Source organism: Nonomuraea sp. 3N208 (assembly GCF_052245935.1).
Classification (GTDB): Bacteria; Actinomycetota; Actinomycetes; order Streptosporangiales; family Streptosporangiaceae; genus Nonomuraea.
Genome location: NZ_JBQQBR010000005.1, coordinates 341,361 through 399,031, shown reverse-complemented (window position 1 = coordinate 399,031; position 57,671 = coordinate 341,361). Strand labels below are relative to the sequence as shown.

The 57,671-nt window shown below is 67.6% G+C and carries 50 protein-coding genes (1 of these 50 only partly in view); 22 read left to right on the top strand and 28 right to left on the bottom strand.

Annotation, left to right across the window (positions count from 1 at the left end; genetic code table 11):
* The first annotated feature begins 26 nt into the window (after nt 1-26).
* Both ACTWPT_RS10005 and ACTWPT_RS10000 read left to right on the top strand, forming a co-directional pair.
* The gene (locus ACTWPT_RS10005) at nt 27-500 is read left to right on the top strand and encodes a low molecular weight protein-tyrosine-phosphatase (protein ID WP_443176989.1); all 474 of its coding nucleotides are present in this window, start codon (nt 27-29) and stop codon (nt 498-500) included.
* Entirely contained in the window at nt 487-1,272 is a 786-nt protein-coding gene (locus ACTWPT_RS10000; RefSeq protein ID WP_443176988.1) for a fructosamine kinase family protein, read from the top strand. Before ACTWPT_RS10005 ends, ACTWPT_RS10000 begins: the two co-directional genes overlap by 14 nt.
* On the opposite strand, the gene ACTWPT_RS09995 is transcribed toward ACTWPT_RS10000, so the two are convergent.
* Together ACTWPT_RS09995 and hisN are read right to left on the bottom strand one after the other, a co-directional pair.
* Nucleotides 1,269-3,260 (bottom strand): zinc ribbon domain-containing protein, encoded by a 1,992-nt coding sequence (locus tag ACTWPT_RS09995; protein WP_443176987.1) that lies wholly within the window; start codon nt 3,258-3,260, stop codon nt 1,269-1,271. The two genes, ACTWPT_RS10000 and ACTWPT_RS09995, sit on opposite strands and share 4 nt — an antisense overlap.
* Before the next feature lie 413 nt (nt 3,261-3,673).
* Nucleotides 3,674-4,465 carry a histidinol-phosphatase gene (gene hisN / locus ACTWPT_RS09990; protein ID WP_443176986.1) on the bottom strand — a complete coding sequence of 264 codons (792 nt, stop codon included), beginning with the start codon at nt 4,463-4,465 and terminating at the stop codon, nt 3,674-3,676.
* A gap of 90 nt (nt 4,466-4,555) precedes the next feature.
* Between hisN and ACTWPT_RS09985 the strand changes: the two genes are divergently transcribed.
* Nucleotides 4,556-5,014, top strand: a complete 459-nt coding sequence (locus tag ACTWPT_RS09985) for a DUF4442 domain-containing protein (RefSeq protein ID WP_443176985.1) — start codon at nt 4,556-4,558, stop codon at nt 5,012-5,014.
* 151 nt (nt 5,015-5,165) lie between these two features.
* On the opposite strand, the gene rsgA is transcribed toward ACTWPT_RS09985, so the two are convergent.
* Together rsgA and aroA are read right to left on the bottom strand one after the other, a co-directional pair.
* Complete coding sequence (rsgA, locus tag ACTWPT_RS09980; protein WP_443176984.1) at nt 5,166-6,278, bottom strand: ribosome small subunit-dependent GTPase A; 1,113 nt, start codon at nt 6,276-6,278, stop codon at nt 5,166-5,168.
* Between the two features lie 263 nt (nt 6,279-6,541).
* Nucleotides 6,542-7,834, bottom strand: a complete 1,293-nt coding sequence (gene aroA, locus ACTWPT_RS09975) for a 3-phosphoshikimate 1-carboxyvinyltransferase (protein WP_443176983.1) — start codon at nt 7,832-7,834, stop codon at nt 6,542-6,544.
* Between the two features lie 107 nt (nt 7,835-7,941).
* Between aroA and ACTWPT_RS09970 the strand changes: the two genes are divergently transcribed.
* Nucleotides 7,942-8,688: an SOS response-associated peptidase gene (locus tag ACTWPT_RS09970; protein ID WP_443176982.1), complete on the top strand. Its 747-nt coding sequence runs from the start codon at nt 7,942-7,944 to the stop codon at nt 8,686-8,688.
* Nucleotides 8,689-8,843: 155 nt separating this feature from the next.
* Nucleotides 8,844-9,176, top strand: coding sequence for a TraR/DksA family transcriptional regulator (locus ACTWPT_RS09965; protein ID WP_443176981.1), 333 nt, complete (start codon nt 8,844-8,846; stop codon nt 9,174-9,176).
* Nucleotides 9,177-9,288: 112 nt separating this feature from the next.
* Here ACTWPT_RS09965 and ACTWPT_RS09960 read toward each other — a convergent pair whose 3' ends face one another.
* On the bottom strand, nt 9,289-10,029 hold the full coding sequence (locus ACTWPT_RS09960; RefSeq protein WP_443176980.1) for a class I SAM-dependent methyltransferase: 741 nt from the start codon (nt 10,027-10,029) through the stop codon (nt 9,289-9,291).
* Nucleotides 10,030-10,262: 233 nt separating this feature from the next.
* Between ACTWPT_RS09960 and ACTWPT_RS09955 the strand changes: the two genes are divergently transcribed.
* The 7 genes from ACTWPT_RS09955 to ACTWPT_RS09925 all read left to right on the top strand — a co-directional run bounded on the left by ACTWPT_RS09955 (nt 10,263) and on the right by ACTWPT_RS09925 (nt 16,690).
* Entirely contained in the window at nt 10,263-10,868 is a 606-nt protein-coding gene (locus tag ACTWPT_RS09955; RefSeq protein ID WP_127936238.1) for a sigma-70 family RNA polymerase sigma factor, read from the top strand.
* On the top strand, nt 10,865-11,131 hold the full coding sequence (rsrA, locus tag ACTWPT_RS09950; protein ID WP_443176979.1) for a mycothiol system anti-sigma-R factor: 267 nt from the start codon (nt 10,865-10,867) through the stop codon (nt 11,129-11,131). The genes ACTWPT_RS09955 and rsrA overlap by 4 nt, the downstream gene beginning before the upstream one ends.
* 10 nt (nt 11,132-11,141) lie before the next feature.
* Nucleotides 11,142-12,083, top strand: coding sequence for an NAD-dependent epimerase/dehydratase family protein (locus ACTWPT_RS09945; RefSeq protein ID WP_443176978.1), 942 nt, complete (start codon nt 11,142-11,144; stop codon nt 12,081-12,083).
* Between the two features lie 224 nt (nt 12,084-12,307).
* Entirely contained in the window at nt 12,308-13,660 is a 1,353-nt protein-coding gene (locus ACTWPT_RS09940) for an HD-GYP domain-containing protein (RefSeq protein ID WP_443176977.1), read from the top strand.
* A complete protein-coding gene (locus tag ACTWPT_RS09935) occupies nt 13,657-14,943 on the top strand; it encodes an HD-GYP domain-containing protein (protein ID WP_443176976.1) in 1,287 nt (428 codons plus the stop codon). Before ACTWPT_RS09940 ends, ACTWPT_RS09935 begins: the two co-directional genes overlap by 4 nt.
* Before the next feature lie 144 nt (nt 14,944-15,087).
* Nucleotides 15,088-16,446, top strand: a complete 1,359-nt coding sequence (locus tag ACTWPT_RS09930; RefSeq protein ID WP_443176975.1) for an acetyl-CoA carboxylase biotin carboxylase subunit — start codon at nt 15,088-15,090, stop codon at nt 16,444-16,446.
* A 31-nt stretch (nt 16,447-16,477) separates the two neighbouring features.
* A complete protein-coding gene (locus ACTWPT_RS09925; RefSeq protein ID WP_443176974.1) occupies nt 16,478-16,690 on the top strand; it encodes a biotin/lipoyl-binding carrier protein in 213 nt (70 codons plus the stop codon).
* On the opposite strand, the gene ACTWPT_RS09920 is transcribed toward ACTWPT_RS09925, so the two are convergent.
* Nucleotides 16,680-17,060, bottom strand: coding sequence for a thioesterase family protein (locus ACTWPT_RS09920; protein ID WP_443176973.1), 381 nt, complete (start codon nt 17,058-17,060; stop codon nt 16,680-16,682). The two genes, ACTWPT_RS09925 and ACTWPT_RS09920, sit on opposite strands and share 11 nt — an antisense overlap.
* Nucleotides 17,061-17,311: 251 nt before the next feature.
* On the opposite strand from ACTWPT_RS09920, the gene ACTWPT_RS09915 reads away from it, so the two are divergent.
* A complete protein-coding gene (locus tag ACTWPT_RS09915) occupies nt 17,312-18,916 on the top strand; it encodes a serine/threonine-protein kinase (RefSeq protein WP_443176972.1) in 1,605 nt (534 codons plus the stop codon).
* 6 nt (nt 18,917-18,922) lie between these two features.
* Here the strand turns inward: ACTWPT_RS09915 and ACTWPT_RS09910 are convergent, their stop codons facing one another.
* The 7 genes from ACTWPT_RS09910 to ACTWPT_RS09880 form a co-directional block, all read right to left on the bottom strand.
* Nucleotides 18,923-20,569 carry an acetolactate synthase gene (locus ACTWPT_RS09910; RefSeq protein ID WP_443176971.1) on the bottom strand — a complete coding sequence of 549 codons (1,647 nt, stop codon included), beginning with the start codon at nt 20,567-20,569 and terminating at the stop codon, nt 18,923-18,925.
* A 41-nt stretch (nt 20,570-20,610) separates the two neighbouring features.
* On the bottom strand, nt 20,611-21,387 hold the full coding sequence (locus ACTWPT_RS09905) for a hypothetical protein (protein WP_443176970.1): 777 nt from the start codon (nt 21,385-21,387) through the stop codon (nt 20,611-20,613).
* Nucleotides 21,384-22,040, bottom strand: coding sequence for a response regulator transcription factor (locus tag ACTWPT_RS09900; RefSeq protein WP_443176969.1), 657 nt, complete (start codon nt 22,038-22,040; stop codon nt 21,384-21,386). Before ACTWPT_RS09900 ends, ACTWPT_RS09905 begins: the two co-directional genes overlap by 4 nt.
* Nucleotides 22,031-23,191 carry a histidine kinase gene (locus ACTWPT_RS09895; protein WP_443176968.1) on the bottom strand — a complete coding sequence of 387 codons (1,161 nt, stop codon included), beginning with the start codon at nt 23,189-23,191 and terminating at the stop codon, nt 22,031-22,033. The genes ACTWPT_RS09900 and ACTWPT_RS09895 overlap by 10 nt, the downstream gene beginning before the upstream one ends.
* A gap of 147 nt (nt 23,192-23,338) precedes the next feature.
* Entirely contained in the window at nt 23,339-24,052 is a 714-nt protein-coding gene (gene bioD, locus ACTWPT_RS09890) for a dethiobiotin synthase (protein WP_443176967.1), read from the bottom strand.
* A 173-nt stretch (nt 24,053-24,225) separates the two neighbouring features.
* Nucleotides 24,226-24,945, bottom strand: a complete 720-nt coding sequence (locus ACTWPT_RS09885) for a GntR family transcriptional regulator (protein WP_443176966.1) — start codon at nt 24,943-24,945, stop codon at nt 24,226-24,228.
* 10 nt (nt 24,946-24,955) lie between these two features.
* Nucleotides 24,956-25,402: a hypothetical protein gene (locus tag ACTWPT_RS09880; RefSeq protein WP_443176965.1), complete on the bottom strand. Its 447-nt coding sequence runs from the start codon at nt 25,400-25,402 to the stop codon at nt 24,956-24,958.
* Nucleotides 25,403-25,474: 72 nt separating this feature from the next.
* Between ACTWPT_RS09880 and ACTWPT_RS09875 the strand changes: the two genes are divergently transcribed.
* Entirely contained in the window at nt 25,475-26,953 is a 1,479-nt protein-coding gene (locus ACTWPT_RS09875) for a histidine kinase N-terminal domain-containing protein (RefSeq protein ID WP_443176964.1), read from the top strand.
* Nucleotides 26,954-26,959: 6 nt separating this feature from the next.
* Here the strand turns inward: ACTWPT_RS09875 and ACTWPT_RS09870 are convergent, their stop codons facing one another.
* Together ACTWPT_RS09870 and ACTWPT_RS09865 are read right to left on the bottom strand one after the other, a co-directional pair.
* Entirely contained in the window at nt 26,960-27,214 is a 255-nt protein-coding gene (locus ACTWPT_RS09870; RefSeq protein ID WP_127936223.1) for a WhiB family transcriptional regulator, read from the bottom strand.
* 278 nt (nt 27,215-27,492) lie between these two features.
* A complete protein-coding gene (locus ACTWPT_RS09865; protein WP_443176963.1) occupies nt 27,493-28,458 on the bottom strand; it encodes a diacylglycerol/lipid kinase family protein in 966 nt (321 codons plus the stop codon).
* 65 nt (nt 28,459-28,523) lie between these two features.
* Between ACTWPT_RS09865 and ACTWPT_RS09860 the strand changes: the two genes are divergently transcribed.
* Nucleotides 28,524-28,907, top strand: a complete 384-nt coding sequence (locus tag ACTWPT_RS09860) for a hypothetical protein (protein WP_443176962.1) — start codon at nt 28,524-28,526, stop codon at nt 28,905-28,907.
* On the opposite strand, the gene ACTWPT_RS09855 is transcribed toward ACTWPT_RS09860, so the two are convergent.
* The 3 genes from ACTWPT_RS09855 to sodN all read right to left on the bottom strand — a co-directional run bounded on the left by ACTWPT_RS09855 (nt 28,904) and on the right by sodN (nt 30,656).
* Nucleotides 28,904-29,683 carry an RNA polymerase sigma factor SigF gene (locus ACTWPT_RS09855; protein WP_188197456.1) on the bottom strand — a complete coding sequence of 260 codons (780 nt, stop codon included), beginning with the start codon at nt 29,681-29,683 and terminating at the stop codon, nt 28,904-28,906. The two genes, ACTWPT_RS09860 and ACTWPT_RS09855, sit on opposite strands and share 4 nt — an antisense overlap.
* Before the next feature lie 17 nt (nt 29,684-29,700).
* On the bottom strand, nt 29,701-30,126 hold the full coding sequence (locus tag ACTWPT_RS09850; RefSeq protein WP_443176961.1) for an anti-sigma factor: 426 nt from the start codon (nt 30,124-30,126) through the stop codon (nt 29,701-29,703).
* Nucleotides 30,127-30,254: 128 nt separating this feature from the next.
* Entirely contained in the window at nt 30,255-30,656 is a 402-nt protein-coding gene (gene sodN, locus ACTWPT_RS09845) for a superoxide dismutase, Ni (protein WP_221519206.1), read from the bottom strand.
* A gap of 17 nt (nt 30,657-30,673) precedes the next feature.
* On the opposite strand from sodN, the gene ACTWPT_RS09840 reads away from it, so the two are divergent.
* Entirely contained in the window at nt 30,674-31,045 is a 372-nt protein-coding gene (locus tag ACTWPT_RS09840) for a S24 family peptidase (RefSeq protein WP_443176960.1), read from the top strand.
* Between the two features lie 25 nt (nt 31,046-31,070).
* On the opposite strand, the gene ACTWPT_RS09835 is transcribed toward ACTWPT_RS09840, so the two are convergent.
* The 4 genes from ACTWPT_RS09835 to ACTWPT_RS09820 all read right to left on the bottom strand — a co-directional run bounded on the left by ACTWPT_RS09835 (nt 31,071) and on the right by ACTWPT_RS09820 (nt 33,990).
* Nucleotides 31,071-31,496 (bottom strand): CGNR zinc finger domain-containing protein, encoded by a 426-nt coding sequence (locus ACTWPT_RS09835; RefSeq protein WP_443176959.1) that lies wholly within the window; start codon nt 31,494-31,496, stop codon nt 31,071-31,073.
* 68 nt (nt 31,497-31,564) lie between these two features.
* A complete protein-coding gene (locus ACTWPT_RS09830; RefSeq protein ID WP_443176958.1) occupies nt 31,565-32,308 on the bottom strand; it encodes an amino acid ABC transporter ATP-binding protein in 744 nt (247 codons plus the stop codon).
* Nucleotides 32,305-33,132 carry an amino acid ABC transporter permease gene (locus tag ACTWPT_RS09825; protein ID WP_443176957.1) on the bottom strand — a complete coding sequence of 276 codons (828 nt, stop codon included), beginning with the start codon at nt 33,130-33,132 and terminating at the stop codon, nt 32,305-32,307. Before ACTWPT_RS09825 ends, ACTWPT_RS09830 begins: the two co-directional genes overlap by 4 nt.
* Nucleotides 33,133-33,135: 3 nt before the next feature.
* Nucleotides 33,136-33,990 (bottom strand): ABC transporter substrate-binding protein, encoded by an 855-nt coding sequence (locus tag ACTWPT_RS09820; RefSeq protein WP_443176956.1) that lies wholly within the window; start codon nt 33,988-33,990, stop codon nt 33,136-33,138.
* A gap of 284 nt (nt 33,991-34,274) precedes the next feature.
* Between ACTWPT_RS09820 and ACTWPT_RS09815 the strand changes: the two genes are divergently transcribed.
* Nucleotides 34,275-35,465 carry an NAD(P)-dependent malic enzyme gene (locus ACTWPT_RS09815; RefSeq protein WP_443176955.1) on the top strand — a complete coding sequence of 397 codons (1,191 nt, stop codon included), beginning with the start codon at nt 34,275-34,277 and terminating at the stop codon, nt 35,463-35,465.
* 250 nt (nt 35,466-35,715) lie between these two features.
* A complete protein-coding gene (locus tag ACTWPT_RS09810) occupies nt 35,716-37,074 on the top strand; it encodes a hypothetical protein (protein ID WP_443176954.1) in 1,359 nt (452 codons plus the stop codon).
* 130 nt (nt 37,075-37,204) lie between these two features.
* Here the strand turns inward: ACTWPT_RS09810 and ACTWPT_RS09805 are convergent, their stop codons facing one another.
* The 3 genes from ACTWPT_RS09805 to ACTWPT_RS09795 form a co-directional block, all read right to left on the bottom strand.
* The gene (locus ACTWPT_RS09805) at nt 37,205-38,698 is read right to left on the bottom strand and encodes a hypothetical protein (RefSeq protein ID WP_443176953.1); all 1,494 of its coding nucleotides are present in this window, start codon (nt 38,696-38,698) and stop codon (nt 37,205-37,207) included.
* 180 nt (nt 38,699-38,878) lie between these two features.
* A complete protein-coding gene (locus ACTWPT_RS09800; RefSeq protein WP_443176952.1) occupies nt 38,879-40,393 on the bottom strand; it encodes a hypothetical protein in 1,515 nt (504 codons plus the stop codon).
* Between the two features lie 435 nt (nt 40,394-40,828).
* A complete protein-coding gene (locus ACTWPT_RS09795; RefSeq protein WP_443176951.1) occupies nt 40,829-42,355 on the bottom strand; it encodes a trypsin-like serine peptidase in 1,527 nt (508 codons plus the stop codon).
* 976 nt (nt 42,356-43,331) lie between these two features.
* Here ACTWPT_RS09795 and ACTWPT_RS09790 point away from each other — a divergent pair.
* Nucleotides 43,332-43,802, top strand: a complete 471-nt coding sequence (locus tag ACTWPT_RS09790) for a S26 family signal peptidase (protein WP_443177005.1) — start codon at nt 43,332-43,334, stop codon at nt 43,800-43,802.
* 1,753 nt (nt 43,803-45,555) lie between these two features.
* Here ACTWPT_RS09790 and ACTWPT_RS09785 read toward each other — a convergent pair.
* Entirely contained in the window at nt 45,556-46,299 is a 744-nt protein-coding gene (locus ACTWPT_RS09785; RefSeq protein ID WP_443176950.1) for a hypothetical protein, read from the bottom strand.
* Nucleotides 46,300-46,890: 591 nt separating this feature from the next.
* Nucleotides 46,891-47,475 (bottom strand): hypothetical protein, encoded by a 585-nt coding sequence (locus tag ACTWPT_RS09780; protein ID WP_443176949.1) that lies wholly within the window; start codon nt 47,473-47,475, stop codon nt 46,891-46,893.
* On the opposite strand from ACTWPT_RS09780, the gene ACTWPT_RS09775 reads away from it, so the two are divergent.
* Both ACTWPT_RS09775 and ACTWPT_RS09770 read left to right on the top strand, forming a co-directional pair.
* The gene (locus tag ACTWPT_RS09775; protein WP_443176948.1) at nt 47,429-54,586 is read left to right on the top strand and encodes an RHS repeat-associated core domain-containing protein; all 7,158 of its coding nucleotides are present in this window, start codon (nt 47,429-47,431) and stop codon (nt 54,584-54,586) included. The two genes, ACTWPT_RS09780 and ACTWPT_RS09775, sit on opposite strands and share 47 nt — an antisense overlap.
* A 105-nt stretch (nt 54,587-54,691) precedes the next feature.
* Complete coding sequence (locus ACTWPT_RS09770) at nt 54,692-55,993, top strand: WD40 repeat domain-containing protein (protein WP_443176947.1); 1,302 nt, start codon at nt 54,692-54,694, stop codon at nt 55,991-55,993.
* Between the two features lie 35 nt (nt 55,994-56,028).
* On the opposite strand, the gene ACTWPT_RS09765 is transcribed toward ACTWPT_RS09770, so the two are convergent.
* Nucleotides 56,029-56,304: a hypothetical protein gene (locus ACTWPT_RS09765; RefSeq protein ID WP_443176946.1), complete on the bottom strand. Its 276-nt coding sequence runs from the start codon at nt 56,302-56,304 to the stop codon at nt 56,029-56,031.
* Nucleotides 56,305-57,502: 1,198 nt separating this feature from the next.
* Here ACTWPT_RS09765 and ACTWPT_RS09760 point away from each other — a divergent pair.
* Nucleotides 57,503-57,671 carry the 5' end (the start) of a hypothetical protein gene (locus ACTWPT_RS09760; RefSeq protein WP_443176945.1) on the top strand. Its footprint extends 653 nt past the window's final position, so 169 of the gene's 822 nt are visible here — the first part of the coding sequence; its start codon is at nt 57,503-57,505; the stop codon falls past the right edge of the window.

Below are 57,671 nucleotides of genomic sequence, written 5' to 3'. Positions count from 1 at the left end.
TAGCCTGTAAGGGTCATCCTGGTGACATGAGCTATCGCGTATGTCTGGTGTGCATGGGGAACATCTGCAGGTCACCTATGGCGGAGGCGGTGCTGCGGAAGGCCCTCGCCGACCGGGGGCTGGCCGATCGCGTCGTCGTCGAGAGCGCCGGGACCGGCGGCTGGCACGAGGGAGACCCCATGGACGAGCGGGCGCTGCGGATCCTGTCCGACCACGGTTACGACGGCTCTACGCACCGGGCCAGGCAGTTCACCAAGGATTGGTTTGACCGGTATGACCTGGTGCTTGCCATGGATCTCGACAATCTTGCCAATCTGCGGCGGATCGCGCCTCCCGGGGTGGAGGTGCGGTTGTTCCGCTCGTTCGATCTCGCGGCACCTGCCAATGCCGAGGTCCCGGACCCCTACTACGGGGGCCGGGAAGGGTTCGAGGAAGTGCTCGCGCTGGTCGAGTCGGCCGCCGAAGGGGTGGCCAAGCACGTCGCCGATGAGATCGACTGAGGACCTGGGCGCCTCGCACGGGTGGCGCCTGCAGCGGGGCGTGCTCGATGACGGGCGGCAGGTGTTCGCGAAGACGGGCGTCGTTTCCGAAGTGTTCACTTCGGAGGCGGCCGGGCTGCGGTGGCTCGGCGAGGCGATCGCGGTTCCCGAGGTGATCGAGGTCGGTCCCGACCGGCTCGTGTTGTCGTGGGTGGAGCAGGAACGCCCGAGTATGGCGGCGGCCGAGCGGTTCGGGCGGGAATTGGCCCGGCTGCATCGCTCGGGAGCGCCGGGCTTCGGGGCGCCGTGGCCCGGGTTCATCGCCGAGTTGCCAATGGACAACGCGCCATGTGACGACTGGCCGGCGTTCTACGCGGAGCGGCGGGTGTTGCCCTTCCTGCGTCAGGCACAGTTGCCTGCCTCGGACGTGGCCGCCGTCGAGCGGGCCGTGGAGCGGTTCGCCGAGATCGCCGGGCCGGCCGAGCCGCCCTCGCGGATCCATGGGGATCTGTGGAGCGGGAACGTGCTGTGGTCCGGCGGATCCGCCGTGTTGGTCGATCCGGCCGCGCATGGCGGGCATCGGGAGACGGATCTGGCCATGATGGCGTTGTTCGGGCTGCCGTACCTGGATCGGGTGCTGGGGGCGTACCGGGAGGAGTGGCCGCCGGCGGAGGGGTGGCGGGAGCGGGTGCCGCTGCACCAACTGCATCCGCTCCTCGTGCACGTGGTCTTGTTCGGCGGGTCCTATCGGGACAGCTTGATGGAGGCGGTACGGCGGGTGCTCGCGCTCTAAGAGCTATCCCTTAAGTCTGGATAGTCCGGGTTGCGGGTACGTCTGTCCGGCGTGGTCCCCTGGGCGGGAGTCTCATCCGGGGTCGGCGCATCGCATTTGCCGGCATTTCGCTGAGCAGAGGCCACATCGGTGGCTGCCGCATGGTCCCGGCCAGCAAGGGCGGGTGAGGGACGTGCTGCGGTTGACTCAGACAGGGCTTCTTGCAGCCCTTGGATGGTGTAGGTGTCGATGAGGTGGCGGGCGTGGGTGTAGTCGACGCGGGCGGTGCTCGGGTCGGCGGGGTCGGTCAGGGTGACACAGGAGGCGAGCGCGGCGGCCACCAAGTCACGCGGCGCGGTCAGCCCGCACTGGGGGCAGTGGTGGACGCGTTGGGCCAGCGATTTGGCCACCTGGGCGCCGCACAGGCAGTGCTGTGACAGGGCGGTCTTGGTCGTGGAGGCGCGCAGCATGCTGCCGCCGCAGGCGGCCGCCTCGCGTTCCAGCGCGGTGATGAGCATGCCGGGGGTGAACCGGGAGATGCCCTTGCCCCACAGCCGGGCCCAGGTGCGGATGTCGCAGTCCTCGAGGACCATGTTGGCGCCGTGTGCGGCGACGATGGCGGCGGCGGTGCGGCGTGCCCGATCCTGCCGGGCCTCGGCGAAGGTCTGCGACGCCTGCGCATGCCGGGCCCGCATCCTGTGGTAACCACCCGACAGGGTGTCGGTCCGGTACGCCTGCCGGGGCACGCCGCGCTTGTTCGCGACGCGCGGCCCCTTGGGAAGGGCGACCGTCCGCTCGGGCAGGCCCCGGTCGGCGCGGCGTTTGGCGCGCGTCTCCTGTCTCTTTGAGAGGTGATAGCGGCCGGTGTTGGCAGCGCGGCGGGAGCGCTCCAGCGCCCGGGCGCGGCCTTTGGCCTTCTTCTGCTCGCGGGCCAGGCGGGCCTTCTCGGCGTCGGTCAGGGTGAGCATCGTGGCCGACAGCGTGGCCGGCATCGGGCCATCGCCTGCGTGTCCCGCAGGCTCGGCGCGCGTGGGGGCGGAGAACACCGACAGGTTGGAGACGTTGCCGTCGATCCCGGCCCGCCGCTCCAGCCCTGCGGCCCGGTGGCGGCGGTGCTGGGTCGCCGGTGAGGCGTGCCCACCGTCCAGGATCATCAGGTGCGCCTCATACGCCCAGCCGCCGGGCGCGGACGGCTTGCGCCGCCGCACCAGATCGATCTTGTGCCAGGCCTCCAGCCGGTCCAGGAAGTGGACGATGCGCTCCCACCGGCCCGCGCCCTGGGGCAGCCGGACCGGCACGACCAGATTGCCGGCACCCGCGCCGGTGAACACGAGCGTCAGCGGGCCGGTGTGGTCCCACCACGAGGCGGGGCGAGTGATGGGCCTGCCCGAGGCGGCGCGTTCGCCGGTCGCGATCGGCCCGGACGGGGCGGCCGGGACGGGCAGGTGGCGGGGCTGGGCCAGCACTGACTCGCCGGCCGGGACAGCGCGCGCGTCGGCAACACTGGCACCTTCCGGCAGGTCGCGGGATCGGAAGGCGTCCAGATGCCCCTGCAGGGTTCCGGCCAGGCGGAAGGTCTCCCACTTGCGCGCCTGGATGTGCGAGCGGGCCCGGCCGGGGATACGGGTGAATTCCCACCAGGAGCCGACCCTGGGCCGCCCGGCCCGATGGCCGCTCGCGTCGCCGAACAAGTGCCGCTCCACCCCCGACCAGACCTCGTCGGCCAGGTGCATCGCCAGCGCCTTGGTCACATGATCCTTGAGATGGCCGGAGGCCTCCAGATGAGCGTAGGCGGCGTGCTCCAGGCCAGTCCGCGACAGCCCGAGCCGCTCCCGCCAGGCCTTCGCGTCGCCCACGCGGCGCTGGGATCCGGCCCAGTACGCCTCGACCCGATCCCGCGCATCGTGCTGCACCGCCCGCTTCAGCGACCACGCGGCCGCAAACAGCTTCTCCACCCGTACCCGCGTCGCCGGGTCGGACACATCCAACGCCAGCCGGATCACCGACACCGGCGCATCCTTCGGCCGCCGCCACGCCGGGCCCTTGTTCTTCCCCCGAAACCGCCGCCCGCCAGCCTGCTCCTCACCCGACCTCGCCCGAGCAGCCGGAGAAACCCGCACATCAGGGACAACCGTAACGACACCAGAAACACCTGCTGTCGCATTGTTCTCCCTGACCTCGGCCACGACGCCACCATGCCTGAGCCCACCGACAATTTCGCCGCTTCTCGCTCTCAGTGGCGCATGACAGCCCGCCTGGCGGGGTGACGCACGAGAGGAAAGTGGCGGTCAAAGATGAACGAGATCTGAACGCGGCCACTGCTGGCATCCGGTCCTGGGCAGGGCTTTTGCGTCCGCGGCCGGGAATGCGTATGTCGACCCGTGCGACGGCCGCCGAGGTTTGAGCTCGGTGGTTCTTGTGGTTATCGCGTGACGCGGTTGAGGCGGTGGATGACCTCGTCGTGCAGGACGCCGTTGCTGCAGACCAGGCTGCCGCCCTCCAGGCCCCTTACTCCGGCCACGTCCGTCCAGACGCCGCCGGCCTCCTCGACGATCACCGTGAGCGCGGCCATGTCCCATGGCGACAGCTCCGGCTCGGCGGACAGGTCCACCGCGCCCTCGGCGACCATCATGTGCGACCAGAAGTCGCCGTACGCCCTGGTCCGCCAGCAGGCGCGGCTGAGGTCCAGGAAGTTGTCGAGCTTGCCGGTCTTCTCCCATCCGCCGAAGCTCGAGTACGAGAACGACGCGTCCTCCAGCTTGGACACCGAGGAGACCCGCATCCTGGACGCCTTCGTCAGGCTCTTGCCGGTCCACGCGCCGCCCTCGGTCGCCGCCCACCATCGCCGGCCGATCGCCGGGGCGGACACCAGACCGACGACGACCTTGCCGTACTCCATGAGCGCGATCAGCGTCGCCCACACGGGCACGCCGCGTACGTAGTTCTTGGTGCCGTCGATGGGGTCGATGATCCACGACCGGGCACCCCACCCGGTCTTGCCGAACTCCTCGCCCACGACCGCATCACGCGGCCTGGCGCGGCGCAGCGTGCCCCGGATCGCCTCCTCCACGGCGCGGTCGGCGTCGCTGACCGGCGTGAGATCCGGCTTGGTGTCGACCTTGAGATCGACCGCCTTGAACCGCCGCATGGTCATGTCGTCGGCGGCGTCCGCCATGACATGCGCGAGGCGTAGATCATCGGTATAACCCTGCACGATCGCCCACGCTACCGTGTCGGGTATACAGAACATCAGTCACAGACGGCTCTTTTCTGGTAACTCCTATTTCTATTACTTGCCAGTAACATGTCCATCATGTCGCAAGATGTCGGTGCGTTGCTGCTCCAGACCGTCCCCTTTGCCCGCACCTTGGGCATCACCTTCGACTCCGTCGGGAACGGCCAGGCCGTTTCCCGCCTGCCCGATCGTCAGGATTTGCACAATCACGTGGCGGGTCCGCATGCGGGGGCCCTGTTCACGCTGGCCGAGTCGGCGTCGGGTGCGGCGATGCTGTCCGCCCTGGGCGATCAGCTGGAGCGGGCGGTTCCGCTGGCCACGTCGGCGAGGATCGAGTATCGGAAACTGGCCAAAGGGGAGGTCCATGCCGAGGCCCGGCTGTTGGTGACGAGGGATGAGGTGGTCGCCAAGCTGGATGCGGGGGAGCGGCCGGTGTTCGACGTGGCGGTCGACATCAAGAACGCCGACGGCACCCTGGTGTCCGCATTCACCGTCACCTGGACTCTCCGCCCCCACACCCGCGACTGACCGCCACAAGGCGGCGATGGCCGCCGCCGCTCCCCACACCTCTTGTCTGCAGGGTGCTGCGCCGAAGTGCGGTGGAAAACAGGCGGATGCTGCCGGCCGTGTTGCCGACCTTCCGGCCCGTCGGGGTCTGGGAGCTGGCCTGGCACTGACGTCAGGGTGCGTCGTCGGCGGCCGCTTCCCGGCGGGACACGCCCGAGTCGTCCAGGGTGCCTTCGCGGCTGGACAGGAGACGGCGGAGGGACTCCAGGCGGACGGGGTCGGCGTTGCCTGCGGCCGCCCAGGCGTCCAGCGCGCAGCCGTCGCCCAGGTGCGTGCAGCCCTTGGGACAGGTGACCGTGCCCTCCACCAGGTCAGGGAACGCGGCCAGGACCGTTTCCACCGACACGTGCGCCAGGCCGAAGCTGCGGACCCCTGGCGTATCGATGATCCAGCCGCCGTCGGGGAGTTCAAGCGCCACGGCGGAGGTGGAGGTGTGGCGGCCGCGGCCGGTCACCGCGTTGACCTGGGAGACGGCCCGGTTGGCGTCCGGGACTAGGACGTTGACCAGGGTGGACTTGCCCACGCCCGAGTGTCCGACCATGACGCTGATCCGGCCGGTCAGGTGCTCGCGGAGCTCCTCCAGCGGGCCGCCCTTGTGGACGACGACGTGCGACACACCCAGCGGCTCGTACAGTGCGATCAGCTCGTCCGGCGGGGCGAGGTCGGACTTGGTGAGGCAGAGCAGGGTGTCGATCTCCGCGTCGAACGCTGCCACCAGGATCCTGTCGATCATGCGTGGCCTGGGTGGCGGGTCGGCCAGGGCGGTCACGATGACGAGCTGGTCTGCGTTGGCCACGATCGGGCGTTCGATGCCATCGGTGTCCTCGGTGTCGTCGGCCGAGCGGCGCAACATCGAGGTGCGCGGCTCCACGCGTACCACCCTGGCCAGGGTGTCAGGACTGCCGGACACGTCGCCGACCAGGGCGACCCTGTCCCCGACGACGATGCCCTTGCGGCCCAGCTCGCGGGCCTTCATGGCGACGACGAGCCGGCTCTGCTGATGTTGTCTGCGTTTCTGGGCCGAACCCCTGGCGCGTTCGGGCTCGACCAGCGTCGTATAGCGGCCGCGGTCGACGGCGACCACGAAACCTTCGACGGCGTCCTCATGGGCGGGACGAATTCGAGTCCGCGGCCGGGAACCCTTGCCCGGCCTGACTCGTACGTCGTCCTCGTCGTACTCCCGCTTTCTCAGCGGTCCGCTCCCATACGCTCGCTTCCCTTCCATGGATTGGTCGATTGATCGCCGGCGCGGTCGTCAGCGGTTGCGGCGGCTGGCTTTGCCCCGGCGTGGCCGGGTGGCGTGGTGGATCCTCACGTCGGCATGCGGGCAGCGTGCTAGCACGTGTAGCCCTTTTCCGACGTGCCCGGAGCATTGGTCGTGAAACCAGCCGGACCTCGGATGCCGGTCATATTGTGACCAGTCCCGGTTTCAGGCGTCGGGTGCCGGTCATCGTGTGACCGGTCCGGGAATCAGGCCTTGGGTCCCGGTCATCGTGCTTCCAGCATCGTCGTCCACATCTGGACGAACTCCGGGAGGGTCTTGGCGGTGGTCGCGATGTTCTCCACCTGCACGCCGGGCACCCGGAGGCCGATGACGGCGCCGGCCGTGGCCATGCGGTGGTCGTCGTAGCTGTGGAAGGTGCCGCCGTGGAGCGGGCGGGGGCGGATGACGAGGCCGTCCTCGGTCTCCTCCGCGTCGCCGCCGAGGCGGTTGATCTCGGTGGCCAGCGCGGCGAGGCGGTCGGTCTCGTGGCCGCGCAGGTGGCTCACGCCCCGGATGCGGCTCGGCGTCGTCGCGAGCGCGGCCAGGGCGGCGATCGTCGGGGTCAGCTCACCCACCTCGTGCAGGTCGGCGTCGATGCCCGAGATCTCGCCCGTCCCCGAGACGACCAGGTCGGTGACGGCCGCGCCGGGTGCCTCGGCCCTGGTGACCGTGCCGCCCATGGCGGTCACCAGGCCGCGCAGGGCGTCGCCCGGCTGCGTGGTCTGCAGCGGCCAGGCAGGGATGGTGATCGTGCCGCCCGTGACGAGAGCCGCGGCCAGGAACGGGGCCGCGTTGGACAGGTCGGGCTCCACCGTCAGATCCGTGGCCGCGATCGGCCCGGGCTCGACCCGCCACACGTCGTGCTCGCTGTCGTCGACCGTGACGCCGGCCGCCCTGAGCATCTGCACGGTCATCTCGATGTGCGGCTGAGAAGGCACCGGCGGGCCCACGTGGCGGATCGTGACGCCCTTCTCGAACCGCGCCGCCGTCAGCAGCAGACCCGAGACGAACTGCGACGACCCCGACGCGTCCAGCGTCACCTCGCCGCCCGCCAGCGGGCCGCTGATCGTGAACGGCAGCGCGTCGTTGTCCACCCGCGCCCCCAGCGCGCGCAGGGCGTCGAGGATGGGGCCCATCGGGCGTTTGCGGGCGTGCGGGTCGCCGTCGAAGGAGACGGGGCCGTCGGCGAGGGCCGCCATCGGGGGGACGAAACGCATGACCGTGCCCGCCAGGCCGGCGTCGATGGCGGCGCCGCCGCGGATCGGGCCGGGCGTCACATGCCAGTCCACGCCCGCGGTGGTCTCGTCACCGGCCACCAGCGTGGCGCCCAGCGCGCGCAGCGCCGCCACCATGAGGTCCGCGTCACGGCCGCGCAGCGCCTTGCGCACCACGCCCGGGCCCTCCGCGAGCGCGGCGAGGACGAGCGCCCGGTTGGTCACCGACTTGGAGCCGGGCAGCGGGACGGTGGCGGTGACGGGGGCGGTCGCGGTAGGCGCGGGCCAGTGCGAAATGGACATGGTCAAAGACTACTGGGGCGCGGAGTAACGAGGTCACAGCCTGTGGATAACGACTACGCGGCGGAGGCAAACATGCGAGCGAAAGCCGTACGTGGCAGTGTGGGGTCATGTGCGGTAGATACGCGTCGGCGCGCAAGAAGCACGAGCTGCTCGAGGAGTTCCAGGTCGAGCAGGACGCCGAGCCCGACAAGGAGCTCAACGCCGACTACAACGTCGCCCCCACCAAGAACGTCTACGCCGTCCTGAGCCGCGTCCCCAAGGAAGCCGAGCGGGCGGTGCGGCAGCTCAGGGTCGTGAAGTGGGGCCTGGTGCCCGTTTGGGCGAAAGATCCGTCGATCGGGTCGCGGCTGATCAACGCCAGGATCGAGACGGTGGCCGAGAAGCCGTCGTTCCGTCAGGCGTTCGCCAAGCGCAGATGCCTGCTCCCGGCCGACGGCTACTTCGAATGGATGCCGGTCGAAGGCGAGAAAAAGAAGAAGCAGCCGTACTTCATCCATCCGCAGGACGGTGGGGTGCTGGCCATGGCAGGCCTGTACGAATTCTGGAAGGACCCGTCGCGCGACGACGACGACCCGCTCAAGTGGCTCGTCACCTGTACCGTCATTACCACCAACGCCGAGGACCACTTGGGCCGCATCCACGACAGGATGCCCATGATGATCGAGCGGGAGCGCTGGCAGGAGTGGCTGGACCCCAAGCTCACCGACACCGAGCAGGCCTCGCGGCTGCTGGTCCCGGCCGAGCAGGGGCGGCTCACGGCGTACCCGGTCTCGACGGACGTCAACAATGTCAGAAACAACGGGCCGGACCTCATCAAACCCATCCCTGAAGGGGGGGAAACGGCGCTTTTCTAAAGGTGTAAGAAGCGCGGTAAGTGGGCATCCGGTGAGGAAAGCGATGCATCCGTCTACTCGGTGTCACCGCCACAAAAGCCCCTAATTGCCACCTGGCGGGACAACCGGGGAGTCCTCGCCGCGGGTTGCCCTCTTTTACCCGGAGGTGCGGATTCGTGAATGTCACGACCGCTCGTGAGCGGCTGGAAGACATGCTGGCCGCGCTGGATCGCTCGATCGGGGTGCTCCAGGGCGATCCTGTCGCGGTACGCGAGCACTCGGCGGCCGACGCAGGCTCGGACCTGACCGACGCCGACCGTGCCCAGGCCATGCTGACCGTGGCCACCGCACAGCGGCGCGCGGTGATCGAGGCGCTCAAGCGCCTGGAGGAAGGCGTGTACGGCAGGTGCGTCGACTGCGGCAAGCCGGTGCCCGAGGGCCGCCTCGAGGCGCGGCCCGAGGCGGCGCGCTGCGTGCAGTGCCAGTCCAAGCAGGAGCGCCGCCACTAAGAAGCCGAGCCCGGGAGCGAGCCGCCGGACACGAAGAACGGCGGGTTCAGCTCTTACAGGCGTCGGCCACCAGGTGGGTTCAGCTCTTACGGGCGCCGGCCGCCAGGTGGGTTCAGCTCTTACGGGCGCTGGCCACCAGATGGATGCCGACCGTGTCGTCGTCGTCCGGGTGGGCCTCGAGCTCCGTGCGCACGAGCCAGGCCAGGGCCCGTGCGTCGGAGCCCAGCACGTGGTCCACCGTGGACGGCGACAGCACCGTGCGCGGCCGCATCCACTCCACCTCCAGGCCGGCGCCGATCAGCAGCTCGCGCAGCTGCGTGCTGCTGAAGCAGCGTGTGATGCTGCCGTCAGGCCAGGGCACGAGCATGACCTCGCCGGTCTGCCGCAGGTGCTGCCACTGCTCCTGCTCGGCCAGGATCGCCATGCCCAGGACCAGCGAGTCGACGCACACCAGCGCCCGCCCGCCCGGCCGCAGCACCCTGGCCACGTCGTTCATCGCCGACTCCGCCATGAGCTCGATCGACATCACCCGCTCCTCGGCGAGCACAGCGTCCACGCTCGCGTCCGGCAGGAACGCCAGATCGTCGGCGCGAATATGGCGGACGCGGTCGGCGTCCCGCAACCGGGACTGCCCGTCGACGGTACGGCGGAAGTCGAGCAACTCGATCACCCGATGCCCCGCCCTGGCCGCCTGGCCGGACCATCGCCCGCGGCCGCCGGAGAGGTCGAGGATCACGGAGGGTTCGGCGGGAAGCCAACGGTTGAGTTGTTCGGCGGCGACGGCGCGGTAGAACGTCCAGTACGGCCCGAGCGTCCCTGAGCCGTTCAGTTCCTCGGCCGGAATGGGCAGCACACGCGACTCCTGGGTTCCGGAAAAAGGGCTACCAGCCGGTACGTTTGACGTTCCCCGCACCGGGTCCTTCGTACCTTCTATCTTGCGGGAACAGACAACGGCGCGGGGATGTTGCGACGAGCATGCTCACATTGCTAGACCCCCTCCCCGATGCCCGGCCGGCACCGGCACAGCGGGTATCCTCCCCTGAGTACGGTGTCCTGCCACAGCCGGTCACCGGTGATCTTAGGGGGGTGGGTCCGGTGCCCGCGACAAACGCGGAGACGCTGGAGCAGCGCAGCGAGCGGTTCGAGCGAGACGTCATGCCATATCTCGAGCAGCTCTACTCCGCCGCGCTCCGGATGACCCGGAATCCCGCGGACGCGGAGGACCTCCTGCAGGAGACCTTCGCCAAGGCGTTCGCCTCGTTCCATCAGTTCCAGCAGGGCACCAACCTCAAGGCGTGGCTCTACCGGATCTTGACGAACACGTTCATCAACAGCTATCGCAAGAAGCAGCGTGAGCCGAAGCAGTCCGGCACGGAGGAGATCGAGGACTGGCAGCTCGCCAGGGCCGAGTCGCACACCTCGAGCGGCCTGAAGTCGGCCGAGGTCGAGGCGCTCGAGCACCTGCCCGACGGGGACATCAAGCAGGCGCTGGCGGCGCTGCCCGAGGAGTTCAGGATCGCGGTCTATCTGGCCGACGTCGAAGGCTTCCCCTACAAGGAGATCGCCGACATCATGGGCACTCCGATCGGCACCGTGATGTCCAGGCTGCACAGGGGACGCAGGCAGCTGCGGGGCCTCCTTGAGGATTATGCTCGCGAGCGTGGCCTGGTCCCGGCGGAGGGATCGAAATGAGCTGTGGCAACCCGCACGACACCGACTGTCGCGACGTGCTGGACAAGGTCTACGCCTATCTCGACGGCGAGCTGACGGAGCACGATGTCGTCGAGATCCGCGTGCACCTCGACGAATGCAGCCCGTGCCTGAAGGAATACGACCTGGACAAGGCGATCAAGCAGCTCGTGCACAAGCACTGCGGGTGCGACCCGGTCCCGGCCGACCTGCGCTCCAAGGTGCTCGCGAGGATCGCTCAAGTGAGGGCGGAGCTGGCCGACTAGGATTCACCCCATGCGTCTGTTGGTCACCGGGGGTGCCGGGTTCATCGGTTCGAATCTCGTCGATCGTCTGCTCGCGGACGGTCATGAGGTCGTCGCGGTGGACGATCTTTCGTCGGGGAGCAGGGCCAATCTGGCCCAGGCCGTCACCAGTGACCGCTTCCGGCTGCACGAGCTCGACGTGCGCGATCCGGCCCTGGCCGATCTGACGGCCGAGCTGCAACCCGAGGTGATCTGCCACCTGGCGGCGCAGATCAGCGTGCGCAAGAGCGTCGCCGACCCGGGGCACGACGCCTCCGTCAACGTCGAGGGCACCGCGCGCGTGCTGGCCGCGGCCCACGTGGGGCGCACGCGCAAGGTGCTGTTCGCCTCGTCCGTGGCCGTCTACGGCCGGCCGAGCACGATTCCGGTGCCCGGCGACGCGGTCACCGACCCGCGCTCGCCGTACGCAGCCTCGAAGCTGAGCGGCGAGATCTACCTCGCCACGTTCCGCGCGCTCTACGGCCTCGAATACACGACGCTGGTGCTCTCCAACGTCTACGGCCCGCGCCAGTCGCCGGAAGGCGAGGCCGGAGTCGTGTCGATCTTCACCGACGCCCTGCTCAACGGCACGCCCACCGTCGTCTACGGCGACGGGAGCCAGACCCGCGACTACATCTATGTCGAGGACGTGGTCGACGGCTTCGTCCGGGCCTGCGGCCAGGCGGGCGACGGGCGCAGGTTCAACCTGGGCACCGGCATCCAGACCACCGATCGGCGGCTGCACTCGCTGATCGCCGACGCCGCGGGCGCGGCCGACAAGCCGGGGTTCGCGCCGCCACGTGTGGGTGACCTGCCGGCCATGGCGGTCGACCCGGTGCCGGCTCACGAGGGGCTCGGCTGGCAGCCGCGCACCGATCTCGGGACCGGGATCAAGAAGACCGTGGAGTGGGCCAGATCACATCGCGGGTCGTAGTGACTTGATTACGCTTTGCTTGCGATTTCCCGCTCCGCCAGTGTGGCCACGGCGTCTTCTGTAGCGTGAACCCCAGAAGTCGACGTGGAGGCATTCGGATGTTGAAGGTAATGGTCGCCCGGCTGCTCACCGCCATCGTGCTGATCACTCCGGTGGTGGTGGCCATCGGCGGAGCGCTGCCTCCTGGAGTGTCCTGGACCTGATCAGACCGTAGGGGGGCCGCAATGCGTGACCTGCCATGGCCGGCGCGGGTCTATTTGGTCGCCGTGATCGGCGCGGCGGCCGCTCTCGTCGTACGCGGCGCGATCACCTCCGGCGCTCCGGTGGCCCCGGAGGATCTCGACGTCCTGCTGGTGCTCGCTCTGCTCTTCCTGGTGTGCGAGTCGATGCCGACGCTGCTCAACGTGGAGCAGTTCGCGGTGTCGGTCAGCTTCTCCGCCTCGCTGGCCGCCGTCGTGCTGATCGGCCCGGAGGGCGCGGCGTTGGTGGGGCTCACCGCCGTGGTGAGCGTGCGGCCAGGGCTGCCGCTGATCAAGCGGCTGTTCAACGGCGCGCAGTTCGCCATCTGCGGCTACGTGGCCGGGCGGGTCTACGTGGCGCTCGAAGGAAAGGTCGGCGTGCCGGAGGTCAACGCGTTCGACGACCTCATCGGACCCTACGTGGCGGCCACCGCCGTGTTCGTGCCGCTCAACATCGCGCTGACGCTCACCATGGTCGCGCTGGCCACCAGGGTGCGGCCCGCCGAGGTGCCATTGCGCGGCATGGTCCAGTTCCTGCTGTCCTATCTGGGGTACGGCACGTTCGGGCTGCTCGTGGCCGGGCTCTGGGCGACGGTGCAGTCGATCTCGGCGGTGCTGGTGCTGGTGCCGCTGTTCGTGGCGCGCTGGGCGTTCGGGCAGTACCACGCGCAGCAGCGCTCGTACGACGCCACCATCGCCGCGCTCTGCCAGGCGGTGGAGACCAAGGACTACTACACGCGCGGCCATTGCACGCGGGTCTCGCTCGCCTCGTCCATGATCGCCCATGAGATCGGCATGGGGCTGGAGCGCGTGCGGGCCATCCGGTACGCCGGCATGCTGCACGACGTGGGCAAGCTCGGCGTGCCTACCAAGGTGCTGCAGAAGGACGGGCCGCTCACCGAGGAGGAGTTCGCCGCGATCCAGCTGCACCCGATGCGCGGGCTGGAGATCGTGCGCGGCATCGGCTTCCTCGACGAGGCGTACGCCGGGATCATGCACCACCACGAGAAGCACGACGGCACCGGTTACCCCATGGGGCTCGCCGGCGACGAGATCCCCGAGTTCGCCAAGGTCATCGCGGTCGCCGACGCGTTCGACTCGATGACCTCGGACCGTTCCTACCGCGGCGCCAGGCCTGTGCCCGAGGCCGTCGAGGAGCTGCGCAAGAGCGCGGGCACCCACTTCGACCCCGTCATGGTCGCGGCCTTCATCCGAGCGCTGGAGCGGGAGCCGTGGCAGCCGCCGCGCCGCGTCGAGCCGCCGCCCGACCCGGCCGAGGCGCCGATCAAGGACCACGACGACCCCACCATGCCGATCCAGGTCGTGACCGGGCCATGATCACTACGGAACGCGCCGGGCGTACCGAACGGACCACTGTCCTGCGCAGGCTCGACTCGGGACAGCTCCTGCTCATCTGCGCCGCCGGCCTGGTGGCGGTCGCGGGCGTCGCGCACACGGCCGCAGTAGGCCTCGACCGTGCGGAGATCGCCGTCGGGTTCGGCGCGCTGATCGCGGTCGGCGAGCTGGCCAGGCTCACCATGCCGGGCAACAGGGAGGTCGCGCCCATCGGAGCCGCGGCGGCGCTCGGCTACACGTTACTGCTCGACCTGAGCCAGAATCAGCTGGAGCACTCGGCCCTGCAGGTCGTGGCCGTGATCGCGGTCGGCATGCTGGCGGGCGCGCTGCCGCACCTGGCGGTCGGCCGTCCGCCGCGCCTGGACGCGATGGCCCGCCGCCTGCTCACCGGCGCGTTGCTGGCCTTCGCCTTCCGCCCGCTGGCCGACCCGCTCTACGACCTGACCAAGCCGCCCACCAGCACCTGGTGGCCGGCGCTCGCCGTCATGGTCATGCTCTTGGTCGCCAGCCTGCTGATCGACGTGCTGATCGCGGCCTGGCTCAGGTCCGAGCAGGTGCGCACCGCGTTCCGGGTGGCCGTGCGCGACGAGATCAACATGGCCCTGCCGCTCGGCGCCGCCGTGGGCTCGTCAGGGGTGTTGCTGGCGCTGGCCACGCACAGCATGGACCTGGTCGCGCTACTGGTGTTCGCGGCGCCGCTGCTCGTCACGCAGGTGGCCTTCAGGAAATATGCCGGGATCCGCGCCACATACCTGCAGACCGTGCGGGCGTTGTCCCGGGTCACCGAGGTCGGCGGTTACGTCGAGCCCGGCCACTCGCGCCGGGTGAGCCGCCTGGCCGTGGCGATCGGCAGGGAGCTGGGCATGGCCGAGCCCGAGCTGCTCGAGCTGGAGTACGCCGCGCTCATGCACGACATCGGCCAGCTGTCGCTGCGCGACCCCATCCCCGGCGGCGCCACCGTGCTCAGCGAGCCGGAGCAGGCCCGCCGCATCGCCGAGCTGGGCGCCGAGGTGATCAAGCAGACGGGCGTGCTGGACCGGGTGGCGGAAGTGGTCAGACGCCAGTGCGACCCGATCGCCGCCGATCCGCCGCTGTCGAGCCGCATCATCAAGGTCGCCAACGCCTACGACGACCTGGTTGGGCCCTCGACCGACCGCGACCGCGCGGGCGCCGCGCTGGAACGCATCAGGTTCGCTCCCGGCGGCGCGTACGATCCGCACGCGCTGGAGGCGCTGACCCGCGTGATCGACCGGGGCCGTCTGTAGCCAGTTTGTGGCTCCTACGCAGTCCAGCGGGTATGTTGCGCGTTTCCTCCGGCTCACTTTTGTGGAGTTCCCACAGAACGTGGTCGCCGGCTCGGTGGTTTCGGGGGGAAGGAGGCAAGCCGCTGGCGGCCATAGGGTGGGCGCGTGCTTACTGATTCGCTCGGACCTGTTCTGGTCGCCAACCGAGGGGAGATCGCGCGGCGGATCATCCGCACGGTCAAGCGGATGGGGCTGCGTGCCGTCGCGGTCTACTCGGAGGCCGACGCCGACCTGCCATTCGTGCGCGAGGCCGACGAGGCCGTGCCGATCGGCCCGGCCAGTCCCGCGCAGAGCTACCTGGACGTCGCGAAGGTGCTGGAAGCGGCCAGCGTGACCGGGGCGAGGTCGGTGCACCCGGGCTACGGGTTCCTCGCGGAGAACGCCGCGTTCGCCAGGGCTGTGATCGACGCCGGGATGGTGTGGATCGGCCCCGCGCCCGAGGCCATCGACCGCATGGGCGACAAGATCAACGCTAGGAACCTCATGGAGGCCGCCGGCGTGCCGGTCGCCGCGGGCACCCGCGAGCCGGTCACGGATCTGTCACTGGCGCTGCGGGCGGCCGAGTCCATCGGCTACCCGGTCATGGTCAAGACCGCGGGCGGCGGCGGTGGCATCGGCATGAGCGTGGCGCACGACGACGAGGGCCTGGTCAAGGCGTACGAGCAGGCGGCGCGGGCGGCCGCCAGGTTCACCGGAGGCGACGCGCTGGAAGGGCCCGCGGTGCTGCTCGAGCGGTACGTCGAGCGGGCCCGCCACGTCGAGGTGCAGATCCTCGGGCTGCCCGACGGCCGGGTCGTGGCCCTAGGAGAGCGCGACTGTTCGGTGCAGCGCCGCCACCAGAAGGTCGTCGAAGAGTCCCCGTCCCCCGGCATCACACCCGAGCTGCGCGAGCGTATGCTCGCCGCCGCCGTGCGCGCCGGCGAGGCGGTCGGCTACCTCGGCGCGGGCACCGTCGAGTGCCTGGTCGACGCCGACAAGCAGGACTTCGTGTTCATCGAGATGAACACACGGCTGCAGGTCGAGCACCCGGTCACCGAGCTGGTCACCGGGCTCGACCTGGTCGAGCTGCAGCTACGCGTCGCCGCGGGCCAGAGCCCCGACGTGCGGCCCGAGACCACGGGGCACGCGATCGAGTTCCGCGTCTACGCCGAGGATCCGATGCGGTTCTTCCCCGGACCTGGCAAGATCATGGAATGGGAGGAGCCCGCCTTCGACGGCGTCCGCGTGGACTCCGGATACGCGGCGGGCAACACGGTCACCCCGTTCTACGATCCCCTGATGGCCAAGCTCTGCGTGCACGGCGAAGACCGGGCCGACGCGCTGGAGAAGGGCCGCAAGGCGGTCGGGGCATTCGTGGTCGCGGGGCCCAAGAACAACCTGCGGTTCTGTGTGGAGCTGCTGGACAACGCCGAGTTCGTCAGCGGCGACTACGACACGGGCCTGGTCGCGCGGATGCGGGCCTAAGGTGAGTACATCGATGGTGAGAGGAGCCCTGGTGGCTGAGATACGCGCTGAGATGGTGGCGAACGTGTGGAAGGTCATCGTCAGCGAGGGCGACACCGTCTCGGACGGCGACACGCTGGTCATACTCGAGTCCATGAAGATGGAGATCCCGGTGCTCGCCGAGGACGATGGCGTGGTGGCGCAGCTGAAGGTGGCCGAGGGCGACGTGATCCAGGAAGGCGACCTGATCGCCGTCATCGAGTAGCGCGAGCCATGAACTTCGCGCGGTCGACCACGACACGCTCGATCGTGCCCCGGCCCACGACGGTGCGCTTGTCGTGGGCCTCGAAGGCGAAGACCAGCCGCCGGCCGTCGACCTCGGTCAGCTCGACGCCGATCTGGACGTGCGTGCCCAGCGGGCTGGCGGCCAGGTGTTCGAGCTCGACCCGGGTGCCGACGGACGTCTCGCCGGGCGCGAGGTGCTGCTCGACCGCGCGGACGGTGGCCGCCTCGGCCAGCGCGAGCAGCCGGGGCGTGGCCAGCACGGGCACGTCGCCGCTGCCGGCCCTCTTCGCGGTGTCCTCCATCTCGACCATGATGAGCAGTTGGGAACGGAGACCCGGAGTGAGCGTCATAGGATCAGCCTACGGTCGGCCGCGCCTACTAATAGGTTCCTTGACTTCCTGGAAACGCGGACAACTACCGCCATAAGGCCGCAGGATAGGGTTTGTACGGCTTAAGGCATATGAGTGGCATGTGAGACTAGTGAGTCGTACACTCTCTGAGTTCCGTGACCGCTGTGTTACCTCACCGCGACAAAGGTTCGCTTTGTTGGAGAACTGCGGGGTGGAAGAGGTTACCGAGGTAGGGGGGTAGCGGGGGGATCATGGTGGCCCAAGGGACGACACTGGCGGGGCGGTATCGGCTGGATACCCGCATCGGCGCCGGTGGCATGGGCGAAGTGTGGCGCGGCGAGGACATCGTGCTCGCCCGCACCGTCGCCGTGAAGGTGCTGCTTCCGGGCCGCATGGAAGATCCGGGGTTCGTCGCTCGCTTTCAGGGGGAAGCGCGGGCGATGGCCACGGTCAACCACGCCGGCGTCGTCGACGTCTACGACTACGGCGTCAGTGGCGACACCGTTTACCTGGTGATGAAGTTCGTGGACGGCGAGCCGCTGGACCGGCTGCTGTCCAGGCTGGGCAGGATCCCGCCGCAGGCGGCCATGGAGCTGATCGCGCAGGCCGCGTCGGCGCTGCAGGCCGTGCACGACCAGGGCATCGTGCACCGCGACGTCAAGCCGGGCAACCTGCTCGTGCAGCGCGACGGCACGCTGGTGCTCACCGACTTCGGCATCGCCCGCTCCGACCTGGCCAACCGGCTCACCGACGCCGGCATGGTGCTGGGCACGGCCGCCTACTGCGCCCCTGAGCAGGCCGAGGGCGCGCCCGTCACGCCTGCGGTCGACATTTACGCGCTCGGCGTGGTCGCGTACGAGTGCCTGGTGGGGCAGCGGCCGTTTGACGGCGACAGCGCGGTCACGATCGCGCTCAAGCACATCCGCGAGGCCCCGCCGCCGCTGCCGCCCGACATCCCGCAGGCGGTGCGCACGCTGGTCGAGATCGCTCTGTCGAAGGACCCGGCCAGGCGTTATCCGACGGCCAAGGCCATGAGCGAGGCGGCCCGCGCGATCGCCAGAGGCCAGGCCCCCGAACCGATGCAGCCGCCGGTCACCGGGGCCACCATGCTGCCGCCGGCGGACTACCCGGCGCACCAGACCGGACAATACGCCGCGGGCCCGCACCAGACCGGTCAGTCAGACGCCGACCCGTACCGGACCGGCGTGCGCATGGCCGGCCCGGAGGAGACGACGGTGGCCGAGCGGCGCGGCCGCCGCGCCGCCAAGGCCCCGCGCAGGACCGGCCTGATCGCCGGCATCGCCGCGGTGGTCGTGCTCGGTGCCGGCGCCACCGCGGTCGCGCTGACCGGCATGACCACCGGCGACCCGACGCCGACGAACACCACGGTTCCCGCCGCGAAGGAGAGCACGCCCAAGACCACGCCCAAGCCGTCCACCACGAAGCCCAAGCCCAAAATCACCCCGACACCGGATCCCAGGCCGACGACCACCCGGCCCAGGCCCACGAAGACCGAGAAAGAGGAGACCCCGACTCCCACGCCGTCGAAGACGCCTACCTCGACACCGTCGAAGACGCCGTCGGGCACGCCCACGCCGACCGTCAAGAAGGTGCTCGTGCCCAAGGTCGTCGGGATGCCGTTCCTGAAGGGCGAGGAGATGGTGAAGGCGGCCGGCTTCGACACGCACGTGATCGACAACACCAGCACCACCGCCGGCATGCGCTGTGGCAAGATCCAGAAGACCAATCCAGTCGGCGGCACAGCCTACGACGTGACCAAACCGATCTCGCTGGTCGTCATCGACGGCGTCTGCTCGACGTCGTCGGCGACTCCCGGCACGTCCGCCACGCCGTAGTGGCGGCTATACGCCGGTGGTGTTGCGGGGGTAGGCGACCTGCGGGTCGGTCGCGATGTTCACCATGTACGGGATGCCGGAGTCGAACGCCCTGCGCAGCGCCGGGCCGATCTCCGACGGCTTGGTGACCAGCTCGCCCCCGCCGCCCAGCGCGGTCACGACCTGGTCGTAGCGGCACTGCGGCTGCAGGTCCGCGGCCACGTCGTAGCCGTACAGCAGCTGCATGGGGTGCTTCTCCAGGCCCCACATGCCGTTGTTGCCGCAGATCATGACGACCGGCAGCCGGTGGCGTACGAGGGTGTCGACGTCCATCAGCGAGAAGCCGGCCGCGCCGTCACCGAGCAGCAGCACCACCTGGGAGGACGGCCTGGCCAGGCGGGCGGCGATGGAGTAGCCGAGGCCGGTGCCCAGGCAGCCGTACGGGCCGGGGTCGAGCCAGTTGCCCGGCTGCCGGGGCTCGACGTATTTGCCCGCGTAGGAGACGAAGTCGCCGCCGTCGCCGATCACCACGGCGTCCTCGGCCAGCACCTTGCCCAGCTCGCCGTACACGCGCATGGGGTGGATCGGGTCGGAGTCCGAGGCCAGGAGCTCGGCGTCGCCTGCGATGGCCGCGGCGGCCGCATCGGACAGCTTCGACACCCACGAGGCGTACGCGTCCGGCTTGACCCCCGCGTCGCCGCAGGCCGTGCCGAGGCTCCAGAACACCACCGACAGGTCGCCGCCGGCGGACGCGGCCGGCTGCATGTGCGTGGCCAGCTGCGACGGAGTGTCCGTGATGTGCACCACGCGGGCCAGCGGCGACCCGTCCTTGCCACCGAACCACCCATAGCCCAGGCGGAAGTCGAGCGGGGTGCCGACCACGATCACCAGGTCGGCCTGGGCGAAGGCCTGCCCGCGGGCCCGGGTGACCAGCAGCTCGTGCCCCGAGGGCAGGACGCCGCGGCCCTGGCCGTTGGGGATGACCGGAAGCCGCCACGTCTCGGCGAAGTCGCGGGCGGCCTCCTCGGCCCGGTCCATCCACACGTCCGAGCCGTACACCAGCACCGGGCGCTCGGCCTCGGCCAGCAGCCGCGCGATCGCGGCCACGTCGTCGGGATCGGGCTCCAGCGGCGACGGCGTCTGCGTCTGCACCGCGTGCACCGGCGAGGGGGAGAACAGGTGATCCATGTAGAAGTCGACGAAGACCGGCCCGCGATGAGGGGCGATGGCCGTACGGAAGGCCGACTCGACCTCCTGGCCGACCGACTCTGCGTCGCTCGCGGTGAACGACAGCTTGGTGATCGGGCCCAGCAGCGGCGGGTGGTCCATCTCCTGCAGCGCGCCGCTGCCCCAGCGCGACTTGGGCGCACGCCCGCCCATGACGACCACCGGCGAGCCGTTGAAGTGAGCGGTCGCGATGCCGCTGACGCCGTTGGTGATGCCGGGGCCGGCGGTCAGCACGGCCAGTCCAGGCCTCCTGGTCAGCCTGGCAGTCGCCTCGGCGGCGAACACTGCGCTCTGCTCGTGGCGTACGTCGAGGATGCGCATGTCCTCGTGCACCGCGCCGTCGTAGAGCGGGAAGACGTGACCCCCGGACAAGGTGAACATGGTCTCAACGCCATAGGCCTTGGACACGGCGACGGCGGCGTCACCGGCGTGCTTCGCAGACTCCATGCCGGGGAACTTACCAACCAGTCACACGGGTAAACAGACCTTCAATGGTCGAACAAGGTCACGGAGCCCTCCGCCGTCGTTGCGACGATCTTCCGCGGTGATTCCCTGTCCCGTTTGATGCCGAGTGTGGAGTTGGTGGCGTCGACCGTCACGTTGTAAGCGACGTCGGGCACGAGCACGGTGATGTTGCCTATGGTCCTGACCACAGCCCTGACAGACGTCGGCGGGCTGTTGAACGACAGGCGCAATTTTCCCGAGCCGGCCTCCACGTCGGCTTCGTCGCCGTCGAGCCGTTCCCCCTCGATGTTCCCGGTGCCGGTCCTGGCCCACACAGGGCCGGCGACGTCGTGGAGGCGGACGTCGCCCGAGACGGAGGTCAGACGCAGGCTCCCGAAGGCCTCGGCCACGGCGAGCTCGCCCCGGGTCGTGCTGGCCACGATGTCGGTCTCCGGCGGCACGGTGATCGTGTACGCGGCCCAGCAGACGGGGCCGTCCGGCTGGTCGGAGCGCGGGCAGACCGCCTCGAGGCGTAGGGCCGAGGCGTCGGCGTCCCAGTCCTCGGTGACGTTCGGCCGGTCCCTGGACCACCGCAACGTTCTTCGGATCAACAGCTCGCCTGCCTGGCCGGGCACGAGGAAGAGATCGACCTGCCCCGCGGCCGCCGCGATCTCGACCTTGTCCTTCGTGAACGGGATGGACCTCTCCGTGACGTCCGTCGGCGTCCTGGCCCTGGCGAACCCGCGCCAGACCAGCACCGTGGAGATGAGCAGCGCGATCACCGTCACCACGGCGCCCGCCGTCAGCCAGACGGCTCTCACGGCAGGCTCCTGATCTTCAGGAACTGCAGCACGGCGAGCACCCGCCGGTGGTCGCCCTCGGCCGGGGACAGGTCGAGCTTGGCGAAGATGTTGCCGATGTGCTTGCCCACCGCGCCCTCGCTGAGCACGAGCGCCTGGCCGATGCCGGCGTTGGACCGCCCTTCCGCCATCAGCCTGAGCACCTCGTGCTCTCGGGGCGTCAGCCGCTCCAGAGGATCGCTGTTACCCCTCAGCAACAGCTGGGCCACGACCTCAGGGTCGAGCGCGGTGCCGCCGGAGGCCACCCTGCGCAGCGCGTCGATGAACTCGGTCACGTCCGCCACCCGGTCCTTCAGCAGGTAGCCGACGCCGCCGTTCGCGGCCGAGGCCAGCAACTGGGCGGCGTAGCGCTCCTCGACGTACTGCGAGAGCACCAGCACCGGCAGGCCCGGCTGCTGGCGGCGCAGCACGAGCGCGGCCCGCAGGCCCTCGTCGGTGTGTGTGGGGGGCATCCGCACGTCGGTGATGACCAACTCCGGCCGGTGCTCCTCGGCCGCCCGCAGCAGGCCCTCGGCCTCGTCCACGGCCGCCACGACCTCCATGCCCGAGGCGCCGAGCAGTCGGATCAGCCCCTCGCGCAGGAGCACGGAATCCTCGGCGAGCACTACTCGCACGGCAGTTCCACCTCGATCGTCGTCGGGCCGCCGAGCGGGCTGGACAGCCGGAGCGTCCCGTCGACGGAGTGTATGCGCTGGGCCAGGCCGCGCAGCCCGGTGCCGCCGTCCAGCCGGGCGCCGCCGCAGCCGTCGTCGTACACGATCACGTGCAGCCGGTGGTGCTCGCGCCGCACGCGCACCTCGGCCTTGGTGGCCGCGGCGTGCTTGGCGATGTTGGTGAGTGCTTCGGACACGGTGAAGAAGGCCACCGCCTCGATGGTCGGAGTGGCACGCCGCTCGATGTCGACGTGCAACCTCACGGGGAAGGGGGCGCGGGCGGCGACGCCGGACAGCGCCGCGTCCAGGCCCTGGTCGTTGAGCACGGCCGGATGCAGGCCGCGGACGAAGTCGCGTAGCTCCTTCAACGCCTGCTTGGCCTCCTCGTGCGCCTGCACGATGGCCTCCTTGGCCGGCTCGGGCAGGTCGGTCAGGGTCGCCCTGGCCAGGCCCAGGTTCATGGCGAGGGAGACCAGCCGTTGCTGGGCGCCGTCGTGCAGGTCCCGCTCGATCCTGCGGCGCTCGGCGTCGGCCGCGTCGATCACGCCGGCCCGGCTCTCGGTCAGCGTCTCGATCCGCTGCCCCAGCTCGGACCTGCTGGGGCCGAGCAGCGTACGCGCCACGGACAGGTCCAGTGCCGCCATGCCGCGGGCCAGGATCGGCGCGAGCAGCAGCAGCGCCAGTCCGACCACCATGAAGACCGCCACCACCCGGTTGTCCCTGAGGTCGATCTCGAACTCCAGCGGCGGGCGCTGCACCTTCGCCGGCAGGGACGACAGCAGCCCCACGACCGCTCCGCCCCACGCCACCGCCACCAGGAACGCGGCACCCGCCCCCACGAACGGGGACAGCAGGTGGTAGCCGATCTGCCGCCACGTGGCCGCGCTGCGCCACTGGCTCGGCGTGGGCACGGGCGGGATGCGCACACCGAGGAACGCCTCGAACCGGGAGCGCTGCACCCGGGTGAACCACGGCAGCCCGCGCCGCAGCAGGGGAGGCGCCACGATCAGGACGAGCGTCAGCCCACCGAGCACTATGGCGACCGGCAGGCCGACCATCACGTGCGCCGTGTCGAGCCAGGCCCGTGCCGACCATGGACGGGGGACTTTCATGCTTCAACGGTATTGACCTGTGGGGAAGACGCGAAATAGGTCTGGTGTGCGGATGGATGGTGGGGCTAGCCCTACCGTGGAGACCTACAGGGAGACCGACTCCAAGAACCTGCCGCTCCGCTCAACCACTGATGGACTGCGAGAGGGCTACAGGACCTGCTGCCGGAACGCCGCGGGATCGAACACCCCGCCCAGCGTGGCACCCAACCCGTGGCGCGCCACCTGCGTGAACGCCTCCTTGCCGAGTCCGCCCGCCCCGTCCGGCAGTGCACCCGCCAGCGGCCGCGCCGCCAGCATCTCCAGATCGGCCACGTTGCTCCGCTCCACGACCCCGGGCTCGTCCGGCCACCGCCCGATGACGAGCCCGGCCAGATCGAGCCCACGGTGCGCGAGGGCCTCCAGAGTGAGCGCCGCCTGATTGACGCTCCCGCGCCCGGTCCTCACCACCACGAGCACCTGCGCGCTCAACGACCGCGCCAGATCGGCGATGGTCGCGCCATCCTCGTCATACCGCTCCAGCAACCCCCCGGTCCCCTCCACGAGCACCAGCCGGTTGCTCTCCCGGAGCTCCCGCACCAACCGCACGACATCGACCATGGAAACCGTCGGCGTCCCAGTAACCCTGGCCGCCGCCGCAGGGGACAGCGGCTCGGCAAACCGACACAACTCGAAGGTCGTGGTGACCCCGGCGAGCCGGATGATCAGGTCGACATCCCCGGCCTCACCCGGAGCGAGGCACGTCTGAGCAGGCTTGACCACAGCCACGGAAGCCCCACGCCCCCTCGCCAGCACAGCGACCGCCGCCGCGACAACGGTCTTGCCGACCCCACTGTCAGTCCCTGCGACGACAACGATGCTCATAGCACCAGCGTAGGCACAGCAGCGTGGCAGCCATGAACCACTTAGCCGGCCCACAAGACGCTCGTAACGGCGAGAACCACGTGAGCGTTCACGACCGGCGCTTGAATGTCGCGCGCCGACGTCGGCGAGGCGGCCAAGCCGGCCACGCCGTAAAGAAAGAAGGGTTGGGGGGTTTATGGACGGCGCAGACGCGTGACGAACTTATACCGGTCGCCGCGGTACAAAGATTGCGCCCACTCAACCGGGTTGCCGTCGGCGTCGAAGGCGTGGCGGGTGAGGAGGAGCATGGGGAGGCCGACGTCCACGCCGAGGGCCTTGGCGTCGTAGGGCGTCGCCAGCACGGTCTCGATGATCTCCTCGGCGTCCGTGAGCCGCACGTTGTAGGCGTTGTGCAGCGTCTCGTACAGCGACGAGTGCACCTCCAGCTCCCGCCGCAGCCGCGGGAAGCGCCGCGCCGACAGATGGGTGGTGTCGATGGACACGGGCTCACCGTTGGCCAGCCGGAGCCGGTGGATGCGCAGCACGCGCCCGCCCGGGTTGATGGCCAGCCGCCGCGCCAGGGCCTCGTCCGCGGTGATGTAACCCATCTCGAGGATCTTGGTGTCCGGCTCCAGGCCGGCGGTGCGCAGGTCCCCGATGTACGAGGTCAGCTGGAGCACCTGCGCCACCTTCGGCTGTGCCACGAACGTGCCCTTGCCCTGGATGCGCAGCAGCCGCCCCTCCACCACGAGTTCGGTGAGCGCCTGGCGGACCGTGGTGCGCGAGGTCTCGAACCGCACGGCCAGCGTGCGCTCGGGCGGCAGCGCCGTGCCCGGCGGCAGGCTCTTGGTGAGCTCTAGCAGGCTGCGTTTGACGTCGTAGTACTTCGGTACGCGGGGGCTGTCTTCGGTCACGCGCTCACCTTCACTTCTGCCACGGCGGTGAGGCGTGTCTGATCACCGCGAGATCATCGGAACCCACATTGGCCAGAACGGTCAACCGCGGGCGACAGCGGCCGACCGGCACCGGGCGCGGACGGTGCCGGGCATGCGCGAATCCGGGCTGCTCAGGCCGATGGTGAAGGATATCCACAGCGGTGCGCACGCTCGCAACCGAGGCCGGTACGGTGGCCGCGTCCAGCGGCCCGCCGCAGGTCTGCGCATGTACGAAGCGGTACCACCTGCCCGTGGAGATCACCTCCGGCTTCCCCCGCACAACCCCGCCCTGGGATCCGAGCGACTTCGGCAGTGTGACTGTTCTCACAATATGAGATTTCACCAAAAGGCCAGTCGCGTGAACGATGCCGTATTCGTGTTCACTGCGCGAGTAGGCGGGCGTGCGGCGGCCTACCGGGGAGTAATGCCCGCTCATCGGCGTCCTGACTCCCCGGGACTCCGCCGGGCCGGTTTGGTTCTGACGGGGCAGAGCACGCATGATGCATTCGTGCCGACTCTCAGCGACCTCGTCGCCCGCCACACCGCACTCGATGAGGCGGACCTCGATTGGCTGCACTCGCTGGTCTCCGACTGGCAGCTGCTGGCCGATCTGTCGTTCGCCGACCTCATCCTGTGGGCGCCCCTGTTGGGGGAGAACGGCTGGATCGCGATCGCCCAGATGCGCCCCACGACCGGGCCCACCGTCTACCACGACGACATCGTCGGCAGCGTGGCGGCAAAGGGCGAGCGCCACCTCATTGACACGGCCTGGAACGAGCGCCGCATCTGCCGTGAGGGCGACCCCGACTGGTCCACGGGCGTTCCTGTCAGGGAGGAGACCATCCCGGTCCGGCGCGCGGTCGAGGGCGGCGAGGGCCGCTTCCTGGCGGTGATCCAGCGCTCCACGAACCTGTCCTCCGCCCGCACGCCTTCCCGCCTGGAGCTGACCTACCTGCAGAGCGCCTCCGACCTGGCGCAGATGGTGGCCGAGGGCCGCTTCCCGTTCTCCGGCGAGGAGCCGATCCTGGTGCGTTCGCCGCGCGTCGGCGACGGCCTGCTCAGGCTCGACCGCGCCGGGCGTGTCACGTACGCCTCTCCGAACGCTCTGTCCGCCTACCGCCGCCTCGGCCTGCACGCCGACCTGGTCGGCGCCGAGCTGGGCCGGGTCACCGCCACCCTGTGCTACTCCGACGAGCCGATCAACGAGGACCTCATGATCGTGGCCAGCGGGCGCGCGGCCAAGGAGACCGAGGTCGAGTCCGGCGGCACGATCGTGCAGCTCAGAGCAATACCGCTGATTGTCGGCGGGGGCCGCATCGGGGCGCTGGTGCTCATCAGGGACGTCACGGAGCTGCGGCGCCGCGAGCGCGAGCTGATGACCAAGGACGCCACCATCCGCGAGATCCACCACCGGGTGAAGAACAACCTGCAGACCGTGGCGGCGCTGCTCCGCCTGCAGGCGCGGCGCCTGCAGGTCCCGGAGGGCCGGGAGGCGCTGGAGGAGGCGGTACGCCGGGTCGGGTCGATCGCCATCGTGCACGAGACCTTGTCGCACGCGCCCGAGGAGTTCGTGAACTTCGACGAGATCGCCGACCGGGTGATCGCGATGGCGGGGGAGGTGTCGTCGCCCGAGGTCGCGGTCACGCCGCGGCGCGTCGGCGGGTTCGGCGTGCTGCCGTCGTTGATCGCCACGCCGCTCGCCATGGCGCTGACCGAGCTGTTGCAGAACGCGTTGCAGCATGGACGGCCCAAGCGGCTGGAGGTGGTGGTGGAGCCGGCGCTCGACCGGCTCAACGTCACCGTGTGGGACGACGGGCGAGGCCTGCCCGAGAGCTTCGACCTCGACAGCTCGACCAGCCTCGGCCTGCAGATCGTCCGTACGCTCGTCGAAGGGGAGCTGTCGGGCAGGATCTGCATCCAGCCGCGCATCGGAGGCGGCACGGAGGCCGTGCTGTCGATCCCGCTCCCGACGGGCGTGAGCCCGTGAAGCGAGTCAGGCGGTGGCGCGGGCGCGGGCGCGAGCGCTGCGGCGCTTGAGCGCGCGACGCTCGTCCTCGCTCAGGCCGCCCCAAACGCCGGCGTCCTGCCCGGACTCCAGCGCCCACTTCAGGCAGGCGTCGACGGCCGAGCACGACCGGCAGACCTGCTTGGCCTCCTCGATCTGCATGAGGGCAGGGCCGGTGTTGCCGATCGGGAAGAACAGCTCGGGGTCCACGTCACGGCAGGCAGCTCGGTGGCGCCAGTCCATGCGTCCACTCCTTAGTAGATGGAGCCTTAGGTCGGCTCCGTGCGGCTACTACTTTGTGAAGAGTTTCACTAACTCGCGCGAACAAGTACCCCAAATCCCGTCAGGGACCGGGGGCTGCCCGCTGACGCCCTGGTAGGACCTCTGGGGTTGTTAAAGGTCCTACGTTCCGACGTCAGTAGTGAGCTTTTCAGCCACGGAGAGTGCACGCAAGGGGGTTGGGGCGAAGTTTTGGCCGTTATGGATGTCGGATGCGTCACACAATGACCGAATGTAACCGGCTAGACCAGAACTTGTAACGCGTTCGGTGTAGACCGGAATGTCACCTTTTCGCGCTCTCCCAGGTAGTCCCCGTCCAGCTGAAAGGCCACGGGGCGGTCCGCTCTGAGTGTGAACTCGGCCTCGTCATGCAGCTGAACGAGATGCCGGCCGGAGGGAAGGTGGTCACTCTCCGTGAGGATGTGCCGGATCACCGGTGTGAGCGTCATCAACCCCATGCGGCGCAGTCCCAGCAGGTCGAGTCCCGTCTCGAAACTCGCCCACGGGGTCGGCCGCACCGGCCTGCCGCCGACATATGTCCACGGTGAGGTGTTGGAAACGATCGCCATGAACACGCCCTCGGCGGTCGGGATCCCCGGGCCGGTCAGCGTCATCGCCGGATGCCGTTTGTCCGTGGCCAGATAGTGCCGTAGAGCCGTGTTCACATACCGTGCCGGTGACGCTTTGCGGCCCGTGCCTCTCAGGCCCTCCACGGCCCGTACAACCTCGGCGTCGTACCCCATTCCCGAGCAGAACGTGAAGTACCTGCTCCGCCCCTCCCAGAGGGCCTGGCCCAGGCCCACGGTCCTGCGCCGGCCCTCCCTGAGTGCCTCCAGCACCGCGCCCGTGGACTCCACCGGGTCGTTGGGCAGGCCGAGCGCACGGGCGAACACGTTCGCGCTGCCGCCGGGGATGACGATCAGCGCGGGCCGGCCGGCGCTGGGATCGTCCAGGGGCGGGGCGTCGTCGCCGTTGACCGGGTTGAGCAGGCCGTTGACGGTCTCGTTGATCGTCCCGTCGCCCCCCAGCACCGCCACCACGTCGTATCCCTTGGCCCGGGCGGTGGCGGCCAGCGCCGCCGCGTGCCCCCGGTAGCGGGTCTCCTCGACGGAGAGCTCCACGGCCGCGCCGAGCGCGCGGATCAGCACGTCCCGCGTGCGGGCGTTCGTAGTCGTGGCCTTGGGGTTCACCAGCAACATCGCGCGCATAGCGCCAGCGTAGCCCGCGATCGCCACCTGCTCGGGACGTGGTCTTCGCGGGATAGGGTACGGGCGTGAATCGTCGTCCACTCACCCTCATGATCGCCGTCGTCGTCGTCGCCCTTGAGGGCCTCGTCGCCCTCGGGCTAGGCGTCTTCGTCGCGGTGGAGGCGCTGACCGGCAAACCTGACGACATGACCACAGCCGTGGCAGAGGCGGCGTTCGCGGCGCTGGTCGGGGCCGGGCTGCTCTGGGTGGCCTGGGGTGGCCTGTTCAAAATGGAGCGGTGGGGGCGTGCGCCCGGCGTGCTGGCCCAGATCTTCGTGGCGCCCGTCGCCGTCACGCTCATCCAGTCGGGCCAGCCGCAGCTCGGGATCCCGCTGACCGTGGTCGCCCTGACCGGGCTGGTGACGCTGCTGGTGCCTCCCACCACCCACGCGCTCTACGGCGACGGTTAGTCGTCGGCTGTCAGTCCCTCGCGCAGCTGCGCCAGCGTGCGGGCCAGCAGGCGCGAGACGTGCATCTGCGAGATGCCCAGCTCGGTGGCGATCTGCGACTGCGTCATGTTGCCGAAGAAGCGCAGCAGCAGGATGCGCTTCTCCCGCGGCGGCAGCCGCTCGAGCAGGGGTTTGAGCGACTCGCGGTATTCGACGCCCTCGAGCGACTCGTCCACGATGCCGAGCGAGTCGGACACCGCGGGGGCGTCGTCGTCGCCGGAGTCCGGCGCGTCGAGCGAGACGGTGGAGTAGGCGTTGGCCGACTCCAGGCCCTCGAGCACCTCCTCCTCGGTCATCTTCAGGTAGGAGGCCAGCTCGGCCACCGTCGGGGCGCGGCCCTCGCGCTGCGACAGATCGCTTATGGCCTTGGTCAGCGAGAGCTTGAGCTCCTGCAGGCGGCGCGGCACCCGGACCGCCCAGCCCTTGTCGCGGAAGTGTCGCTTGATCTCGCCGACGATGGTGGGCGTGGCGTAGGTGGAGAACTCCACGCCGCGGTTGAGGTCGAAGCGGTCGATGGACTTGATCAGACCGATCGTGGCGACCTGGGTGAGGTCGTCGAGCCATTCGCCCCTGTTGCGGAAGCGGCGAGCGAGGTATTCGACCAGGGGAAGGTGAAGCTCGACCAGCTCGTCCCTGATGCGCTGGCGGCGCGGCTCCTCAGGTCCCAGCTCGGCCAGCTCGGCGAAAAGCTGGCGGGCGCGCACCCTGTCGGGCACGGCGTGTTCGCTGGTGGCCATGGCTCCAGTCCCTTCCGTCACGCCGACCTCGCCGCGCCTCGGCGCTTACGCAGGACGATCGCCATGCGATCGGGGGAGTCGGTCACCGCGTCGACATCGTCCGCCAGGGCGGTCAGGACCATCCAGGCGAAGTCGTCCCGCTTGGGCGCGGAGCTGCCGACCGTCGCCACCTCGACTCTGACCTGCATCTCGTGCCCGGTCAGCTCGAACTCGGCCGTCAGGTCGGTGCCTGGCACCGCCTCGCTCAGCAACATGGCGCACGCCTCGTCGACCGCGATCCGCAGATCCTCGATCTCGTCCAGCGTGAAGTCCAGCCGCGCCGCCAGTCCGGCGGTGGCCGTACGCAACACAGATAGGTAGGCACTCGCGGCGGGGAGCCTGATGCTCACCACGTCGCGGATGTCGGCCACGCCTTCCGCGCGCGTCTCGGTTTCCTCGGTCACGTTCCTCCTCGCGAATCCGATGCCAACTGCAACTTACCGCCCCGGAGAGGTGCTTGGACGATTCAGACTCGCCATCGACCGAAAAGGCTCTGCGCGGCTTGTGACCGCACAGAGCCTTATGTGCCGTTTTAGGCGGCCTTGGTCTCCCAGAAGATCTTGGAGATTTCGTCGATCTTGCCCAGCAGGTCCTCGGCCTTGGAGACGTCGACCGTGCCCTTGGCACCGGCGGCGCCCGCGAGCTTCGTGGCGTCCCAGAAGAGCTGGTGAAGCTGGGGGTACTGTTCGAGGTGCGGAGGCTTGAAGTAGTCGGTCCACAGCACCCACAGGTGGTGCTTGACGAGCTCGGCGCGCTCCTCCTTGATGGTCAGCGCGCGGGCCCGGAAGACCGCGTCCTCGTTGGCCGCGTACTTTTCCATGATCGCCTTGACCGACTCGGCCTCGATACGGGCCTGAGCGGGGTCGTAGACCCCACAGGGCAGGTCGCAGTGTGCGGAAGCGACATGCTTGGGTCGTAGCAGTCGTGCGAGCATCAGAAAGTCCTTCCTGGATGCTGAATCAGCTTGGTCCACAACCGACCTTACTCGGGTCCGAACGCCTGCGGAGTGGGGGGTCAGAGCGTATGCGAGTGCGTGTCGAGGGGGACTCCATGCGCCCAGGGCTGGTTCCCGGTGACTGGCTCCTGGTGCGCAGGAACGCCACCGTCCATCCGGGCGATCTCGTGGTGGCCAGGCTCCCCGGTGATCCCGATCAGCTGATCGTGAAACGGGCCCAGTGGCACGGGGCGGACGGGTGGTGGCTGGAGAGTGACAACCAGCGGGCCAGTGGGCGGCGCGACAGCTGGGACTTCGGGCCGGTCCACGACATCGTGGGGCGTGTCGTGCTGCGCTACTGGCCCCTGATGAGGAGATGGCGACGCTAGAGCGGCCTGGGGCCGTTCTGGCGGCTCAGGAGACGTTCTTGCGGCGGGCGCGGAAGGCGGCGACGTTGGCGCGGCTGGCGCAGCGGGCCGAGCAGTAGCGGCGGGAGCGGTTGGAGGAGGTGTCGAGGAAGGCCTGCCCGCAGTGCGGCTCACGGCAGCGGCCCAGCCGATCCACGCCCAGCTCCGCCACGACCGCGGCCAAGCCCATCACGGCGGTGGCGGCGGGGTCCTCGGCCAGGTGGAGGTGCCAGCCGTGGCCGTCGTGGTCCGACAGTTGCGGACGCACCGGATAACGCACGAGCAGGGCGTTGAGCAGCTCCGCCACGGCCCGATCGTCACCGGCCGCGTCGAAGACCGCGGCCAGCTCGTCCCGCAGCCGCATCAGGTCGGGCGGCGGCGCGGGATCGTTGGCCAGGCGGACCGCCCACTCGGCGTAAGAGGTCAGGTCCATGCCGGAGTATTACATGAGCGGCGGGATGCCGGCGCATCCCGCCTGCTCGGTGCCATCCCCTTGGGTGGTCAACCCTCCGGGTGCAGGACGCGGTGCAGGAACGCGCGGGTGCGTTCCTGGCTGGGGTCGCCGATCACCTTTGCCGGCGCGCCGTCCTCGACGATCACGCCGCCGTCCATGAACACCACCCGGTCGGCCACCTCGCGCGCGAACCCCATCTCGTGGGTGACGACGAGCATGGTCATGCCCTCCTCCGCCAGCTTGCGCATGACGGTGAGGACGTCTCCGACGAGCTCCGGGTCCAGCGCCGAGGTCGGCTCGTCGAACAACATCAGGTCCGGGTCCATGGCCAGCGCCCTGGCGATCGCCACCCGTTGCTGCTGCCCGCCGGACAGCTGCACCGGGTAGGAGTCGCATTTTTCGCCGACGCCGACCTTCTCCAGGTTCTCCCTGGCGACGATCTCGGCTTCCTTCTTGCTCCGCTTGAGCACCCGCTGCTGGGAGATCATCACGTTCTGCAGCGCGGTCATGTGCGGGAAGAGGTTGAACTGCTGGAACACCATGCCGATGCGGCGTCGTACGGCGTCGATGTCCACGTCGGGGTCGGTGACCTCGACGCCCTCGACGAACACCTTGCCCCTGGTGGGCGCCTCCAGCAGGTTCACGCAGCGCAGCAGGGTGGACTTGCCCGACCCCGAGGGGCCGATGACGCAGACCACCTGGCCGGGCTCGACCGCCATGTCGATGCCCTTGAGCACTTCGTTCTGGCCGAAGTACTTGTGCAGGTCTCTCAGCTCGATGGCGTGCGTCATACGGTCCTCCCCTTGCGTCCACCCAACCGAGTCACGAGGTATCCCAGCGGGATCGTGACGATCAGGTACGTCACGCCGGTCACCATGATCGGTGTGGCGTTGGCGTACTGGGAGGCCAGGTCATTGCCGAACTTGGCCAGCTCGACGTACTCGCCGGAGACGCCGAGGAACAACACCAGGGAGGAGTCCTTGAGCAGGGCCACGAACTGGTTCATGGTCGGCGGGATGACCATGCGGATCGCCTGGGGGATCACCACGGTGAACTGCGCGCGGGAGGCGGACATGCCCAGCGATCTCGCGGCCTCGGTCTGCCCCTTGGGCACGGCCTGCAGGCCCGCGCGGAAGACCTCTGCCTGGTAGGCGGCGCCCACGAGGCCGAGCCCGAGCATGCCCTGGCCGTAGGTTCCGCCGGGCACGGCGAACCCGGGCAGCGCCAGCGGGAGGAACGTGATCATCAGGAAGATCAGCAGCGCGGGCAGGCCGCGGAAGATCTCGATGTAGACGATCGCGATCCAGCGGTAGGGCCGGACCTGGGAGATCCGCATGAGCGCGAACACCAGGCCCAGCACGAACGCGATGACGAACCCGCCGACCGAGTAGACGATCGTGTTCTTCAGTGCGACGGTGAACAGCTCGGGCAGGGCCTCCTGGGCCACCTCGGCCTTGGCGAAGTTCTGCGCCAGGCTGCCCCAGTCGGCATACGACGCGACACCGACGAGCACCAGAACCAGGACGACATACTGGATGCCCCGGACGATCCGCTGCTTCTTCCGAGGGCTGAGCCTGGCGCGGGCAGGCTCAGCCGTCTTCGGCTGGTCGGCCATGGATCAGCCCAGCTCGCCCGGCTTCTTGCCGAACCACTTCATGTAGATCTTCTCGTAGGTGCCGTCCTGCTTGGCCTTGGCGATCTCCTCGTTGATCGTCTTGAGCAGGACCGGGTCGGCACCCTTCTTGAGGCCGACGCCGTACTGCTCGCCGGTGTCGAGGCTGCCGATCAGCTCGAACTTCGCGGCGATGTCAGGCTTCTTCAGCCAGGTCAGCACGACCGGCAGGTCCTGGACGATCACGTCGGCCTGTCCGGCCTGCAGGGCCAGCAGCTCCTTGGCGGAGTCGGCGTACTCGGTAGGGTTGAAGCCCTGCTGCTTGACGTAGTCGAGGCCGGTGGTGCTGGCCTGGGCGCCGAGCTTGAGGTTCTTCGCCTTGACGTCGGCCAGCGACGTCGCGCCCGTGCCCTTCTTGGCCAGCAGCGCCTGCGTGGCGTCGAAGTACGGGTCGGAGAAGTCGATGTTCTTCTTCCGCTCGTCGGTGATCGTCATGCCGGCGGCGGCCACGTCGCACTTGCCCGCGGCCATGGCGGCGCCGCTCTTGATCACCGCGAAGTCGATGTCCACGATGTTCTGCGTGACGCCCAGCTTCTTCGCGGCCAGGTCGACGATGTCCACGTCGAATCCGACGATCTTGCCGCTCCCGTCCTTGAACTGGAACGGCTCGTACGGAATGTTCGTGCAGACCGTGAGCTTGCCGGGCTGGACCAGCTTGACTCCGCCGGCTGCGCCGGCGGTCGCAGCGGTGGTGCCGGAGCTCGAGCCGGTGTCGCTGCCGCACGCGGTCAGCGCGAGAGCAGCGGTCAGGACGAGCGCGCCGGCGGCGTAGCCACGGCGGCCCTTAAGACTGAGGGCCATGTACGGCCTCCTCGAAAGTGGTACTCGGGGTTTTGTGCAGTTTAAGTGGGGTTTTGCACCAGTCGGTCATCAGAGGTTTAACGATGCGTCAACGGAACGGCGACAACGCCGACACCGAACACCATCTCACCATGTGGCAGGATGGGATGACGGGTGACCCCCGAACCCCCTCACGACGATGATCGCCGAGGGGATCCTGGCAGCTACCGAAGCCAGACCGCTCGCGCTCGTCCGCCGAAGGTTTCTACGCTTCTATCGATTTCCAACGATTGTCAGGGGTCGCTGTGGCTGCCACGCCCGCTTCTGCATCCGTCGAAAAACTCGATCTCGATCCGGCATTCGCGCTGCACCGCGGCGGCAAGATCGAGGTTCGCTCCACTGTTCACGTCCGCGACGCGGACGACCTGTCGCTCGCCTACACGCCCGGCGTCGCCCGGGTCTGCACCGCCATCGCCGAAACGCCCGCGCTCGTCAACGACTACACCTGGGTCTCCAGGGTGGTCGCCGTCGTCACCGACGGCACCGCCGTGCTCGGCCTGGGGGATATAGGCCCTTCGGCCGCCATGCCGGTCATGGAGGGCAAGGCGCTGCTGTTCAAGGAGTTCGCGAACGTCGACGCCGTCCCCATCTGCCTCGACTGCACCGACGTGGACGCCCTCGTGGAGACCGTCGTCCGGCTGGCGCCGTCGTTCGGCGGCATCAACCTCGAGGACATCAGCGCACCCCGCTGCTTCGAGGTCGAGGCCCGCCTGCGCGAGCTGCTCGACATCCCCGTCTTCCACGACGACCAGCACGGCACCGCCATCGTGGTGCTCGCCGCGCTCCAGAACGCCGCCCGCCTGACCGGCCGCCCCCTCGGCGACCTGCGCGCGGTCGTGGCCGGCGCCGGCGCCTCCGGCGTCGCGGTCACCCGCATCCTCCTGGAGGCCGGCATCGGCGACATCGCGGTCTCCGACTCCAAGGGCATGATCTACGAGGGCAGGGAAGGCCTCAACCCGTTCAAGGAGGCGCTGGCCCGCGACACCAACCGGTCCGGGCACACCGGCTCCACGGAGGAGGCCCTGGCGGGCGCCGACGTGTTCGTGGGGCTGTCCGGGTCCACCGTGTCCGAGCAGGCCATCGCGTCGATGGCCAAGGACGCGATCGTGTTCGCCCTGTCCAACCCGACCCCGGAGGTCCACCCCGAGGTGGCCGCCAGGCACGCCGCGGTCGTCGCCACCGGCCGCTCCGACTTCCCCAACCAGATCAACAACGTGCTGGCGTTCCCCGGCGTGTTCAGGGGCGCGCTGGACGTGCGGGCCTCCACCATCACCGAGAACATGAAGGTGGCCGCCGCCGGCGCGCTGGCCGGCGTCGTCGGGGACGACGCCACGCCCGCGTACGTCATCCCGAGCCCCTTCGACGAGCGCGTCGCACCGGCCGTCACCGCCGCGGTCGCCGCCCAGGCCCGCGCCGACGGAGTCGCCCGCATCTGAGTTTCGGCTGAATTTCGGCACGTCAAGACCGCTCTCCGATTGCTTGGCGTTCCCTTGGGTAAGTGAGGTACTCGCCCGAGACCGAACTCGTTTCGCCGCCGCCGGCGACCCGCAGCACACGCGGAGCCGGCGGCGCAAGCGAAACGAGTTTGGACGTCCTTTGGGAACTGCCATAAATCCCTTACGCAAGGTGCTATAACAGTAGCTCGCTGTAATGATGTGGGCGGCGGCTCCTGCGACAAGGAGAGCGATGGTACGCGAGCCGAATCGACTGCTGCAGCAGCTCATCGCGGAGGCGGGATTTTCCCACAAGGGATTGGCCAGGCGCCTCAACGATCTGGGAGCCGCGCGTGGCACCCCCGGTCTGAAGTACGACCACAGCTCGGTATTGCGCTGGATCGGTGGCCAGCGCCCGAGAGATCCGGTGCCCTGCCTGCTCACGGAGCTGTTCGCGCTCCGGCTCGGCAGGCAGGTCACCTCGGAGGACCTCGGAATGCCGGCCATCATTACACCCCTCGATCTCGGGCAAGAGTTCATGCACACGTGGCAGGAGGGGGTCGCGACTGTGACCGCGCTGTGGCGGGCCGATGTTGAGAGACGGAGGTTTCTGATCGACTCGACGTTCGCTTTAGGAGCAGGCTCCATTGGAGCCATGCGCTGGTTGACGTCCCCGTTAGAGGGACGCCTTGGCGGCACGGGAACGCGGCGCGTGGGCCGCGCCGAAATCGCCGCCATCCACGAGGTCACCCGATCTTTCGGTGAGCTCGACAATCGTTTCGGCAGCGGCCGCGTCCGCACGTCCGTGGTCAAATACCTCGACAGCGCCGTCTCGCCCCTGCTCAAGGACGGCTCATACGCTGAGGCCACCGGCCGCAAGCTGGCCGCCGCGGCCGCCGAGCTGACCCGGCTGGCCGGCTGGATGGCGTACGACATGGAGCAGCACGGCCTGGCCCAGCGTTACCTCATCCAGGCACTCCGCCTGGCCAGGGGCGCAGGCGACAACACCCTCGGCGGCGAGATTCTGGCCGGCATGGCACACCAGGCCATCTACGTGGGCCAACCAGCTCACGCCTTGGACCTGGCCAGGGCCGCCCAGCTCGCAGCCCGAGGCGCGGGCGTGAACACCCTGCTGGCCTCCGCCCACGTCCTGGAGGCGCACGCCCACGCCGGCCGCGGCGACGCCCGCTCCTGCGGCGCCTCGCTCCACGCGGCCGAACGCGCCTTCGACGCCCGCAAACCCGCCGACGAACCCCGGTGGCTGAGCTACTTCGACGAGGCGTACCTGTCCGCCAAGTTCGCCCACTGCTTCCGCGACCTGGGGGAGGGGGAGCGGGCCGTGCGGTACGCGCGGCGGTCGCTCGACATGGACTCCCGGTACGTACGGGGGCGGATGTTCAACCTGTCCCTGCTGGCGGCGGGGCTGTTGCAATGTGGGGAGCTGGAGGAGGCGTGCTCCACGGCCTCCAAGGCCATGGCGATGGCGGGGGAGTTGCAGTCGGTGCGGTCGCGGTCGTATGCGGAGGATCTGCGGAGGCGGCTGCAGCCGCACAAGAACGAGCGGAGGGTGAAGGCGCTGCGGGAGCGCACGCGCGAGCTCACCTCCGCATGAGCCGGACGTCGTGAATCGGACGTCGTGAATCGGTCGTCTGAAATAGGGACGGATGTAGGGACGGCCCGGAGCGGTCTGCTCGCTCCGGGCCGTCCCCTTGTCTCTTCCGCTACTTCAGGAGCTCGCTCGCTTACTTCAGGAGCTCGCCGCGAGGGCCGACGATGCTCTTCGTCTCGGCGTATTGGGCCTTGTTGTAGACGGCGGCGACCTCACCGTCGAAGTACGCCGAGCTGATGAAGTCGATCCGGCCGTTGCCGTCCTGGTCGTGGAACATGCTCGTCACGCCGTTGACGTAACCGCTGCGCTTGCCGTTGTCGTACCGCATGAGCCACGGGCCGCCGTCGGCGCCGGGCGTCATGGAGCACTTGAGCACCTGGTGCGTGTCGACCCTGAACGTGTTGACCTGGTACGTCTTGGTGCCGGTCTTGCCGGCGCACCACTTGGGCGTCACACCGGAGAAGGGGCGGTCGCCGTCGGGGTGCGAGGCGGAGGGGTAACCGAACGCCACGACCGACTGACCCATCGGCTGGTTCCAGGCCACGCCCTGACCACCGATCACGTCACCGAGGCGACCCATGTCCCTGGCGATCCCGATCATGTAGTGGGCTTCGTAGTACTTACGCGAGGTGCCGGGCCTTACCCACTTCTGGGTGTAGTAGTGGGTAATGGTGTAGTTCCCGAACTTGTCCGGACCGCTGCCCTTCTCACCGGGCCCCTTGTAGGCGTCCCACGCGGCCTTGTCGACTTGCTCCACGACAGGATCGCCGAACTTGAAGCCCTGGCCCCTACCGGTGTTGGCGGCGTTGTAGGTCTCCTTGGAAACCTCGACCTTCTCCAGAACCGCGCCGGGGTAGTCGGGGCCGACCAGGTCAGCGGGCTTGTCCTCGCCTACGGACCAGCATTCGCCGAGGTTGATCTGGCACTTGGCGAATTCCTTGGCGTCGATCTCGCGCGGCTTGATCCACTTGTCGCCCGCCCACGCCTTGAAGTCCTTGTGCGACACCTCCTTCTCGCCGGCCAGCGCGAAGCCGTTGTGGACGGCCACGAAGGCGAAGTCGCCGTCGTAGTCGTCATAGGTGTCGAGGTCGTATGCCGTGAAGGCGTAAGCGCCCGCATAAATGCCGAAAGGCGCCTTGCCCTGGTAGTAGCCAGGGACGAACACCCACTTGTCGTAGACGTCGTCCTTGCCGTTCGCGAAGACACAGTGGCCCGCGGTGGCGACCAGGTTGCGGTTCCTGGACTGGATGGAGGTCGCCGAGCACCAGCGGTAGTGGCCCGACTTGTCGAGGAAGAAGACCTTGCCGATGGTCTTGGGCAGGTTGACGTTCTTGGTCACGCCAGGCTTGGTGGTGCCGGTCGCACCGGTCATGCCGGGCTTGCCGTCGGGAGTGCTGTTGCTCCCGGATGACACGAGCTTGGGCACGCTCTTGGTGTCCAGGCGGTACTGGGTGGCCTTCCGCAGAGCGGCTCCGTTGGAGTCGAGCCAGAAGTAGGCGGCGCCGTACGCGTCCGCGGGCTTGGGCTGGAGGTTGTCCGTGGCCCAGTGCGGCTCGGCGCTGGTGGGGAAGGCAAGGGTGGCGGCACTCAGGCCGGCGACGGCGAGGGGAACGAGCAGGCGCTTCAACGGGGGGCTCCACTACGGGGTGTCAAGAAACTGTGTAAAGACCCTATCGACCCATTAGTCACTCTGGTAAGGCCTGTTGCCAGATTTTTCACCAAAAAGGCCAAAGGGCCCGGCTGGAGGCCGAGCCCTTTGGTACTGCTAATGAACGAAGACCAGGTCGACGTTCCGATCCGCAGCGAACTACGGGATGAGCTTGCCGGACCACACGGCCGCAGCGGCGTTGTAAACCGTCGCGGTCTCACCGTCGAAGTACGCGGTCGTGATCGTGTCGTAGCGCTTGTTGTCGTCGGTGTCAGCGATGAGGCTGGTGACACCGTTGACGTAGCCAAGACGCTTGGCGTTGCTGTACTTGTACAGCCACGGACCACCAGCGTAGCCGCCGGTCACGGCGCACTTCAGCGCGACGTGCTCTTCGACCTTGTACTTGGCGGCGGTGTAGGTCTTCGTGCCGGTCTTGCCGTAGCACCACTTCGGCGTGACACCCGTGTAGGGCTTGTTGCCGTCGGGGTGCTCACCCTGCGGGTAACCGAAGGTACGGACGTACTTGCCGGTCGGCTGGTTCCACGCGAAGCCCTGCCCACCAACGTTGTCGCCGAGGCGGCCAACGCTCTTGAGCTTGTGGGAGATCACGAAGAAGTCGAGACGGTAGTACTTGGTGTCCTTGCCGGGCACGGACCACTTCTGGACGTAGTAGTGCGTGATGAAGTAGTTCCCGGCAGCGTCCGTGCGCTTCGAGTCCGCAGCCCAGTCGTCGTACTTGGCCTTGTCGACCTGCTCCTCGAGCGGGTCGCCCCAGATGAAGCCCTGGCCGCGGCCGGTGCCCTTGGCCTTGGCGGCCTCGTACTGGGCCTTGGTGACCTCGACCCTCTCGACGACGGCACCCGGGTAGTCAGGACCGACTTCCTTCGCGGCCTCGCCCGGCTTGCTGGTGTAGTACACCGCGTCCGGGGTGTTCTGGGCCTTGTCGTACTCGGCCTTGGGGACCTCGGTCGCCTTGACGTCGGTCTTCAGGCCCTTCTTGTTGGCGTCGACGTACTCGTCGTACGTGACCTTGTCCGCAGCGTTGATGACGCCGCCGATGCCGTCGTAGACGGTGACGAAGGCGTAGTCGCGGTCCAGGTCCTCGTAGATGCTGAGGTCGTAGTGGGTGAAGGCCTGCTTACCCACGTAGAGCCCGAAGGGAGCCTTGCCCTGGTAGTAACCGGGGACGAAGACCCAGCGGGACACGACCTCGTCGTTCGCAGCCAGGTCGTACACGCAGTGACCGGCCGTGGCGACCAGGTTGCGGTACTTCGACTGGATCGAGGTGCCCGAGCACCAGTAGAGGTTGCCGTCACGGCCCTCGAAGAACACCTTACCGATGGTCTTCGGCAGGTTGACGTTCTGGACCTTGGCGGTGGTCTTCTTCTCCTCGCCAATGGGGGCCGTGGAACCCGGCTTGCTGTCCGGGGAATAGCCGCCCTTGGCGGAGATCTTGGCCACCTCGAGGTGGTCGGGGCTGAACGCCTTGGCGCCCCTGAGAGCCGCGTTGTTGGACTTGGTCCAGAACTCGACGGTCTCGGCCGCCTTCGCCGCGGTGGCGGCCAGGTACTCGCTGTCGTAGGTCGGGTCGGCCTGGGCAGAGCCGGCCAGACCAGCGGCAAGCAGACCAGTGGCCAGAATGGCGCCACCGGCCGGGAGGAGGATGCGCTTCACAAGTAACTCCTTGCGCTGTCGTGGAACGCCTCTTGCGTCCCATGCGTCAGTAAAGGGATAGCCAGGAACATACAGTGTCGATCTTGAACTCGGGTAGTCGCTTTGGTCGGAAAAGATGCGACAAGCCGGGCGTGATCGTTCTGTGATGTTTAAGCGGCTGATGCGCAGGAGCTGAGGGAGAGTCTTCCTGTGACCGTTTGCCCTGATCAACATAAGGAAGTTGTCAGTGTGACGGGCGATGCCGAGGCGTCCTCCTGATCCGACCCGAGGCGGCGGTGTGATGCAGATCACATCTAGCTGGTGGCACCGTTTCGGTGTGGCGTGCGTCCAAGCGCCTTCACTTTCGGGGCGAAAGCGGAAGGGCCCGGCGTTGTGCCGGGCCCCCGCTTGCAAGGAGTTACGCGATTCGGGTCAGAACCGTTTACTGAGCGTTACCTAGACGATCTTGCCGGACCAGACGTTGGCCGCAGCCTTGTAGACCGTGTTCGTCTCACCGTCGAAGTACGGCGAGGAGATGTAGTCCACGCGGCCGTTGCCGTCCTGGTCGTTGAAGGTGCTGGTAACACCGTTGACGTAGCCGAGACGCTTGGCGTTGCTGTACTTGTACAGCCACGGACCGCCGTCGGCGCCCTCGGTCATGGCGCACTTGAGGGCGACGTGCTCCTCGATCTTCTTCTTGGCGGAACCCACGAGCTTGCCCGAGGTCTTGCCGTAGCACCACTTCGGCGTGATGCCCGTGTAGGCCTTGTTGCCGTCGGGGTGCGCCGCGGCCGGGTAGCCGAACACGCGCACGTACTTGCCGGTGGGCTGGTTCCACGCGAAGCCCTGGCCGCCGACGTTGTCGCCGAGGCGACCCGCGTCCTTGGCAAAGCCCTCGATCACGTAGTAGTCGACTCGGTAGTACTTGGTGCTCGTACCGGGCACGAACCACTGCTGGACGTAGTAGTGCGTGATGTAGTAGTTACCGAACTTGTCCGGGCCGTCGCCCTTCTCGCCGGGACCCTTGTAGGCGTCCCAGGTGGCCTTGTCCACGTTCTCGACAATCGGGTCACCGTAGATGAAGCCCTGGCCCCTGCCCGTGCCCTTGGCCTTGGCGGCCTCGTAGTCGGCCTTGGAGACTTCCTTCTTGTCGACGACCGCACCGGGGTAGTCGGGCCCAACGATCTTCGGGTCCGTCCCGGGCTTGGTGTCGTAGTACGGGTACTTGTTCGGGTCCTTGATGGCCGACTCGTACTCGTCCTTGCTGACCTCGCTGGCCTTGACGTCGGTGACCTGGCCCTTGGCCTGAGCGGCCTTGTACTCGTTGATGGTCACCTTGACCGGCTTGCCGGCGTCGAGCTTGACACCGTTGTACACGGTCACGAACGCGTAGTCGCGGTCGTAGTCCTCGTACACGTCGAAGTCGTAGTGGGTGAAGGCCTGCTTACCGACGTAGATCCCGAAGGGAGCCTTGCCCTGGTAGTAGCCGGGCACGAAGACCCACTTGGACATGACGTCGGTGTTGTTGGCGGTGTCGTACACGCAGTGGCCGGCCGTGGCGACCAGGTTGCGGTACTTCGACTGGATCGAAGTGGCGGAGCACCACTTCTTCTCGCCCTTGCTGTTGACGAAGAAGACCTTGCCGATGGTCTTCGGCAGGTTGACGTTCTGGACCTTGGCGGTGGTCTTCTTCTCCTGGCCGATCGGGGCGGTCGAGCCCGGCTTGGTGTCCGAGCTGTAGCCGCCCTTGCTCTGCAGCTTGGCGACGTCCGCCTTGTCCCAGACGTTGGACTCAGTCGCGGCCTTGAGGGCAGCACTGTTGTTGTCCGCCCAGAACTCGGCGATGGCCTTGGCGTTGGCAGCGCTCGCCGCCATCGGGTCGGCGGCGGTCGTCGGGTCGGCCTGGGCCGCACCGGCGAGGCCGGCGGCCAGAAGGCCGGTAGCCATGATCGCGCCACCGGCGGGGATGAGGATGCGCTTCAAGGGAACTGCTCCTTGCTCTGTCGTGGGTCGCAACATGCGTCCCATGCGTCAGTAAAGGGATAGCAAGGAACATAGCGTGGCGATCTCCGCAGGTGGAACCCGGTTTGGGGCATCTGGTAGGCGCCGTTACCGGCGTTACCGCGCTGTTATCTGTCAGAGGCCGCGCCGTGTCGTTACCGGAAAGAGATGTCTTTGCAGGCTACGTGGGGGTTATGGCGGACGGGACGAATGTTCCGTTAGTGGGATGTTGCAGAGAGTGGTCGCCTGAATGTGATTCAGATCACAGGAACCAGATCTGCGCCTGTTCCGTCTAACATGATCCTGTCTTCACAGGTGATCTTCAGATATCGCCCAAAAATGTCCATCTTCGTTCTGTGTACCCGGTTTATGTGTATATCGGGGCCGACGGGGTGAGATGCGCTAGTGGGCCAGAACAGAGACGTGGAGCGTTCGTGGCCAGGCCTGTGTGACGCTCTCTCCATATGTGGGTGCGGCTTCTCTCGCGAAGCGTTGTGTTCCGGCCAGGGGCGGACGGCCAGCTGGACCTCGTTGATCATCGCCGGGCAGACCCAGCTTTGCCGCGCCTGCCCGTCGACAGTCGATTCGCGCCGCCCCTGAGAGAAGTTGGCCTGCCCGGCAGCGGGTCTCACCGGCGTGGTAACGGCAACAGAGGGGCAGGCTGTTCGCGGGCGGTTCTCTGGGAGAGCGAGCCCTCCTTGCCTAATCGGGCCGCTTCCTCCGGTGATGAGACTGTGATTCCTTCATATGAAACGGATGGCTCTCCCGTGGACAATTCCCCGGTGATCCGGTCTACGCCTGGCGGTCCTGTGCCTGCTCCTGCTGGCGCCGACCGCTAGCTGCGGGGTCGCCCACCTGGCCTCCGGCAGGATCAGTCTCACATTGTCGAGCGAGCCCATGGAGCCGGCCATCAGCAAAGGCGCGTGTCTCGGCGCGGCGGACCGATGGCGCCTACGTCCTGCGTCGCGGCGACATCATCGTCTACCGCGCCCCCCGGGACTGGACCCGCATCACTCCAGGCAAGCTCTATATCTCGGGGGTCATTGGTGTGCCGGGGGACAGGGTGACGTGCAGTGACGACCCCAAAGCGCGGCTCCAGGTTAACGGCGCGCCCCTGGAGGAGGCGTTCGTGGCGCGCGGTCCAGCCGCCCACTTGTGGTTCGACGCCACGGTGCCGCAGGCCGCATCTGGATCACGAGCGACAACCGCCACATTGCCCCCGATTCCCGCTCCCAGATGGACAACGCCGGCGGGGCACCATTGGGCGTTCGGACGTCATCGCAGTGGTGAAGGATTATTGGGTGCTCCCGTAGGGCCGGCTGGGCGCATGCTGCGTGGTGGTCTAGGTCCTGCTGAGCGGCGATGGCACGCGCGTCTTCCGCCGTATCCACCAGACCAGCCCTCCGAGAGGCGCCTGCGCCGGACTTAGGCGGCGGCCAAGGGCGAACCATCTCTGGAAGTTGCTCCGCGCAGGTGAACTCGCTGATGGCCTCTCGCTCCGCGCGGACGGGCTCGCCCGTGCGTGCGGATTGACGCAGCTGTCATCCCCTCTTGCGAAAGACGGGGTGTTCGAATCGCGGTGGGCGGATGCCACAGCGCACTTGATCAACTCGGACTTTGCCGTGCCACCCCGGGTCGTCCTCGTTGGGAGGGCGGTCAGGAGCGGGATTTGGCCATGGCCTCGGGTGCGCTCATGGGCTGCGGCGGTTTGCTCCAGGGAGGATTGCAAGCTGTGGGCGCTCTCGTTCTGATCAGGCACAACGGCTTACCAGTGTGACGTTAGTCACAGGAGTTAAGCATGTGCGCTCTGCAAGCTGCGCCGATGTCAAGTCGCGTTTGTTCCGTTCCAGGCGGTAGGGACCGGTGTTCGCGACGGGATCTATGCGCCGATTGACTACTCGGCTATACAGGGGGTGATCTTCTTTATGTCGATCTTACGGTGGGCATCGGAGCGCATTCGCCTCTCGTTTCGGGTGCGCCCCTTCACGGCAGGAGCAGTGACGCATGACGTTTTGGCGTGCGCGAAATCGGTCGAGTGCCGTGATGGGGCGCAGCGTTTTTGGGCTGAAGCCGAAAGGCCGCTTGCGAGCCAGGATCACCGTGGTCCTGGCTGCCGCACTCATTCCAAGCCTGATCCACTTACAGATAGAGCCTGCGGCGGCCGATCCGGTCCGTACGCGTCTCGATATTCCGCAGTCGCCCGCCAAAGGCGCGTCAAGCAGCGTCCCCGTCCAGCAGACGGGCAACGCCAAGAACCTGCCCCACCTGGTTGGCCCCGAGGCCACCCAGACCAGCATTGACACCGCCACCGTGAAAGGCGGCAAGCGGCCCAAGGGCGCGTTACCGCTGGACGAGCCGCACGAACTCGGCGATTCGTCCATCGAAGGCCTGAAGACCCCGCCACCCCTCCCTGAAGGGTCTGAGCCGGAGCCCGCCAGTCCTCCAACCGGGAATGCGCCAGCCGCTGTACCTCCCGCTCGGAACGCATCGGCCGCCGCTCCGCTGCCCCGTCCGGCCGTGGTCCGGTCCGGTGTCAAAGAACGCGCCCGAGATGCACAAGTGGCGGTTACCTTGGCGGGGCCGACGGTGTCGAACCTGTCGTCGTCCGGGCAGTTGTCATCGGGGTTGTGGACGTTCTCGACGTTGACGCCGACGTTTTCGGCGTACGTGTCCGATGCCGAATGCCGAGAACTGCTGCTCAAAGTTGAGGTGGAGCATGACCCATCGGCTGCGGGTCAAGGCAGTGGGTTGATCTGGTCGGGGCAAAGCCCCTACAACACCGGAGCCTGCGGCATCACCCTCACCAGCTCAGCGGTGGCATCCGGGAAGCTTCAGGATGGGTGGCTCATTCGCTGGCGGGTTCGGGGGCAGGCGGGTGGCGTGGACGGTCCTTGGTCGGAATGGCAGGCCGGCAGGATCGACACCACGAAGCCGACGGTGTCGAACCTGTCATCGTCGGGGCAGTTGGCGTCGGGGTTGTGGACGTTCTCGACGTTGACGCCGACGTTTTCGGCGTATGTAGACGATCCTGAGTGCCGGGAGTTCATGCTGAAGGTCGAAGTTGAGCACGACCCGTCGGCCGCTGGCCAGGGCAGTGGGTTGATCTGGCTGGGGCAAAGCCCCTTCATGACTGGAGCCTGCGGCAGCACCCTCAGCAGTTCAGCGGTGCCAACCGGCACTCTTCAAGACGGGTGGCTCATCCGGTGGCGTGTCCGAGGACAAGCCGGAAACGCCGCAAGCCCTGTCGCGGGTCCTTGGTCAGAGTGGCAGGCCGGCAGGATCGACACCACGAAGCCGACGGTGTCGAACGTGTCGTCGTCGGGGCAGTTGGCGTCGGGGTTGTGGACGTTCTCCACCTTGACGCCGACGTTCTCGGCGCACGTGTCCGATCCCGAGTGCCGTGAGCTCCTGCTGAAGGTCGAAGTTGAGCACGACCCGTCTGCCGGTGCCCAGGGCAGTGGGTTGATCTGGACGGGGCAAAGCCCCTTCATGACCGGAGCCTGCGCTACCACTCTGACCAGCTCAGCAGTCGCATCCAGCACCCTCCAGGATGGATGGCTCATCCGGTGGCGTGTCCGAGGACAAGCCGGAAACGCCGCAAGCCCTGTCGCGGGTCCTTGGTCAGAGTGGCAGGCCGGCAGGATCGACACCACGAAGCCGACGGTGTCGAACGTGTCGTCGTCGGGGCAGTTGGCGTCGGGGTTGTGGACGTTCTCCACCTTGACGCCGACGTTCTCGGCGCACGTGTCCGATCCCGAGTGCCGTGAGCTCCTGCTGAAGGTCGAAGTTGAGCACGACCCGTCTGCCGGTGCCCAGGGCAGTGGGTTGATCTGGACGGGGCAAAGCCCCTTCATGACCGGAGCCTGCGCTACCACTCTGACCAGCTCAGCAGTCGCATCCAGCACCCTCCAGGATGGATGGCTCATCCGCTGGCGCGTCCGAGGACAAGCAGGAAACGCCACAGGACCCTGGTCAGAATGGCAAGCGGGGAAAGTGGAGGTGAACAAACCGGCAGGAAGCGGGCTGGGGGCCTTGCCCGCGACTCAAGGTTCGGGCACATGGGTTCTGTCCTCGTTAACGCCTTGGCTGTTTATGAAGGTGACCGATCCCGGCGGTTCCGCGTCGTACCTTGACGCGGAGCTTGAGCATGATCCATTGTCGTCAGGGCAGGGTAGCGGGCTTATCTGGGCCGGTAGGGGACAAACCTCGTATGCGTCGGGCTCCAACGCCTGGCTTCAAGTGCCTGCTGGGAAACTCGCCGACGGGTGGTTGATCCGCTGGCGAGTGCGAGGGGTCACCACAACGGGCACCAGCGGCGTGTGGTCGGAGTGGCAATTGGCCACAGTTGACCTGAAGAAACCTTCGGTCGCTGGACTGGGAGTCACGCCGGGTACGCAGGGCTCAGGTCTATGGACGGTCCCATCACTGACGCCGTGGGTGTACGCGAAGGTGAGCGATCCCGAGTCGCGTGGGTCCTATCTGAGCATTGAGATCGAGCACGATCCCGCAGCGGCCGGTCAGGGCACAGGGCAAATCTGGGCGGGCAAGGGATCGAAGGCGTACGACTCGGGCTCGAATGCGTGGGTGCAGATTCCCGGTGGCAAATTGAGTGATGGCTGGCTGGTGCGATGGCGGGTCCGTGGCGAGACCACCTCTGGCGTCGCAGGGCCGTGGTCAGATTGGCAGTCGACCAGGGTTGACCTGAAGAAGCCGTCGATCGAAGGGCTGGGGATGGACCCAGCTGTGCGAGGTACGGCGTCGTGGACGGCTGCCACCTTGACGCCCTGGCTGTATGCGAAGGTCACGGACCCGGAGAATCGCAGGTCCGTTCTCAATGTCGAGATGGAACACGATCCGACCGTGGCGGAACAGGGATCGGGTGTGATCTGGGCAGGCTCGTCGGCGACCTCGTATGCCTCCGGCACGAACGCGTGGGCCGTGGTGCCGGCCGATAAGTTGAAGGACGGCTGGCTGATTCGCTGGCGGGTTCGGGCCACCACGACCTCGGGCATGAGCAGCCCGTGGTCAGACTGGCAATCGGCCAAGGTGAGCGCCTTGCCCTTCGAGACGTTCTCGCCTGCCAACAACTCCCAGGTCAGCACACTGACGCCGGTGCTGTCGGCGAACGCTCGCCCGTTGAACGAGGCGCCGGTCAAGTATTGGTTCCAGGTGTGTGAGGGCACCGCCCCGAACTGGACCTGGTGCGAAAGCTCGCCCGAGTGGAGCACTACCGGCGCCTGGCAGGTGCCGGACAAGAAACTTGCGTGGGGCAAGACGTACTCGTGGATGGCCAAGGCCGCCACCACTTTCACGACGGCGACCTCCGCCTGGCGTACCTTCACTCCGGCGGTGGAGCAGGGCAACATCAACGCGCTGCTCGCTGGAGGCACGCAGGGCCGGGACTTCAACCACATCTCGGGCAACTACTCCCACACGGTGACCGACGCTACGGTAGCGGTGGTGGGTCCGCCGCTGTCGGTGACCCGCACCTACAACAGCCTGGACCCGCGTGCCGACGGCATCTTCGGCGCCGGGTGGACGACCAGGTGGGACATGCGGATCGAGGCCGAGCCGCAGGGCAGTTTGCTGATCACGTATCCGTCCGGTGAGCAACTGCGGTTCGCACCCAAGGGCGATGGTACGTTTGCCGCCCCGGCGGGTACGTTCGCGACGCTGGCCACAGAATCCGGCGGCGGATGGCGGCTGATGGATAAGGCGGCCACCTCCTACTGGTTCGACGTCTCCGGCCGCATACTCAAGATCGCTGATCACCGGGGGCGGTCGCAGGACCTTACCTGGGACGCCGATGGCAAGCTGATCAAGGTGACTGCGGTCGGCAGCCGGTCACTGACCTTCTCTTGGACCGGCAATCACGTCACGGGGGTGTCCACTGATCCGGTCGATGGCAAGGCGCTGACCTGGACGTACACGTACGAAGGCGATCAGTTGAGCAAGGTGTGCCCGCCTACCTCAACTACGGCGTGTACCACCTACGGCTACACGGCGGCCTCGCGGTCCAAGAGCGTGGTGATCGACTCGGCGCCGGAGTACTACTACCGGTTGAATGAGAACCAGACCAGGACGGGCACGATCGTCGCGAATGCGGCGGGCTGGAACATCACCGAGGAAGAGGCCAAGCTCACCGGCACCACTCCTGCCGACCTCGGGGTCGGCGTGCCGGGCGCGCTGGGCGGGTCGCCGGATGTGTCGATGCGCTTCAAGGGCGCCGCCACCTCGACCTTCGTACAACTGCCGCGTACCGCGATCAGCGGTCAGGGTGGCGAGGTGGCGGTGGAGGCCTGGTTCAAGACCACCGCATCCGGCACGATCATCGGAATGCAGAACTCCGCCGACAACACCCCGTCGGCGTTCATCCCGGTGGTCTACGTCGGTACCGACGGCAAACTGCGCGGCCAGTTCTACACCGCCGCCCACACGCCGATCACCTCCACCGGCGTGGTGAACGACGGGAACTGGCATCACGTGGTGTTGTCGGCCGCACCGTCCAAGCCCGCCACCTCCACTGCCGGGCCGGAGAGTCTGCAGACGCTGTACCTGGATGGCGTCGCGGTGGGCACGCTGGCCGGGGAGATCAAGCACGGCGCTATGTGGGAGACGCGGATCGGCACCGGTTACGGCAGCACCGCCTGGCCGGCTAGCACGACGTCCACGAAGGTGTTCCCGTTCAACGGCGACATCGACGAGGTCGCTGTGTACGGCAAGCCGCTGAGCGCACCTGCGGTGGCGCGTCACTACGCCGCCCGCAACGCGCAGCCACAGCTGACCAAGGTCACCCAGCCTTCGGGCCGGGTGGAGGCGAGCAATGCCTACGGCCCCGACGGCGGTCGGCTGCTGACGCACACCGACGCCAATGGTGGCAGCTGGAAGGTGTCCGAACCGGCCTACGCCAAGCAGACCACCGTCTCCACCTTCACCACCGTGGTCGTGACCGACCCCGACGGCGGGAACATCACCTACGTCACTGACGCCCAGCGCAGGCAGCGTCCGGTGTCGCAGACCGACCAAGTGGGTGCGACCACAAGGTGGGCCTACGATGTCGGCGGATATCCGTCCAAGGTGTTCGACCCGAATGGCAATGTGGTCGAGCTCGCCTACAACGCGCGGGGGAACCTGCTGTCGCAGAAGACCTGTCGTACGGCAGGTGCGGACTGCTCCACGGAGTACTACAGCTACTTCATTGAAGCCGATAAGCCGTTCGACCCCCGCAATGACGTGAAGATTGCCGAGCGGGACGGGCGGTCTGCGTCGGCGACGGATGAGACCTACATGACCAGTTGGTCGCAGAACGCGTTCGGTGAGGAGATCAAGGTCACCACTCCGGCCACGGAAGATTTCCCGACCGGTCGCAGCACGAGCAAGATCTACACCGACGGTACCGAGCCCGCGGTCGGCGGCGGCACCATGCCCGCGGGCTTGGTGAGGTCAGCCAAGGACTTCAAAGGCAACGAGACTACCTACGCCTACAGCGCCGCCGGTGACCTGGTCAGCGAGACTCTGCCGTCCGGGCTGGTGAAGAAGCACACCCACGACGTGCTCGGCCGGGTGATCTCGACGACCGAGATCTCCAAGGCGCACCCCGAGGGCGTGACCACCACGATCACCTACGACGGCTTGGGCAAGGTGCTGACCAAGACCGGAACCGGGATCAAGAACGAGGTCACCGGCAAGACCCACACGCCGAAGTGGTCGGCCACCTACGACACCGACGGCCTGATGTTGACCGAAACCAGCGCGGATGCGACGGGTGGGGATGCGGCGCGGACTACGACCTACACCTACGACGCCTACGGGCGGCAGGAGACGATCACCGGTCCCGAAGGCGCGGTCACCAGGTTCGGCTACGACCCTAAGGGCCAGAAGGTCAGCTCCACCGACTCGCGTGGTGCCACGCTGGCCTACACCTATACGCCGCGCGGCCAGCTGGCCACCACGGTGTTGAAGGGATGGACGGGCAGTCCGCTCGCCCCCCAGCAGGCCGCCGACGTGGTGATGGAGTCGATCGCCTACGATTCGGCGGGCCGGGTGGCGTCCAAGACCGACGCGATGGGCCGCACCATCGCCTACACCTACTACGCCGACAACCTGCCGTTCGAGGAGATCGCCAAGGGCGCCAAGCTGAACGGCTCCGCCACCGGCCGCGACGTCGTGCTGGACTCGCGGGTGTACGACGCGGCCGCGCAGCTGACCCGGCAGACCACCGATGGCGGCACGCTGCGCGTCGACGCCGCGTACGACGCCGCCGGGCGGGTCACCTCGCAGGTGGTGGACCCGGAGACGCTGGCGCGCAAGACCAGCTTCACCTACGACGCGAACGACAACGTGACCAAGGTGATGCGCACCGCCGCGGGCACGAGCCGGAGCGAGGTCTCCGAGTACGAATACGACGTGCTCGGTCAGCCGATCCGGCAGATTGTGCACAAAGACGGTGCCGACCTGGTCTCCACGCTGACCGTGGACGATCGCGGTCTGGTGACCGCGATGACCGACCCGCGCGGCAACGCTGCGGGGGCCAACGCGGCCGACTTCACCACCAGCGTGACCTACAGTGCGGCCGGGCTGCCTGTGCAGCTACAGCTGCCCGCCGTCCAGGTGGAACGCAACGGCGGCGCCGCCGTCACCGAGCGGCCCAGGTCCAAGCTGGGCTACAACACCTTCGGCGAACGTACTGACCAGGTCGATCCCGAAGGCCGTACCATCACGACGGCCTACGACCGGGCAGGACGCGTCACCGCGCAGACCTTCCCGGCCTACACCCCGCCCGGCGGGCAGCGGATCACCCCGGCCACGACCGCGGAATACGACGCGGCCGGTCAGGTGATCAAGGCGACCGGCGTACGCGGCCAGATCACCACCGCCGTCTACGACCTGCTGGGCCGCAAGGTGAAGGTCACCGACCCGCCCGCCAGCGGAGCCGCGGCCGGCACGTGGATGTTCGGTTACGACCTGCTCGGCGAATCGTTGTGGACCGTCGACCCGAACGGAGGGCGGTCCGAGGCCACCTACGACGACCTCGGGCGACAGATCACGCTCTCCACGATCGAGCGCAAGCCGACACCGGGCATCTACGTCACCAAGCTGGACTACGACGACGCGGGACAGCTGGTGAAGACCACCCGCCCCACCGGCGACTCCTCCACGCGCGCCTACGACGCGACCGGTGCGCTGACCAAGCACACCGACGCGCTCGGCAACGCCACCACCTTCGGCTACGACCTGGCCGGAAGGCCCACCACGACCACCAACGCACTCGGGCTCACCTCGACGGCCTTCTACGATCTGGCCGGCCGCAAGACCGAGGCCCAAGAGCTGGACGCGACGGGGAGGGTGCTGCGCACCAAGAAGGTCGACTACGATCTGGCCGGCAACCCGATCAGCAGCACGTCGGGCGAGGGGCACACCGTCACCCGTACCTTCGACGCCGGCAACCGGATGACCTCGCTGATCGAGCCGGTCTCCGCGACAGAGCAGATCACCAGCGGCTTCGGCTACGACGCCGCAGGCGCGCAGACCCGCTCGACGAACGGGCGCGGCAACTCCACCTACACCACCTACAACAGCCTCGGCCTGACGGAGACTGTGATCGAGCCGGCCACCGCGCAGCACCCCGATCTGAAGGACCGCACCTGGACCGTCACTTACGACGCGGACGGCAATCCGGTCGCCAGCCTGGCTCCCGGCGGGGTGCGGGTCGAGAGCACCTTCGACGAGCTCAACCGGCTGGTCAAGCAGGCCGGGACGGCCGCCGAGGCCGACACCGAGGCCAAGACGTTCGGCTACGACCCGGTCGGACGCATGATCACCGCCAACGACCTGGCCTTCACCTTCAACGACCGCGGCCAGCTGCTCAAGTCCAGCAGCGCCGCCGCCGGCGACCTCGGCGTCTACGCCTATGACGCCGCCAACCGGCTCGTCACGCGCACCGACGGCACCGGCACCTCCACCTTCACGTGGGACCACGCGGATCGCCTCACGCAATCGGTGGACCCGGTCTCCGGCATCACCATCGACTACAGCTACGACAACGCCAACCGCCTGACCGGCATGGCCTACGGCTCAGGCGGTGCCCGCCGCACCTACGGCTACGACGACCTGAACCGTCTCACCAAGGACACGCTGACCACCTCGGCCGCGGCACCGATCGCGTCCATCGAGTACGGCTACGACCTGGACGACAATATGACGTCCAAGACCACGGCCGGAACCGCCGGCGCCGGGAAGAACACCTACACCTACGACTGGGCCAACCGGCTCACATCCTGGACCGGGCCGGACGGCGTCAAGACCGACTACGGCTGGGACGCCGCAGGCAACCGCATCAAGGCCGGCGACAAGACCTATACCTACGACGAACGCGACAGGCTGACCGCGGGCGACGGCCGGACGTACACCTACACCGCTCGCGGGACCCTCGCAGAAGAGGGCGGCGGCATGGTCCGCCTCTCCAAGTTCGACGCCTTCGACCGCCTGGTCAACGACGACGGCGTGCAGTACGACTACGACGCCCTCGACCGGGTCGAAACCCGCACGCAGAGCGGCAAGACCCAGCGCATGACCTACGATGGCGCCACCAACAACCTCGTCACCGTCACCGACGTCGCCAGCGGCGCCAAGACCGCGATGTTCGGCCGGGACGCCCTTGGCCGCACCCTCGGCCTGTCGGACGGCGGCGGCGCCCAGCTCGCGTTCTGCGACCTGCGCGGCGACCTCATCGGGGCCTTCACCGCCACCGGCACCTCGCTAATCGACTCGGTCGCCTACAACCCCTTCGGCGAGGTCATCACACGCACCGGAGCAACCCACACCCTCGGCTACCAGGGCGGTTACACCGATCCCAGCACCGGCAAGATCAACATGGCCGCCCGCTGGTACCAGCCCACCACCGGCAGCTTCATCAGCCGCGACACCCTTACCCAGAGCGGCGACCCCTCTGTCCAGCTCAACCGCTACACTTACACCAACGCCAACCCCCTCGCCAACGTCGACCTCGACGGCCACAAGAGCACGCCCAAGAAGAAGGGCGACGGCAAGCTGACCACGAAGACTTATGCGGCCTGCTCGAAGAAGAAGTTCTCGGGTAACGCGTGCTATGAAGAGAGCCAGCTGAACAAGCAGAAGAAGTCCTTCAACCTGGACTGTCAGCTCGGCTTCGACAAAAACGATGCCGCCGCGTGCAAGAAGGGGACGACCACCTACGCGGACTGCCGGCTCCATGGCGGTAAGGATCGTACGTGTCAGACCAAGGGCGTTCGTTCCGCGTGCGAAGGGATGGGGTACGGGAATCGCTGCGGGTGGGACGCTGGTTATCAGGGCTGCTTGAAAGACAAGAACACGTCCCGGCCCGTCTGCATCGAGGGCTACGAGAAGAACGCCCAATGCCGGGACCACTACAGCGGCACGCAGAGTTCGCCCGAATCGCCGGTCGTCGAGATGTGCAACGGCGGAACGAACGTCTACGTGGAGTGCCGAGGAAAGGGAAGCTCGGGCAGCAGGAACGGCTGCCAGGCGTCGATCGACGCATATGCCCTCTGTAGCTACAAGGGTAATCTCGCAACCGGCATCGACGGCTATGGCATAGACGACAAGGCTGCCTGTAAGGGCGTGGCCCAGAGGGTCGCCTCGTGCCACGTGAGCGGCGGAACCGCAGGCGACTGCTTGAGCGCCGGCGTCATCCAGATGGACTGCCTCAAGCGGACGAACAACAAGAGCGGATGCACGCTCCTGGCGAATGACGTGATCCGCTGTATTCTCAGCGCGAATGACCCGAAGCAGACGGGGTGCGATGACAAGCCTGTCTCCGTCGAATGCAAGAGGCGCGAAAAGGGATCCCCGGCCGCCGACTGCGACCTCACGTACACGCCGTTCCAGGCCTGGATGGGGATCTCGCGGGTAAATGCGAACAAGGGCATCATCGGCGGGCTCTGCGGAGCAATCAAGTTCGCCGGGAAGCTTGAGTTCATGAAGACCTATGCGGAAACAGGCGGCGAGGTATGCGACATGCTCGCCGAGGTCGAGACCTGGGCCAACAAACTGCACGCGAGCAACGCCAATAACCGGCTGGATGCATTCGTAAAAGCGAACCCCGGGCGCTGGGCGGTCATCACGCACCAGGCATACATGGCCCCGAACGGAAGGACGACGATATACGAGACTCCGTACTACATCCGCCTTCTCGGCACCAAGTTGCCGGGCTAGCGGGAGGTCCGGCCTGGCTGGTTCACTTATGCGGAATAGGTTGGGTAAGAGGTGCCGCCTAAAGACTACAGGCGTTGGATGCGCCTAGGGCCCGTGCTCGTTGCCGTGGCTCTGCTGATCGGAACAGGGGTGCCTGTCGGCCTGCGGGCACATACCGTGTCCCAGGCCCGGGCCATCGCCCTCGACGGCATCAAGCAGCGCGGGTCGGACTGGTATGCCGCAGACCTGTTGGGCTATGTCGCCGTACTGACCCACTCGGATGGCTACACCACATCCGCACTGGCTGAGACACTCATCGAGGAGCGCCGAGGCTTCCTTCCCGGGACGGCAACCGTGATTGATGTCGCTCTAAGTTCCGATGGGAAGCTGGCACTTATCTCCGATGCGCAGGAAGGCTCCGGCCTTTGGCGCCTCGAAAGGGACCCCGAAGCAGACAGAGAGAATCTCACGGGGAGCAGATTCACGACCCTTGATCGTGGGTTCGGGCCGGTAGCGTTGTCCTCCGACGGGCGGATCGCGGTAATCGGTGAGGCGGCCAGTGGCGACATCAAGATGTGGGACCTGGTGGGAGCCGCTGATCCAAAGAGAACCGTTGTTCGTACTGGCAACTTTAAGGAGCGTCTTCTCGATGTCTCGCTGAGCGCGGATGGCATGACGCTGTTCGCCGGCTTTGAGAACGGCTCGGTTGAGGTCTGGAGACTCGGAGCCGAGGAGAAGCCTCGGCTATTGGCTCGAGTGCGTGAGCATACATCCGGCGTGCGCGTGGTGTCGGCGTCAGCCGACGGCAGAAAGCTGCTCACCGTCAGCCAGGATTCGGCCATCGTCTGGTCGCTCACTGATCCAAGCCACCCCGGTCTGAGCTCGCGGCTCATGAGTGCGGAGCATGCGCCCGGTGCGAGCGGATGGGGCGGCGGTGTGATGAGCGCCGACGGCCGGAAGGCGATCATTGATCGGACTATTTGGGATTTGACCGATCCGGCGCGGCTGACCCAGGTGGGAAGCCTGTCAAGCCCTGCGGAAGGGGGAACGCCGGTAGCCATCGCCGACGACGGAAGCATCGCGGCCACGGTCGACGACGAACCGGGTGGGGTGTCGAGAATTGACCCGGTGATCATATGGGGGCTGAAGGATCCGTCGCACCCGATCCGGCTGGCCACATTGAAAGTTCCTGTGTCGCAAAGCTGGCAGCTGGCCATGAGCGGGGATGGGGCGGTGATCGCCGTGGGAACAAGGGCCGGCGGGGCCTATTCATGGCTGCTGCCCAAGCTGCGTTCCAGCCTTATAAGAGATGCCTGTGTCGCTTCCGGGCCTCGTCGGCCTCCTCCCGGGTTCTGGGAAAGTATTAGTGAGATTGAACCGCCTGATGTACTGAACGAAGAGCTGTTCAACATCTGCTCTCGGCTCTAGCCTCGGACTTTCACGGCGAATTTCTCCAGGCTTGATTATTCATATAAGAAAAGCGTCTTTGAACTGCAACGCCAGCGAGTTAATGCGTTTGCGCTGGCGGCAGGGCTTTTCGGCTTATTTTTGATCTTGTATTTGACGCTGCCCGGTGGGGTCACCTGATTGCGTTTCTTGGTCACGAAGGTGTTCTTCGGCGGCTTCTTGGCACGGTCGCATTGCCGATCGCGGCGTGGGGGCGGCATGACCACGATGAAGCCGACCAGGAACGGGCCAAGCCGACTGGAGTGAAGATCAAAAAGCATCACGACGAGCACTCAACGACCCGACACTCAAATCTTGGGAAACGATCACAGGAATTCCGGGAATCGATCTCCTTAGTGCCCACTCCACCCCAGGCTGGTGCCATCCGTGAACACCTCCAGCCGAGACCTCTGGTTTCAGCACCTTTGGGGTCCTTGATCCACCCTGTGTCCTTGCCTCGATATTTGGCAGGGACCGACCAGGATGAAGCAAACGCGCTCAATGCCTCGGGAAAGAGCAGCCACCAGGCCTCGGTCTCAGCGACAGCCAGAGCGTAGTGGGCCGTCCAGGACCGCCGGTGCCGGCGCTTTTTCAACTCGCTCTCGGATTACTGGGTGCTGGTCGCTGTCCACGCCATCGAGATCTTCATCCACGAAGAACACGCAGGCGACGTCTGCCGCTTCAAGAACGACGATCGGCTTCCGCGTCGCCTTGACGCGGGTACCACCGCGACGACTCACAGATCACCGCCCAGAGTCCCCGAAAACCGGGAGCTCTCCGAGCGGAAGCCCCGCACTGACGCGAACGATCTCCTCAACCTTGCTCCTGGAGATTGCCGGAATCAGTAACGAGCCGTCATCGCTGCGCTCGCACACGATGAGTTCCTCCGGCTCGCTGTCCGAGCGGATCGTCAAGGGGCCCCGGCTGAACGGGTCCGCCGCATGCTCTTCTCAAGTGCGGCAGGCGTCTCGAGGTTGGGGATCGAACTCGATGATGGCCATCAGGCAGTGGTGCTCCGTCCAGTTCGTCGAGGTCGCGGGCTGCGTCGAGACGTCGGCGCCCTGAGCTCCGGACTCCGCGTTCCCGCCGCGATGGGCGGAAGATGACCACCTGATAGCTGGCATCGCGTTCGACTCCAGCCCCGCGACGCGTGCGCCCTGTGGGAGAAGGCCGCTGGAGCCCGGTGGTCCAGTCGAGGATGTCGGAGGGGTTGCCGAACCTTCGGCGTCCGGTCACTGAGCAGATGGGGGATCGCCGGGGTCGTGGAGGAGGTACGTCCGGCCAAATTCGTGCACGTGTTCGCAATCCGAACATATTTGCGAGCTCATCTCTGCGGAAGCGTCTCGCGGATCGATTCTTTTGCCGACTATGTGTGTTCGGTGTGTGACAATGAGTGTCATGCCGTCCCCCCGACATGACGCCCTCATCAAGATGTTCACCGGCCGTCCCCAACTTGCGGTGGAGATCTTGCGTGACCTCATGGGAGTGCAATTGCCCGCCACGCCGCTGATCCGCGTGGAGGACAGCACCTTCAACACCCGGCGTTCCGACGACATCGAAGCCGACCTGCTGCTCGTCCTCGGATCCCCGCAAGCCCCTGTGCATGCCATCATCGTGGAGATCCAGCAGGACAAGTCCAAGGCCCCCCGGCAGCTCGCCC

Bases quoted from the DNA above. Each gene is read 5' to 3' on its own strand.
- ACTWPT_RS10005 (WP_443176989.1), top strand. From the start codon at position 27: ATGAGCTATCGCGTATGTCTGGTGTGCATGGGGAACATCTGCAGGTCA.
- ACTWPT_RS10000 (WP_443176988.1), top strand. From the start codon at position 487: ATGAGATCGACTGAGGACCTGGGCGCCTCGCACGGGTGGCGCCTGCAG.
- ACTWPT_RS09985 (WP_443176985.1), top strand. From the start codon at position 4,556: ATGTCCATCATGTCGCAAGATGTCGGTGCGTTGCTGCTCCAGACCGTC.
- rsgA (WP_443176984.1), bottom strand. From the start codon at position 6,278: ATGGAAGGGAAGCGAGCGTATGGGAGCGGACCGCTGAGAAAGCGGGAG.
- aroA (WP_443176983.1), bottom strand. From the start codon at position 7,834: ATGTCCATTTCGCACTGGCCCGCGCCTACCGCGACCGCCCCCGTCACC.
- ACTWPT_RS09970 (WP_443176982.1), top strand. From the start codon at position 7,942: ATGTGCGGTAGATACGCGTCGGCGCGCAAGAAGCACGAGCTGCTCGAG.
- rsrA (WP_443176979.1), top strand. From the start codon at position 10,865: ATGAGCTGTGGCAACCCGCACGACACCGACTGTCGCGACGTGCTGGAC.
- ACTWPT_RS09945 (WP_443176978.1), top strand. From the start codon at position 11,142: ATGCGTCTGTTGGTCACCGGGGGTGCCGGGTTCATCGGTTCGAATCTC.
- ACTWPT_RS09940 (WP_443176977.1), top strand. From the start codon at position 12,308: ATGCGTGACCTGCCATGGCCGGCGCGGGTCTATTTGGTCGCCGTGATC.
- ACTWPT_RS09935 (WP_443176976.1), top strand. From the start codon at position 13,657: ATGATCACTACGGAACGCGCCGGGCGTACCGAACGGACCACTGTCCTG.
- ACTWPT_RS09920 (WP_443176973.1), bottom strand. From the start codon at position 17,060: ATGACGCTCACTCCGGGTCTCCGTTCCCAACTGCTCATCATGGTCGAG.
- ACTWPT_RS09915 (WP_443176972.1), top strand. From the start codon at position 17,312: ATGGTGGCCCAAGGGACGACACTGGCGGGGCGGTATCGGCTGGATACC.
- ACTWPT_RS09910 (WP_443176971.1), bottom strand. From the start codon at position 20,569: ATGGAGTCTGCGAAGCACGCCGGTGACGCCGCCGTCGCCGTGTCCAAG.
- ACTWPT_RS09895 (WP_443176968.1), bottom strand. From the start codon at position 23,191: ATGAAAGTCCCCCGTCCATGGTCGGCACGGGCCTGGCTCGACACGGCG.
- bioD (WP_443176967.1), bottom strand. From the start codon at position 24,052: ATGAGCATCGTTGTCGTCGCAGGGACTGACAGTGGGGTCGGCAAGACC.
- ACTWPT_RS09880 (WP_443176965.1), bottom strand. From the start codon at position 25,402: ATGAGCGGGCATTACTCCCCGGTAGGCCGCCGCACGCCCGCCTACTCG.
- ACTWPT_RS09870 (WP_127936223.1), bottom strand. From the start codon at position 27,214: ATGGACTGGCGCCACCGAGCTGCCTGCCGTGACGTGGACCCCGAGCTG.
- ACTWPT_RS09865 (WP_443176963.1), bottom strand. From the start codon at position 28,458: ATGCGCGCGATGTTGCTGGTGAACCCCAAGGCCACGACTACGAACGCC.
- ACTWPT_RS09855 (WP_188197456.1), bottom strand. From the start codon at position 29,683: ATGGCCACCAGCGAACACGCCGTGCCCGACAGGGTGCGCGCCCGCCAG.
- sodN (WP_221519206.1), bottom strand. From the start codon at position 30,656: ATGCTCGCACGACTGCTACGACCCAAGCATGTCGCTTCCGCACACTGC.
- ACTWPT_RS09840 (WP_443176960.1), top strand. From the start codon at position 30,674: ATGCTGAATCAGCTTGGTCCACAACCGACCTTACTCGGGTCCGAACGC.
- ACTWPT_RS09835 (WP_443176959.1), bottom strand. From the start codon at position 31,496: ATGGACCTGACCTCTTACGCCGAGTGGGCGGTCCGCCTGGCCAACGAT.
- ACTWPT_RS09830 (WP_443176958.1), bottom strand. From the start codon at position 32,308: ATGACGCACGCCATCGAGCTGAGAGACCTGCACAAGTACTTCGGCCAG.
- ACTWPT_RS09825 (WP_443176957.1), bottom strand. From the start codon at position 33,132: ATGGCCGACCAGCCGAAGACGGCTGAGCCTGCCCGCGCCAGGCTCAGC.
- ACTWPT_RS09820 (WP_443176956.1), bottom strand. From the start codon at position 33,990: ATGGCCCTCAGTCTTAAGGGCCGCCGTGGCTACGCCGCCGGCGCGCTC.
- ACTWPT_RS09810 (WP_443176954.1), top strand. From the start codon at position 35,716: ATGGTACGCGAGCCGAATCGACTGCTGCAGCAGCTCATCGCGGAGGCG.
- ACTWPT_RS09785 (WP_443176950.1), bottom strand. From the start codon at position 46,299: ATGAGCCATCCATCCTGGAGGGTGCTGGATGCGACTGCTGAGCTGGTC.